Genomic DNA, 55,406 nt, shown 5'->3' with positions numbered 1-55,406 from the left:
TCCGCGAGAACGGTCGGGGTGCCGGCGACGACGCACACCAGGACCACCCGGACGCCGGGGTCGAAGAAGCCCGCGGGCAGCAGCGCCCGCTGGATGACGGAACGCGCGCTCACCGCGAAGGCCAGCTGGAAGCCGCTCGTCTGCCCCGACGCGGTGGTGACCCGGACCGACTGCAGGGCGTCGGCGAGCGGGGCGGGCACCGGGACGGCGAGCACCGGCCCCATCAGGAGCATCAGCCGCAGGGCGCTAGCCACCGAGCCCCCCGCCCGCGTCGAGCACGCCCGCGCCCTGCGGCATCCCCGCGGGCAGGGTGATCCGCAGCCGCCGTCCCGGGACCACGGTCAGCGACTCGGGGGCCAGGACCCGGTGCGCGTCGGCGATCCGCCAGGCCTGCTCCGGGTCGCCGAGCTCCCGGGCGGCGACGAGGTCCAGGCGCTCGCCCGCCACGACGACGTGCGTCCCCACGGTGATCAGGGTGTCCGGGTCCGGGGGGAAGCGGCGCCGGACGTAGGTGACGGTCCGGCCGTCCGGGAGGGTGAGCGAGGCGGTCGGGACGTTCTGGTAGCGGCTCGTGGCGGAGAACACGCGTACTCCTTCACAGACTCGTCAGGCCGAGATCGGACGGGGTGCGGGGGACGAGCCCGGCGAAACGCTCGCGGGCCTGCTGGTGCTGGAGGTAGAGCAGACCGCCCTTGTGGCGGAAGCCGAGGTCGTCGACGGTCAGTACCCGAGCGCCGACCGTGACTTTGGCCCGGATCGGGTTCAGGTCCGGGTCGAAGGCCTCCTCGGCCACCGTGAACTCAGTGATCCGCACGGGCAGGACCCTGCTGCGCCCGAGCACGAGCACCGTCAGCGGAGCCTCGACGGGCGCGACCTCGATCATCCCGAGGGCGGCCATCCGGTCCTCGCCGAGGAGCTGCGCCACGCTGGGGTGGAGGGCGCTCTCCAGGGCGGCCAGAACCGGGAACAGACCGCCGTGGGCCTCCACCGGATGGGTGTCGGGGGCGTCGAGCTGCTCGGTGGCGTCGAACTCCGCGTCGAACCTGTACGTCTCGTGCGGCGGGCCCTTGAGCCGCTGGGCCTCCAGCCGGTCCCCGGGCTCGGGTCCGATGCCCTGCGGCTGTACGGTGCGGGTCAGCGAATCCGGATTGAACTGGAACGCCACCGTCCGTACGGGGCGGCCCGTGTCCGGATCGAGCAGCACGAATCCGCCGCGGACCACGCGGGGCACTCCGGGGTACCCCGTCATGACCGCCCCCGCCCAGCGCCGCCCGTGGCCGGGCCCGCGCCCGGAGTCGTGCCCGTGCCCGACGATTCCGTTCCCGTAGGCGAGCCCGTACGCGAGCCTGGCGCGAGGGCCGCGTGCACCGACCGGGCGACCGCCCGGCCCGCGTCCCGCGCCCCGCACGGGCCTCCGTGCGGCGCCGGGGCGACCACCACCGACCGGACCCCGGGCGGCATCCACGCCCCCGCCGTACCGGCCGCCGCGCACAGTGCGGCCAGCTCCTCGCGCAGCGCCGCCACGAACGCCTCCCCGTGCCCCGCGAACACCTCACCGCCGCCCGCCCACTGCACGACCAGCCGCTCGATGCGCACCTCCACCCTCATGACGACGCCCCCTCACGGTGTCCGGCAGCCGGATCCGGCCAGGCGAAGTCCCGCTCCCGCACGGGCTGCTGGAGCTTGTGGAACTCCTCCCGCGCCGCGCGCAGGACGAGCGGCATGGTGATCCGGCCCCCGTCCGCCGCGGCGAGGAACGCCGAGTTGAGCGCGATGGTGCGGGCCATGGCCCCGCTCACGTCGAGCCGCGCGAGCCGCTCGTAGTCCAGGCCGTCACGGCCCGGCGCGTGCTCCGGGAAGGCCCTGCGCCAGATCTCCCGGCGCTGCGCAACGTCCGGGAACGGGAACTCGACGACGAACCGGAGCCTGCGCACGAGCGCCGCGTCGAGCGCCGCCCGCATGTTGGTCGCCATGATCGTGAGCCCCCGGTGCGACTCCAGCCGCTGGAGCAGGTAGTCGACCTGGACGTTCGCGTACCGGTCGTGGGCGTCCTTCACCTCGCTGCGCGTGCCCAGCAGCGCCTCGGCCTCGTCCAGGAACAGCACCGCACCGCCCGCCTCGGCCGCGTCGAACAGCCGGCGCAGGTTCTTCTCCGTCTCGCCGATGTACTTGCTCATGACGGCCGACAGGTCCGTGCGGTACAGATCGAGGCCCAGCTCCGCGGCCAGCACCTCGGCCGCCATCGTCTTGCCGGTGCCGCTGGGGCCGGTGAACAGCGCGGTCACGCCGAGGCCGCGGGTGCGCCGCTCGCCGAAACCCCAGGTGTCGTACACCGTTTCCTGCCGTGCCACCTGGTCGGCGATCCGCCGCAGCTGCGCGCCGGCCCGTTCGGGCAGCACGATGTCGTCCCAGCCGGCCTCCGGGCGCAACCGCTGGGCCAGGCCGTCGAGGCGGGGCCGGCCGCGGTCCAGGCAGGCCCGCCAGGCCCGGTCGGCGCCGTTCGCCGCGGCCACCTCCGCGATCTCGGGCAGGTCCAGCGCGAACTGCCGCGCGAGGAGGTCGACGGGGACCGAGCGGGCCTCCGGACCGAGCACGTCCCGCCAGGCCGCGGCGCGCTCCCGCGGGGTGGGCGGGGCGACGTCCACGATCAGGGCGGCGCGCCCGAGGCCGGCGGCCGCGTCCCGGGAACTGAAGAACGCCGGGGCCCCGGTCCGCGAGAGGAAGCGCCCGACGGCCGACGGGTCGTACCCGCCGTACCCGTCGTGGGCGTCGTCGTCCGCGTCCAGGTACAGCGCCACGGGGGTCAGGGCGGCCTCCCGCTCCCACAGCCGTGCCAGCCGGTCGGTGTCCTCCGCCCGCCCGGGCAGCAGCGCGACCGGCAGCCGGTACGCCGTCAGCCCGCGTGAGGCGGCCGCGCCGGCGGCGACCAGCCGCTTGCTGCCCGGCTGCCCTCCGACGAGGTGCACGACCGGCGCCGGGGACAGCTCCCAGGCGTCCGCGCACCGGCCGGCGGCGGCCCGTTGGGAGGCGGGCAGCGCGGCGGGCGACTCGGACGGGAGCGGCGTGACCAGGACGCGCAGCCGTTCGTCGAGGTGGTCCAGGCCCTTGACGTGGTCGACGATCCGCTCGTCGGCGCGGACCGGGCTGGTCACCAGCGCGGAGCCGGCCACGTGGCCGATCTCGACGAGCCCCCAGTACCGCAGCGGGCCGTGCGCGGACAGCGCCTCCCACGAAGGACCGGGCAGGACCGCGAGCGCCAGCCCGAAGGTGGGGTAGGCCATCGCCCCCACCCCGTGCGCCGCCGCGAACAGCGCACCCGTCGAAGGGGACAACTCCTCGGCCAGGCACATCAGCAGCACGTCGCGCTCGAAGCGGCTCAGGCCGAGGCGGCGGGCGAGCGCGACCAGCGGCGGGGCCGGTACCACGGCCTCCGCCTCCGCGATCCGCGCCTCGGCGGCCACCAGCTCCCGGGCGCCCACCTCCCCGGCGGGGCGGGCCGGGAGGGCGGGCGCCGGGCGGCCGGCGTCCGTACGCCCCTCGTCGGTGCGCGGCGGCGCGGCGGCCCGCCGCCGCCACCGGGGCGGCCCGGGGCGCCGCCGCGGGGCCACCGGGCCGGGGGCCGTTTCGAGGGGCGTTCCCGCAGGCCGCAGGGGCGACGGGCCGGGCAGCGCCCGCTCCTGCGCGTGGCGGCGGAGCACCAGGCCCAGCCAGTCCAGGGAGGCGGTCAGGAAGCGCGCGTTGTCGCCGTCGGTCGCGTGCATCAGATCACCGTCAGCCGCTGGGAGGGGTCGTACGCGGGCGGGTTCGCGGCGCGGTCCAGGACGAGGAGGCTGTCGACGCCGTCCACCCGCAGCCGCACCGGGTACCCGCCCGGCCGGGCCCGGCGCAGCGCGAACCGGGCCGTGTGCCCGGAGAACGCGCCGGCCGCGTGGGCGTCGCCGCCCAGCAGCAGGAACACCCGCTGCCCGTCGGCGAACGGCGGATCGGCGTTCACGACCACCTCCGCGTCACCCGCCGCGTCCCGTACGACGGTGGCCGGCAGCGGGCTGGTGATCCGTGGTGCGAGGGCCATGTACCAGGGCCCGACGGGCAGTTCGGCGGGCGGCGTCCCGGCCCGCAGCGCCACCGCGCACACACCCGCGGGCAGCCCCGCGGGCAGGGTGAGGGCCAGCGTGCCGGACGGGCGCGGCGGCCCGCCGGGCCCGGGCGCCGGGACCGGGACGACGAGGGTGGCGTCGGAGCCCAGATGGGTGAGCCGGACGGCGCTCACCCCGCCCAGGTTCGCCCCGCGCAGCTCGACGCGGTCACCCGCACGGGCGGCGGGCTGCCCCCCGGGGCAGACCACGGCGTCGACCCTCGGCGTCGTCGCGCGGACGCCGGTGCCCGCCCGGGGACCGCGGCCGTCGCTGCCGCGGCTGAGGACCGGCACCGGCGTGCGTGCCGGACGCCGGGAATCGATGAGGACCGCCCGCACCTCGAAGGCCGTGGTCAGCCGGTACGGCGTCTGGAAGACGCTCCAGAGGGAGTAGATGTCCTTCTCCTCGAAGGCGTGCCAGGTGATGCGGACGCTGTCCACCTGCCGGGCGACGTCGCTGTACGGGGCGGTCTGCGCCAGCTCCGCGCGGGTCAGCAGGGGCCGGGTGTGCAGCGCCTGGAGGGCGCCGCCGAGCAGCCGGTGCGCCACGAGGTCGTTGCCGTCGGGCACGAAGGGGGTGAGGAGGTAGCGCAGGACCAGGGGCAGCGCGGGCTCCGCGTCCTCGCCGGGGAGCAGGTCCGGCGGCGGTGTGTTGCGCAGCTCCGCGGCCAAGCCGGTCTGGTAGAGGAACAGGTTGACCTGGGCTTCCTGGGCGGTCGGGTTCACCTGGTCCAGGGGCCGGGCCACGGCCGTGGCCCCCGGCAGGACGCCCTTGACGCCGTCGTCCACCAGGGCCCGCAGGGTTTCGGTGACCGCCTCGATGGCCCGCGCGTCACTCATCGGCCACCGCCCGAACGCCGCCGCAGGTAGTCCTCCAGAGGGACGGCCGGCTCACGCGGCGGCCTGCGGACGGAGGGGGCCGGCTCGGCGGCCGAGGACCGAGGCCCCGAGCGGACCTCCAGCCGGCCGATGGTGATGTGGACGGTGGTCTCCCCGGCCTCCGGCCCGGCCGCTGCCCCGTCCGGCTCCCGCCTCCGGCCGGCCCGCGCCTCCCCGTACCCGTGCCCGTATCCGGGTACGGGCACGGGTACGGAGCGCGGTCCGGCCGCGGCGCGGGGTTGCGCGGCCGGAGTCACGGTGCGGCCGGGCCGGCCCGCCACCGGAGTGCCGGCCGCGGCGGGCAGGTCCGGCCCGTCCGGGCGGGGCGCGGCCCCCTCGGAGGCGTCCGACGGGCGGCCGGGTCCGGCGGCGGATGCCCGTGGCGCGGCCTCCTCGCGCCCGGTGGGCACCCCGTGCCCGGGGCGGAGGGCGTCGCCCCGTACGCGTGCACCGGTCACGGGGGCGGCGGGAGCGTACGGGGCCGGGGCGCGGACGGGCTCCGGGGGGACGGCCGGCCCCGGGGCCGTACCGGCCGCCCGGGCGCACGCCGTCGTGGGCGCGTCCGACGGCGGGCGGGCTCCGGCCGCCTCCTCCTCGGAGTCCGCACCGGGCGGCGGCGGGTCGAGCAGCGGAGGCAGGTCGAGGAACGAGGGGATCCGGGGCCGGACCGCCGACGGATCGGGGAGCCCCAGGACGCGGTCGACGAAGTCGCTCATGCCCCGACCGCCTCCAGGTAGAACCGGCGCCGGGCCGCACTGAGCGCGAGGACCTCCTCCTCGCGCCACCCGTACGCACGGGCCAGGGTGTGGACGTCGCCCAGCAGACCCCGAGCGCAGGCGTCGACATCGGCCCACAGGTGCGCCGCGACGTCGAACGGGGCGGCCCAGCCGTGCCCGCAGAGGGCGCAGGTCAGGTCGAGCCGGATGTCCGCCCCCGGATCCACGCCGGGCAGCGCGGCGGCCACGGCGTCGAGCACCTCGTCGCCCAGCGCACCCACGGCCTCCCCGCCCACCGCTTCCCGGTCCACCGCCTCCCCGTCCACCGTGAGCACGCACCGGGCGACCAGACGCCGCCTTGCCCCGGCGCTCGCCGGGCCGGCCGCCTCCACCGCCAGCACGTCCCGGCTCGTCAGCGCCCGGAACCGGACGCGATGCCCGCGGACGGTGACCTCGCCGCCCACCGCCTCCCCGCGAGGGCGCAGGTCCGAGAGCGGCACGGCCACTTCGAGCTCCTCCCCACAGGCGGGACAGTCGGCCAGGGCCTGTACGTCGCCGCGGAAGCACGCGCCCCGCAGCCCCACCAGCAGCGCGTCGCGCGCGCCGAGCGGCAGGTCGCAGACCTCCTCGAAGGAGCGCCCGCCCGCAGCGGCGGCGAGCGCCACCGCGCGCGCCACCCGCCCCTGCCCCAGCCCCTCCTCCCAGCCGCGCAGGAGCCGTTCCTGAGTGAGTACGGCCACCCTCACACCGCCGGGTCGTCGAAGGAGACCTCGGCCGCGGGCGGCAGGGCGATGTCCCGCACCCACCCCTCGTTCTCCAGGCGGATGTGCTGGACGAGCACCGCGTTCGCGTTCGCGTCGAGGTCCGAGAAGGGCTGGTACTCCGACACCCAGCAGTTGAACACGTGGTAGGAGAGCACCTTCTGGCCGGTCTCGTCGTGGACGTCGATGACCAGGTCGCGCCGGAAGTCCTTGAGGGAGGTCTCCCGCCCGCCGGCCGCGTTGGCGTAACTCCAGGTCTTGTTCGCCCACTTCTCGAATTCGAGGGCGTTCACGGTGACCCCGCGTTCGAGGACGATCGGGTCGAACTCCACCCGGCCCGGCAGTTTGGAACTGTTGGTGGGGGCGCCGCCGTCGCGGTGCTTGACCACCTCCACGGTCCGCTTCATCCCGGACACCTTGTGGACTCCGATGAACGGCACGGTGCTGTCGCTGTAACGGACCCGGAAACGGAAGTTCTTGAGCGGGTCGACCCGCGCGGTGGTTGCCATCGTCTCGCTCCTCAGACCTGCAGCTGCCCGGCGAGCTGCTCGATGTGGATGATCACGAACTCGGCCGGTTTGAGCGGTGCGAAGCCGACGACGATGTTGACGATGCCCCGGTCGATGTCGTTCTGCGGGTTGTTCTCGCGGTCGCACTTGACGAGGTAGGCCTCCCGGGCCGTCGCGCCCTGCAGCGCCCCCTGCCGGAACAGGCCGTTCATGAACGCGCCCACGTTCAGCCGGATCGAGGCCCACAGCGGTTCGTCGTTCGGCTCGAAGACCACCCACTGGGTGCCGCGGTAGAGGCTCTCCTCCACGAACAGCGCGAACCGCCGCACCGGCAGGTACTTCCACTCGTCGGCCAGCCGGTCCGCGCCCCGCAGCGTCCGCGCGCCCCACACCAGCGGGCCGAGTACGGGGAAGGAGCGCAGGCAGTTCACCCCGAGCTGGTTGAGCCGGCCGTTCTCCAGGTCGGTCATGGCCAGCGCGGGCCCGGTCACTCCGGCGAGGGAGGCGTCGGTGCCGGCCGGGGCCTTCCACACGCCGCGCTGTACGTCGGTGCGGGCCATGACGCCGGCCACCGTGCCGCACGGCGGGACCGTCGTGGGGACTCCGCCCGCCGCCGGGTCGGGAATGACCAGAGGGGGGAAGTAGACGACGGCGTTCTTCGCCGCGTCGCCCGTCACCGGGGGAGCGGTCATCCCGTTGACGGCGGCCTCGATGCCCGTCCAGGAGGCGGGCGGATCGACGATCAGGATCGCGCGCCGGTCCGCGCACAGGGCCGCGGCGGGTGCCAGTGCGGCCTGCGGGGCCCCGGGCAGGCAGAGCAGGTTGAAGATGTCGGTCTTCAGGAGCTGGTACAGGCCCGTCTTCGCGGCCTGCCCGGTCGTGCCGCCCTGGTAGTCGGACAGGCCGGGCGCGGAGCCGTCCGCACCGCCCCCGGCCTTCGTGTGGCGGGCGGGCTTGGCCTCGTCGAAGGGGTCCTGGCTGGGGTCGGCCGGGGTGATCGCCTCGTGCGCGGCGGGGACCGCGTCGAGGACCGGGTTCGTGGCCGGCACGGTGAGGAGGGCGGACGAACTCAGGGCCTTGTCGAGGGAGTTGGCGTCGTCGGGATGGGAGCTGATGTTGAGGTGGCGCTCGACCGCGCCCGTCCCCCTGTCGAGGACCGTGAGGTTGTACAGGGTCCGGGGGGCGCCGGCCGCGGGCGTCTCGCTGGTGTCGTGGTCGACCCGCGCGTACAGGGAGTCCCCCCACAGGCCCTCGCCGCGCGCGACGAGCGTGACCGGGCGCGGACCCGCGAGGACGAGGGTGGAGGCCTTGGCGTTCTTCGTGTCGTCGCCGTCCCCGGTGTGGACCAGCCGGACGATCTCCGCCTCGCTCCCGCCGTTGGCGTAGTACTGGTAGACGGCGTACCCGAGCGGACTGCGCGGGACGACCCCGCCGAACAGCCGCTGGTAGTCGGCGAAGCTGGTGATGTGCACCGGCCGGTCGGTCGGGCCGCGCACGGCTGCCCCGGCGAAGGCGGTCACGGACGTCGGCACCCCGGTGATGGTGTGCACGGCGCTCTTGACCTCGTTGATGTACACACCCGGGAAGGTGGGGCTGACGGGCACGGCCGGTCCCCTCTCACTGTCGGCTGACCCGCAGTCTGCCGACCGTGCGTGACCGGACCGTCACCGGAGCGTCACGGCGCGTGAGATCGGGTGCGGGCGGTCGCGGAGTGGGGGGTGCGGGTGGCCGCGGAGTGGGGAAACGCCGCGGTCCCGGACCTCCGTGGGTCCGGGACCGCGGCGGACGCCGACGGCGCGGGTCAGCGCTTGAAGATGTCCTTCATCTTCTCCTTGGCCTGGCGGGCGTCGCCCTTCGCCTTCTCGGCGCGGCCCTCGGCCGTGAGGCGCTCGTTGCCCACCGCGCGACCCGCCGTCTCCTCGACCTTGCCCTTGGCCTGCTCGGCCTTCGCGCGGCCCTTCTCCTGGTTCGACACAGTTGATCACTCCCTGGGGGGACGGGAACACCGTACGTCCCGCGTCTGACCGGGATCGCGGCGCGCAAACGTCAGCCGGACCGGTCGTCAGGATGCCTTCGCGGACGGGCGGGCGGCGTGGGTGGGGGTGGGGGTGTCGGTCAGGGCGGCCGTGAGCGCGGCGTGGTCGGCGAGGGTCAGGTCCGCGTAGGCCAGCGCGAAGCGGGCGACGGCCCGGTCGAAGACGTCCCCGGTGCCCAGGTAGCCCGCGATCGCGATCCGGTCACCGGTCCGGGCGTGGGCGCGGGCCAGGGTCCGGCCGCACAGCGCCGCGTACTCCTGCAGCAGCACGGGGTCCATGGCGGCGACGTCGGCGGAACCCTTCATGTCGCGCAGCTGGCGCCAGTAGAAGTGCCGGCCCCCCGGACCGGTGGCCCAGCCGAGGAAGATGTCCGTCGCCGCCTGCATCAGCCGCTGCCCGGCCACCACCCGGTGGCCCGCGTGCCGTTGCGCGGACGCCCCGGCGTGGGGCTCCAGTACGGACGGACCGGCCTCCTTGATCTGGAGGAACAGCGGGTCTCCGGCGTCCCGGCCGGTGAGCAGCACCACGAAGCAGCGGGTTCCGACGCTGCCGACGCCCACCACCTTCCGTGCCACGTCCACCACCGCGAACCGGTCCAGCAGCAGGCGCCGCTCTTCCGGCAGGGACTCCCGGTAGTCGAGGAACACGTTCCGCACGGTCGTGGAGTCCAGATCGTCCACCGGTTCCAGGAAGGGGGGTTCGTAGCGGATCCGGGGCTGCCCGTCCACGACGTCCGTCAGCTTGTCCAGGGCCTGCAGACTGGTGCGGCGGCGGGCGCGTTCCAGTCCGGCCGCGATCCTTTCGCGGTGCCGGCGCCGCACCAGGGGCAGCGCCTGCGCGGTGTCCACCCGCTCGTACCAGACGGCGAGTTCCCCGAGCCCGGCGAGGCGGCGCATGTTCCGCCGGTAGGCGGCGGCGGACGCCTCGGCGGCGGTCAGCGCGGCCGCGTCGTCGTGGCCGTTCGCGCGGGCGGCCACGGCCACGCTCGCCGCCAGCCGTTTGACGTCCCACTCGAAGGGTCCGGGGAGCGTCTCGTCGAAGTCGTTCAGGTCGAAGAGCTGGGCGCGTTCGGGCGAGGCGTACAACCCGAAGTTCAGCAGGTGGGCGTCCCCGCACAGCTGCACCCGCAGGCCGCTGTCCGCCGTCGTCGCCAGGTCGGCGGCCATCACGGCCGCCGCGCCGCGCAGGAACGGGAAGGGGCCCGCCGCCATCCGGGCGTACCGCACGGGCAGCAGTTCCGGCAGCCGGCCGGCGCCCTGCGCCGCGAGCACGGCGACCGGGTCCGGCCGCTCGTCCGCCGTCGGGACCCGGTCGTGCGCCGAACGCGGCAGCCGCTTGCGCTGCGCGCGGCCGTGCCGGGTCCGGTCGTCGGGGGAAGCGGACAGCTCCATCCCCCACTCATATCACCGGGTCCGGCCCTCCGCCGATCGGGCGACCGTTCGGTGCGCCGTACGGATGTACGGGGCCCGGCGGCGCAGGGTCGAGGTCGGTGCCGCGCTCGGTGCGCGGCACGTCAGCCGTGGAGATGGGGAGGCGCAGATGCGCATGTTCAGGAGGATCGCGTGGGCGGGGCCGGCGGCGGCCGCCGCGGTCACCCTCTTCGCCGGGAACGCGCTGGCGACGTCGTCGCCGGCCGAGGGGCTCGTGGTCAGCACGTCCGGGCTCAAGGTCAGGGCCCACGCGAACACGCACTCCCACGTGGTCGGCGTGCTCGACCCCTGGCAGAAGGTCCGGCTCTCCTGCCAGGCCGAGGGCGCCTGGGTGGAGGGCAACGACATCTGGTACCGGCTGCACGGCAAGCCGGGCTGGGTATCGGCCCGCTACGTGCACAACTACACCCGCGTCCCCTGGTGCTGAGCCAGACCCGCCCCTGAATCCGCCGGGGCGGTCACGGGGCCGGGCCGCGCGGTGGTGACCGGCGGGTTCCGGCCAGGGCAGTGGCGCGTGGTGCGGGCGGGGCTGGTGCGGGGAGTCCCCTCGGCCGATACTGCGCCGGGCAGGGTGCCCGATCACTGAGGGGGACCGACCATGCCGATCCGCACGTTCCGTACCGGCCCGCGCACACCGCGCCGCGGGGGCCGCGTGGCCGTGACCGCGGCCGTACTGGCCGCGCTGGCGGGCGCCCTCGCGCCCGCCCCCGCCCAGGCGGCGCCGGCCTGCGGAGCCGCGCAGGCCCCGGCGCCCGTCGAGGTGGCCCGGATGCCCGACTGGGTCGAGTCGATCGCCGTGGACGGACACGGGCGGATGTTCGCCACCGCGTACTACACCGGCCGGGTCTACCGCATCGACGCCCCCGGCGGCACCCCCGTCGCGCTCACCGGTGACATCGGAGCCAACGGCGGGATCGTGGTCCGGGGCAACGGCCGGCTGCTCGTCGGGACGGGCAACGACCTCGCGCACTCCCTGACCGGCGGCCTCCTGCCGGTGTCGAAGCTGCTGCTGGTGGATCCGGATTCCGGCGCGGTGAGCACGTACGCCTCGGGCCTGGGCGGCATCGACGGCGTCGCCCTCGCGCCCGACGGCACCGTGTACACCACCACCCTGGGCGCCCGGACCATCGGCCGCGTCACCCCGGACGGGCGCGTCGACCCCGCCTGGGCCCGGGTGGGGCAGCCCAACGGGATCGCCGTGTCCCCGGACGGCTCCGAGGTCTACGTGGTCCAGACGACGGTCGCCCCCGGCCTGTACCGGATCCCCGTGGGCGACCCGGCGCACCCGCGACGGTGGCTCTCCACCGAGCCCTGGGACGCCCTGGCCCTGCCCGACGGGCTCACCCTCGACGGCCGCGGGCGCCCGCTGATCGCCACCCACGTGTCGGGACAGATCTGGCGGGCCGAGGGCGCGTCCCTGTGCGCCGTGGAGTCGGGCCTGCACCTGTCCACCCAGATCACCTACGGGCACGGCGACCGGGGCTTCTCGGCGGGCAGGCTCTACCGGGCGGGTGTGGACGGCCGGATCGACGAGGTGCCCGCGGGCGCCGACCCGTCCGGCCGCTAGGCCGACTGGTGGGCCGGGGGTGCGCGCCTGTGCGGTCACGAGGCGCGGCCGTAGCGGACGTTCCCGCTCCAGATCCGTTCCAGCCGTACGCGGGTCCCCGGTCTGGGGGCGTGCCAGATCTTGTCGTCGCCGGCGTAGATGCCGACGTGGCCCATGGTGGAGCCGTCGGGGAAGAACACCAGGTCCCCCGGCACCCGTTGGTCCCGGCTGATGTGATCGGTGTGTTCGTACTGCTGCTCCGCGGTGCGGGGCAGCGTCCGGCCCGCCTGCCGGAAGGAATAGAGCGTCAGGCCGGAGCAGTCGAAGCGCGCGGGCCCGGTCGCGCCGTGCGCGTACGGGGCGCCCTCCTTGGAGGCGGCCACGACCACGGCCCTGGCGCCGTAGGAGGGAACGGCGCCGGCCGGCGAGGCGGGGCCGGCGACGCCGGAGGCGGTCAGGAGCATGAGCAGCGCGAGGGCGCGGGGGAGGCGGGATCCTGGAATGCGGCGAACGGGCCGGTGCGACTTTCGGCAACTACGCGAGACGGTCCTGGATACGGACATCGGGATACCTCCGCGTTCGGATGCGGGCAACGGTCGGTCGGATACCTGCGACGGTCCTGCTTTCGGTGACATGGGTCCCTGGGTCCCTGGGGTCTGACGGCCGCCCAGTTTTCTCCGATGGCACACGCGTTTCACTTCCCGGGCACACTCCGGGTTGTATCGGTTCTGCAAAATATCCGCGAAGCAATGGAAAAATTCTCGCGCATTGGCGTGTTGCCGGTTTCGCCGCGCGCTCGCGGGCGCATGGGCACGGCCGTTCGTGATAACGGAGGACTCGTTGAGGGCACGAGGACGGCTGGTCCGTTCCGGCCTGGCGCGGACGGAATGCACAAACTCCCGCTTCTCGCAGTGGTGTTCGATCGAAACGCCTGCCGGAGCCGTCGGCGGCGCGGGTGCTCGAACTGACCGGCGCCGCCCCGCGGGCGGCCCTGTCCCCCCGCTCGGCGTTCCCGAAATCGCCTTCCCGCCTTGGAGTTCGTCCACTTCGCGACACCCCCGCCGAGGCGCCGTGCGCGGGGCGCGCGGCCGGCCGCCGCACGCACCGCGCCGGGCCCCGGGGCGGACGTCCCGGGCATCGGTGTCGGACTCACCCCGGGGCAGATCCGGATCGTGCTCGCGGTGGAGGCGGAGTGGGCGTGCGGTCAGCTCCAGCAGGGGCAGGGCGTCGGCCGGGGCGTGAACGCCCGGTCCGCGTCCGGCTCCCCGGCCACCCGGCCGGCGGGCGGGAGCAGGGTGAAGTCGGCCCCCGGGTCGACCTCGTCGAAGGAGGCGAACAGGTGCGTGCGCGGGAACCAGTCGCCGAACGGCTCCGGCGAGGCGCCTATGCCGATGAACTGGCTGCCGGTCGCCACCGCCGCCCGCACGTCCCACGGCCCGTCACCCACGCAGACCACCCGGTCGAAGGCGCCGCCGGCCCGCTCGACGGACTGGTGGACGGCCTCGCGGACCAGGTGCTCCCGGAAGGCGTGCTCATTCGCGGTCACCACCGGTCCGGTCACCTCCAGGGGAGCCAGCTTGGCCTCGGTGACCTCCCGCATCGCGCCGGTCGCGAAGGCCACCGCGTACCCGGGGTCCGCGTCCAGCGCCCGCAGGAACGCGGCGGCCCCGGGGGTCTGCTCGACGCCCTCCCGGGCCGTCGCGGCCGTGAAGTGCTCGTGGAGCAGGCCGGAGAACCGCTTGGTCTCGGCCTCGCCGGGAAGCCGGCCCGTGTTCCGGCGGAACACCTCGCGGAAGATCCACGAGTCCGTGTGGTGGGTGTAGCCGCCCCAGTTCGAGTCGATCTCCGTGAGCCCGCTCTCACGGAGTGCCGCGACGAACGCGGCCACGTGGGCCGGGACGCTGCGCAGCAGTGTGCCGTCGATGTCGAAGACGATCAGGGTGGTCATGTCCTGCTCCCTCGGTCGAACGTAGTGAAGATCCGAAAGAGTAGGGGAAGGGGCTGGACACGCCGTCCAGGGGGACTGGGCACGCCGCCCGTACGTGAGCCCGGTGAGCCCGGTGAGCCCGGTGAGCCCGGTGGGCCCGCTGCGACCGGGGAGGTCGGACGGGTCCGGGAGTCCAGCGGTGCGTATGGCCTGAAATACACTGTTCCGGTGACTGACACCCCCATGCCCCCCTGCCCCGAGTGCTCCGGTTCCTACGCCTACGAGATGGGCGCGCTCCTCGTCTGCCCCGAATGCGGTCACGAGTGGCCGGCCGCCTCCGACGACGGCGCCGCGGCGCCCGCCGAGCGGGTGATCAAGGACGCGGTCGGCAACGTACTGGCCGACGGCGACACCGTGACGGTCGTCAAGGGGCTCAAGGTCAAGGGCAGCCCGAGCGGGATCAAGGCGGGTACCAAGGTGCGCAACATCCGCCTCGTCGACGGCGTCGACGGCCACGACATCGACTGCAAGGTCGACGGGTTCGGCGCGATGCAGCTCAAGTCCAGCGTGGTCCGCAAGGTCTGACCGCCGCCCCGGCCCGCTCTTGCCCGCCCGGCCGGCCCCCGGCCGTCCGGCACGTGTGAAGGCCCCGCCACCGGGAACACGAGGGCCGAGACCGGCGAACGGCGGCGGCTCGCGCCGCCCTTCGCCGCCGACCGGAGGAGCGGGGTTCACGTGACCGAACATGTGTGGAGCTACAAGTCGACCGCGGGCCGCCCGGCGGACGCCGACCTGATCGGCTACAGGGTGGAGGCGACCGACGGAAGCGTGGGCAAGGTCGCCAAGCACTCCGACGACACAGGTGACGCCTACCTGGTCGTGGACACCGGGACGTGGATCTTCGGGAAGGAGGTCCTGCTGCCGGCGAGCACCGTCGTGAGCGTCGACACCGCCGAGCGCAAGGTCTTCGTCGACCGGACCCGGGGCCAGATCAAGAACGCCCCCACCTTCCACCGCGACACCCACCTGGCCGACCCCGCCTACCGCGAACGGCTGGGCACCTACTACGGCAACGGCGTCCACGGCACCGGCGGCCCCTTCGGCGGCCGCGTGCTCTGACCGGCGCACCGCCCGCGTAAGGCCCGGCCGCCCGCGCACGGCCCGTCCGGAGGTCAGTCGAGCGCCGGGTGGACCTCCGGGTGGGCGTTCCACCAGGCCTGGTGGAAGGCGTTGTTGCCGACGTCGGCCACGTAGGAGCGGGCCGCCGCCCGGTAGAGGAGTTCCGCCTGCCGGGCCGACAGCGCGGCCCGGTTCCAGGCGAGGCGGATCCGGCCGGTGACGGGGTCCCCGACGAGCGGGCGCATCACCGTCCCCGCGGCCGCCGGGGCCGTCGGCTGGCTCAGGGACACGGCCCGGCCCGCGGCGATCAGGTCGTAGTGCATCTTCCGGTCGGTGATCCGGTAGCGCAGCAGCGGGCTGAACCCGGCCTCGGCGCAGGCGGCCACCAGGGCCTCCGGGCCCCCGTCGTCGTCCTCCACCAGCGTCATCCACGGCTCGTCGGCCAGGTCCGTCAGGTCGATGTGGTCCAGGGCCGCCAGCGGGTGCTGCGCCGAGAGCCGGATGCAGAACGGCTCCTTCGCGATCAGGGTCCGGGCCAGGACCCCCTCGGGAAGCGGCACCTCGTGCTCGTTGACCTCCCCGTACACGATCGCGTCGTAGCGCCCGGCGCCCAGCATCCGGGCCAGGGCCGTCACCGAGTCCTCCAGGTCCACGGTGATCTCCCGCCCGGACATGGCCAGGTCGGTCCGGGCGAGGAGCCCGTCGAGCAGGACCAGCAGGATGCAGCCGAGCCGCAGCGGCGCGCCGGGGGCCAGCGCGCGCGCCTCCGCGCCGAGCGCGTCCATCTCGCTGAGCACCCGGCGCGCCCTGGTCAGCACGAACTGGCCGAGGGCGGTGGGCTCCACGCCGTTCCTGCCGCGTACGAACAGCTCTCCGCCGGTGACCGCCTCGATCCGGCGCAGCTGCGCCGAGAGCGCGGGCTGTGACACCCCGAGCCGCCGCGCCGCGGCGCCCAGGCTGCCCGCCTCGGCGATCCGGCAGACGGCTTGCAGATGTCTCAACTCCAGCTGCATCCCGGCAGGTTACGCAGGGGGCCGCCACGGCACCATAACCCGGACCTTATGCCGTCCGGGATGTCCCAATCTCGTCATGTCCACATCCATACTCGGCGGCGAACGAGCACTCACCCCCCACGAACGGAGTGGACGTTGCACCCCACCAGATGGACGGCGAGCGTGGCGGCGATGGCGCTGACCGCGAGCCTCGCCGGAGCCCTCAGCGGGACGGCCTCGGCCGCCCAGCGGGAACGGACCGGACCGGCCGACCGGGAAACACCCGCCGCGCGCGCGGTCGCCGCCGCCGACCGGGCCGTGGCCAGCGGCCTGGACACCCTGGTCAACTCCGCCCAGGAACGGTACGAACGGCGCCTGGTCACGCCCTGGCTGAAGGACCTCTACTCGGTCGCCTACGAGCGCAGCTACCGCGGACTGCCGGTCGTCGGCGGCGACGCCGTCGTCCTCGCGGACGGCGCGGGCAAGGTCCGCGCCCTGCAGTCCGCCTCCTCCGTCCGCATCGACGTCGCGACCGGCCCCGCGGTCGCGGCGAAGGACGCCGAGTCCACGGCCCGCGGCAGGCTCGTCACGGTCGACAGGACCGAGAACAGCCGCCTCGTGGTCCGCCTCAAGGACGACAAGCCGGTCCTGGCCTGGGAGACCGTCCTGACCGGCCGCACCCGGACCGCACCCAGCCGGCTCCACGTCTTCGTGGACGCCCGCACCGGATCCGTCGTCGACTCCTACGACGACGTGGTCGCCGGCACCGGCAACAGCAAGTGGAACGGCCCCGGCCCGGTGACCATCGACACCACCGGCTCGGGCGGCACGTACACCCTGCGCGACCCCAACCGCGCCGGCCTCAGCTGCGCGGACTACGGCTCGGGCAGCGTCTTCTCGAAGTCCTCCGACGCCTGGGGCACCGGCAACCCCACGTCCAGGGAAACCGGCTGCGTGGACCTGATGTTCGCCGCGCAGAAGCAGTGGGACATGCTGGGCCAGTGGCTGGGCCGCAACGGCGTCAGCGGCAACGGCCGCAGCTTCCCCGGCAAGGTGGGCCTCGGCGACCTCAACGCCTACTGGGACGGCAGCTCGGTCACCATCGGCCACAACAGTGCCAACGAGTGGATCGCCGGCGTGGACGTGGTCGCCCACGAGTACGGGCACGCCATCGACAGCAACACCCCCGGTGGCACCAGCGGTCAGGAAGCCGGGCTCGGAGAGGGCACCGGCGACATCTTCGGCGCGCTGACCGAGGCGTACGTCAACGAACCGTCCCCGTACGACACCCCCGACTACACCGTCGGCGAGGTCATCAACCTCCAGGGCCGGGGACCGATCCGCAACATGTACGACCCGCCGGCCGTCAACAACGACCCGGCCTGCTACAGCTCCGCGATACCGGGCACCGAGGTGCACGCGGCCGCCGGCCCGCTCAACCACTGGTTCTACCTGCTGGCCGAGGGCACCAACCCCGGCGGCGGCAAGCCCGCCAGCAGCACCTGCAACCAGAGCACCCTCACCGGCGTCGGAATCCAGAACGCCGGCAAGATCTTCTACGGCGGCATGCTGCTCAAGACCAGCGGCATGTCGTACAAGAAGTACCGTACGGCCACGCTCGGCTCGGCGAAGTCCCTCGACACCACCTGCACCCTGTTCACCAGGACCAAGGCCGCCTGGGACGCCATCAGCGTCCCCGCCCAGGCCGGTGACCCCACCTGCACCCCGAGCGGCCAGAACGGCGACTTCACCCTGACCCTGGACCCGTCCTCGGGCACCGTCCGGCAGGGCGCCTCCGTCACCACCCGGGTGAACACCGCCACCTCCACCGGCGGCGCCCAGCAGGTCACCCTCAGCGCGAGCGGTCTCCCGGCCGGGGTGAACGCCTCCTTCGACCCGGCGACCGTGCAGTCGGGCCAGTCCTCCGTGCTGACCCTGACCGCCACCGCCAACGCCGCGCCCGGCGCCTCCACCGTCGTCGTCAAGGGCCAGGGCACCGGCACCTCCCACACCGTCGACTACGTACTGAACGTCGGCGGCACCACCCCCGGCACCGACCCGCCGGACATCGACGTCGCCGCCGTACGGGCCCACCTGGCCCAGCTGGGCACCATCGCCTCCCAGAACGGCGGCAACCGGCGCGCCGGCAGCGGCGGCCACACCCAGTCCCTGGCCTACATCAAGGGGAAGCTGACGGCCGCGGGCTACACCGTCACCGAGCAGAACTGCACCTCCTGCACCTACCCCTCCGCCAACCTCATCGCCGACTGGCCCGGCGGCCCCGACGACCAGACCCTCGTGTTCGGCGCCCACCTCGACAGCGTCTCCGCCGGCCCCGGCATCAACGACAACGGCTCGGGCTCCGCGACCCTGCTGGAGAACGCCCTCGTCCTCGCCCAGAAGAACCCGGCGATGACCAAGCACGTCCGCTTCGCCTGGTGGACGGACGAGGAACAGGGCCTCAACGGCTCCAAGTTCTACGTCAACCAGCTCGGCAGCGCCCAACGCGCCGCCATCAAGGGCTACTACAACTTCGACATGGTCGGCTCGCCCAACGGCGGCTACTTCATCAACAACGTCAACTCCACCGCCGCCGCCCCGCTGAAGGCGTACTGGACCTCCCTGGGCCTGGCCCCCGAGGAGAACACCGAGGGCCAGGGCCGCAGCGACGACTACTCCTTCCAGCAGGCCGGCATCCCCACCTCCGGCTACGCGGCCGGTGCCAGCGCCCGCAAGACCGCCGCCCAGGCCACCAAGTGGGGCGGTACCGCGAACGCCGCCTACGACTCCTGCTACCACAGCGCCTGCGACACCACCGGCAACATCAGTGCCACCGTCCTCGACCGCAGCGCCGACGGCGTCGCGTACACCGTGTGGAAGCAGGCCGTCGGCGGCCAGACCCCCGCACAGGACTTCTCCCTCGCCACCAGCCCCGCGGCCGGCAGCGCGGCCCCCGGCGGCTCCGCCACCACCACCGTGGGCACCACCACCGTCAGCGGCGCGGCCCAGACCGTGGCCCTGACCGTCTCCGGTGCCCCGGCCGGCGTGAGCGCCACCCTCAGCCCGTCCTCGGTGCAGTCCGGCGACTCCTCCACCCTGTCCGTCCAGGTCGCCGCGAACACCACTCCCGGCACGTACACCCTGACCGTCACCGGATCAGGCACCGCCACCCACACCACCACCTACACGCTCACCGTCAGCGGCGGTGGCGGCACCTGCACCCCGGCCCAGGTCGTCACCAACGGCGGGTTCGAGAACGGCAGCAGCCCCTGGAACGCCACCACGGGCGTCATCACCGACCAGGCCGGCGAGGTCCCGCACTCCGGCGTCTCCATGGCGTGGCTCAACGGCTGGGGCTCCTCCCACACCGACAGCGCCGCCCAGTCCCTGACGATCCCGGCCGGCTGCTCCTCGTACCGGCTCTCGTTCTTCCTGCACATCGACACCGACGAGACCGAGAACGTGGTCTACGACCGCTTCACCGTGTCGGTCGGCGGCCAGACCCTGGAGACCCTCTCCAACGTCGACGCGAACACCGGCTACGCGGAGAAGTCGTACGACCTCTCCCGGTTCGCCGGGCAGACCGTCACCCTGCAGTTCCTCGGCACGGAGGACCAGTCGCTCCAGACCTCCTACGTCGTCGACGACGTCACCCTCCGGGTGGGCTGAACCCCGCCCGCACCCGACGGGCCCGCCCGGCCGCCCCCGCACGGGGGAAGGCCGGGCGGGCCCTGCCCGGGGCTGCCGTCCCGGGCCCGCGGTGGGACCCTGAAACGGGGGCCGGACCGAGCAAGGCGGGGCGGGCGGAGTCGCGATGGGAACGCAGACGCACGACGGCGGGGGCGCCACCGGCGCCGCGCCGCGCACGGCACCCCGCCGTACGGGGCGCCCCGCCCGGGCGCTCGAACGGCTGCGCACCGGCACCGACCCGACGGCCGCCGCCGCGCGCCGGGCCGTCCGCGTCACCCTGGCCGCCTGCACCGGCTTCTACGTGTTCCTCTACGCCCTGGACCGCCCGGTCGGCGCCACCTACGCCCTGTTCTCCGCGGTGTCCGTCGCCGCCCTCGCCCGGATACCGGGCACCGGCCGCCAGCGGGCCGCCGTGATGCTCAAGCTCCTGCCCGTCGCCTGCGTTCTGGTGACCCTGGGCACCTTCCTCGCCGTCCGCACCTGGACCGCCGTCGCGGGCACCCTGGTCATCGGCTTCTTCCTGGCCTTCGTCGCGGCCGCCGGACCCCGCCCCGCCGGAGCGTCCCCCGGACTGCAGCTGCTGTACATCCTGCCCTGCTTCCCCCCGTACGCCCCGGACACGCTCGGTGAACGGCTGACGGGCACCGTCGTCGGCCTGGCGCTGGCCGTACTCGCCGAGGCGTTCGTCCTCCCCGACGCCCGCGCACCCTCCTACGCGGCACGGGCCGCCGCCGCCGCCCGCAGCGCCGCCCGCTGCGCCGCCGCCCTGCGCGGGCCGCCCTACGCCCTGCCCGCGGACGTCGCCCGCCAGGCCACGGCCGCCGGCGAGGCCGTACGCCCGTCCCGGGTCCCGGAAGCCGAGCGCCCGGCCGGCCCCGGCCTGCGCGAGCGTGCGCTGGCGCACACCGGCCTCGCCGCACGCACCCTCCTGGCCCGGCTGCGCGCCCTGCCCGCCCCCGGCTCCGGCACCCCGCCCGACCCCCCGGGACTGGCCCTGCTGGGCTCGGTGGCGGCGGCCACCCGGGAGACGGCCGTCCTCCTCGCAGGGGATCCCGCACCCGCGGAGGCCGGGGCGGCGGCCCGCGCCCTGCACACGGCACGGGAACGGACCGCCGTCCTCCAGCCCGCCGCCCCCATCGACCGCAGGCGCCACGCCGCACTGGTGGAGATCGCGGACGCCGCCCTGGTCCTGGGCCGGGCGGCGGACATCGCCGTCCGGGGACGCGCGGCCGTACCCGACACCACCGAGGGCCGCTTCTGGTACGCCGGTGCGCACCCCCTGCGGCTCTGGTGGATCCGCCTCGCGGGACACGCCGAACCGGGGTCCGTCCACTTCCAGAACGCCGTACGCATCAGCCTCGCGCTCGCCGTGGCCCGCACCGTGGCCGGACTGGACACCCTGCCCCACGGCTTCTGGGCCATGCTCGCCGTGCTGTCCCTGACCCGCACCACGGCCGTCCAGACCCGGGCCACCGTGCGCCAGGCCCTCATCGGGACCTTCGTCGGCGCCCTCGCGGCGGGTGTCGTCCTCGCCCTCGCGGACGGCGCCACCCTGCCGTGCGCGATCCTGCTGCCGCCGCTGATGCTGGTCGCGTTCTGCGTGGGCCCCGTGCGAGGCGTGGGCTGGATGCAGGCGATGTTCACCCTGGTCGTCTCGGTCGTCTTCGCCCAGCTGTCCGCCGCCACCTGGCAGCTCGCCGAGGTCCGCTTCCTCGACGTGCTCATCGGCAGCGTCATCGGCATGCTGTGCGGACTCCTCGCCTGGCCGAAGGGCGCCCACGACGAACTCGGCCGCTGCGTGGCCAGGATGCTCAGGGGTGCCGCCGAGCAGGTCGCGGCCACCACGCGCGCCGTGACGGCGGGAGCGGGAACACCACCGGCCGTCCGCGACGACGCGGAGGTCCAGCACGCGCTGCTCCTCGCCGAGACGGCCTACGCCCAGTACCAGGGCGAGGCCCAGCATCCGGCCGGCCCCGGTCCCGACTGGCACAGCGCCCTCATGGCCGGCCACCACGTCCTCTGGGGAGCCCGCCGGGTCCTGGAGGCCGCCGGAGAGCCGGAGCCCGCTCCGGACCACTCGGCCGGCAGCCGCGTCAGGTCGTACGGGGCCTGGGTGGCGGACGGTTTCGCGATGGCCGCCGCCCGCTTCGACGTACCGAGGGGCGGCCGTCGCGGCGAGCCCCGCGCGGCGCGGGTGAAAGCCGACGAGGGCCCGCAGCCCGGCGGCCCGGAGCCCTCGGACGCCACCCGCGACGCCCCCCCGCTCTTCTTCACCGTCACGGCCTGGCTCGACTCGCTCACCGCCGACCTCGGCCGGATGGCCGCCGCCCACGCCGTCGAGGACCGGCCGGGGCGCCAGCCGTAACCGGACGGCCGCTTCGTCGGATTTGCGACACATCCCGGTACGGCCGCGCCACGCCCGCACGGGCCGGGATCCGCGGCCCGCCGCCGCGCCCACCGCCGCCGCCCCCGAAGAGCCCCAGGCCGCAGGCGCCGCCGCCGCGACGGACCGGCCGCCGCCCCCGCCCCGTCCGTGCGCCCGCGGGCCTGGCCGAAACCGGGCGGGACCCCGCGGAGGCGCCCTACCGGCCGCTCCGCGCGCGGCGGACGCTGTGTGTCCCACCCTCGTCCGGCACGCACCGATCGCCCTCGCGTGCCCCGGGCGCCGGCGCGACCGACGGAGGACCCGATGCCGCTGCACAGCTTCGACGAGTGGTCGCCCCTCAAAGAGGTGATCGTCGGATCGGCACTCAACTACATCTCCCACGAACGGGAGTTGTCCTTCGACCTGTTCTTCCACGACAACATCGCCGAGGACAACGCCCCCGCCACCCGCGCCGAGTGGTACTACCCGCGCCTCACCCCCGCCGGGCGGCCCGACCCCGGCGGCCGCGGCCGCGTCGCCATCAAGCAGCGCTACGTCGACGAGCTCGCCGAGGACGTCGAGGGCATCGCGGCGACCCTGGCCGCGCTCTCCGTCACCGTCCACCGTCCGATCCCCGTGGACCCCGCCACCGCCGAGGTCCGCACCCCCGCCTGGTCCGCCTCCGTGGTGCCCCCGCTCAACGTCCGCGACAACACGCTGATCGCCGGTGACGAGATCATCGAGACCCCGCCGATGATCCGCTCCCGCTACTTCGAGACGCAGTTCCTCACCCCCGTCTTCCAGCGGTACTTCGAGCAGGGCGCGCGCTGGACCGTCATGCCCCGCCCGCTGATGACCGACGCCTCCTTCGACCTGTCCTACGCCCGCGAGAGCACGCTCGGCGGCCCCACCGAACCCATCGCCGACCCGCGCCCGTCCCCGTACGACGTGGGCCTGGAGATGATGCTCGACGGCGCCCAGGTCCTGCGCCTGGGCCGGGACATGGTCGTCAACGTCTCCACCGCCAACCACGCCCTGGCCTGCGACTGGCTCGAACGCCACCTCGAAGGCCGCTTCCGGATACACCGCGTGCACCGCCTCAGCGACAGCCACATCGACAGCATGGTCCTGGCCCTGCGCCCCGGCACCCTGCTCGTGCGCTCCCGCGCGGTCGCCGAGAAGCTCCCCGAGGCCCTCCGCTCCTGGGACCTGATCGTCCCCCCGGCCCCGATGAGCGACGACTTCCCCCGGTACGACGATGACGACCTGGTCCTGACCAGCCCCTACATCGACCTCAACGTCCTGTCCGCCGGGCCCGACACCGTCCTCGTCAACGACGCCTGCCCGGAACTGATGCGCACCCTGGAGAAGCACCGCTTCACCGTCGTGCCCGTACGCCACCGCCACCGCAGGCTCTTCGGCGGCGGCTTCCACTGCTTCACCCTCGACACCGTCCGCGCCGCCGGCCCCGAGGACTACCTCGGCTGACGGGAGCCCCGCCCCGCACCCCACCGCACCCGACCAGGAGAGGGGACGGCGTGCCCGCCCTCGCACGGCTCACCGGTGTCGGCACCGCCGTGCCCGACACCACCTACACCCAGGAACACCTGCTGGACGCCTTCGCCATCACCGACCCGCGCGTACGGTCCCTCTTCCGCAACAGCGCCATCGACCGGCGCGGCCTGAGCCTGCCGCCCGCCCGCCCGGACGGCACCCGCGCGGTGGAGTCACAGGGCGAACTCCTGCGCAAACACCGGCTGCGGGGGCTCGCCCTCGGCCGCGCGGCGATCGAGGCCTGCCTGCGGGACACGGGCGCCACCCCGGCCGACGTGCGCCACCTGTGCTGCGTCACCTCCACCGGCTTCCTCACCCCGGGCTTCTCCGCGCTGCTCCTGCGGGACCTGGGCATCGACACCGCCTGCTCCCGCCTCGACGTCGTCGGCATGGGCTGCAACGCCGGACTCAACGCCCTCGGCTCCGTCGCCGGCTGGGCCCGTACGCACCCCGGCGAACTCGCGCTGATGGTGTGCGTGGAAGTCTGCTCGGCCGCCTACGTGTTCGACGGCACCCTGCGCTCCGCCGTCGTCAACAGCCTCTTCGGCGACGGAGCGGCGGCCGTCGCCGTGACCGCGCCCGCCGCCGGCCGCCCCGCCCCCCGGGGCCCCGCTCTCCTGCGCTTCTCCAGCCGCACGATCCCCGAGGCGGTCGACGCGATGCGCTACGACTGGGACGAGGACCACGGCAAGTTCAGCTTCGCCCTGGACCCCCTGGTGCCCTACGTGGTCGGCGCGCACGCCGAGGAGGCGCTCGCCCGGCTGCTGCGCCACTCCGGAGTCCTCCCGTCCCGCGTCGGGCACTGGATCGTGCACTCCGGCGGCAAGAAGGTCATCGACGCCGTACGCGTCAACCTCGGCCTCACCCGCCACGACGTCCGCCACACCACCGGGGTGCTGCGCGACCACGGGAACCTCTCCAGCGGCTCCTTCCTCTTCTCCTACCAGCGGCTGGCGGCCGAGGACCGGACCCGACCCGGGGACCACGGCGTCCTCATGACGATGGGGCCGGGGTCGACGATCGAAATGGCCCTGGCCCGCTGGTGACACGACGGAAGGAAGACCTGACCATGCGGACCGACGGCACGCCGCGCCGCACCGCGGACGGACTCGCCCTCACCCTCGACGTCGACGGCACCCGGCCCCTGCCGGAGCTGACCGCCGCCCTCGACACCGCCTGCGACCTGCTGGAGGCGGCCCGCCCCGAACGGCTCGTCCTGCTGCTGCGGCTGCTCCCCGCCCCCCACCACCCCCGCTCCTGGCCCGGTGAGGTCGACGTCCGGGACGTGGGCCGCTGGGAGAAGGCCGTACACCGCCTCGAACGCCAGGGCGCACTCGCCCTCGCCGTCGCCACCGGGCCCTGCGGCGGCCCGGCCCTCGACCTGCTGCTGGCCACCGACTTCCGCATCGCCGCCCCCGACCTGCGGCTGCTGCTCCCCGTCAACGACGGGCACTTCTGGCCCGGCCTGGCCGTCTACCGCCTGGCCCGGCAGCTCGGCGGCGCCCGCGCCCGGCAGATCGTGCTGTGGGGCGATGCCCTCGGCGCCGACCGGGCCCTCGAACTCGGCCTCGTCGACCAGATCTCGGCCGACCTCACCGAGGCCGCCCACACGGCCACCGTGCTCATGGGGCGCATCTCCGACCGGGAACTGGCCGTACGGCGCGCCCTGCTGCTCGAAGCCCCCTCCTCGGAGTACAGCGAAGCCGTCGGCGCCCACCTCGCCGCCTGCGACCGGGAACTGCGCCGACTCGCGGCCACGGCCGCCCGCACCGCCGACGGCGACCCGGACGGCCGATTCGACGGCCGATTCGACGGCCGCACCGACGGCCGACTCGAAGGCGACCCCGACGGGCCGTCCGACGCCCCGGGAGCCCGCCCGTGACCCCTCCCCGCCCCGCCCGACCGGCGGGCCGCGCCGCGCCGTCCGCCCCCGCGCCGTCCGCTCCCGCGCCGTCCGCCGCCCCCTCCGGGGACCTCGCGGCGGACGCCGCCGCCCTGGCCGCCCTCTGCGCCGACGGGGAACGCCTGCTGGCGGCCCTCCCCGCCCCCGCGGACCGGGACGGGGCCGCCTCCCGGCACGCGGCCCGGATCCACGAAACCTGCCGCGACGCCCGCCACGCCTTCCTGGACCACCACGCCGAAACCGTCTACGACCTCCTCACCTCCCGCCGCACCCGCCGCCCCCGCCTCGCCGAACTGGCGCGGACCGCGGCCGTCCGGTTCCCCGGCCTGGTCCCCGACCGGGCCCTCCTCGCCGAGGAGGCCGGCCGCCTCCAGGCCCACAAGGAAGGCCGCGAGATCGACCAGGGGATCTTCTTCGGCGCGGTGCTGCGCTCCCCGCGGGCCGGCACGCACCTGATCGAGACGATGCTCCGTCCCGCCCCCGGATCGGCCGCCCTCCTCGACGGCTTCCGCCGCACCGGCACCGTGGACCTCCCCACCGTCCGCCTCGAACGCCGCGGCCCCGCCGCGCACCTGACGTTCCACAACGGCCACTGCCTCAACGCCGAGGACAACCGGCTGATCGCGGACCTGGAGACCGCCGTCGACCTCGCCCTCCTCGACGACACCGTCCGCGTCGGCGTCCTGCGCGGCGGCCCCGTCACCCACTCCCGCCACACGGGCCGCCGGGTGTTCAGCGCCGGCATCAACCTCAAGGACCTGCACGCGGGAGCCATCTCGTACGTCGACTTCCTGCTCGGCCGGGAACTCGGCTACGTCCACAAGATCGCCCGCGGGCTGCTCACCGACTCCCCGGGCTGGCGCGGCCCGCTCGTCAGCAAACCCTGGATCGCCGCCGTCGACGCCTTCGCCATCGGCGGAGGCATGCAACTCCTCCTGGTCGTCGACCGGGTGATCGCCGCCGAGGGGGCCCTGCTCGGCCTGCCCGCCGCCGACGAGGGCATCGTGCCCGGCCTCGCCAACCTGCGCCTGCCGCGCCTCACCGGAGCCCGCACGGCCCGCCAGATCGTCCTCTCCGGCCGCCGCCTCACCGCCGGGGAACCCGACGCCGCCCTGGTCTGCGACGAGACCGTGCCCCCCGAGGAGGTCGGCGCGGCCGTCGAGCGCGCGGTCGGGGAACTCGCCGCGCCGGCCGTGGCGGCCAACCGCCGGATGCTCGCCCTGGCGCAGGAACCCCTCGAAGCCTTCCGCGCCCACCTCGCCGAGTTCGCCGTCGTCCAGGCCGCCCGCATCCACAGCCCCGACGTCCTGGCCAAGGTGGAGCGCCGCCGGTCCCGTACCGGATCCGGCACGTGAGCGGGCCCCGCGCGTTCGACCTCGACCCCGCCGACCTGCACCCCTCCCTCGACGGCCCCGCCCCGGCCGCCGTCGGGTTCCTCAACGAGGTCATGGCCCGCCACCCCCGTGCCGTGTCCTTCGCCCCCGGCGCGCCCCACCCGCGCTCCTACGCCGACATCGACCTCGGCCGCCACCTGCAGCAATTCCTCACCCACGCCGTCCAGGACCTCGGCCACCCGCCCGACGCGGCCCGCCGCCTGCTCTACGAGTACGGGCCCAGCCGCGGCCTGATCAACCACCTGGTCGCCGAAGCCCTCCACCGCGACCACGGCATCCGGGCCGCCCCCGAGGCCCTGGTGATCACCGTCGGCGCGCAGGAGGCACTGCTCCTGGTCCTGCGCGCCCTCTTCCGCTCCGCCACCGACGTCCTGGCCGTCGCCGAACCCTGCTTCGTCGGCGTCACCGGCGCCGCGCACCTCCTCGGCATCGGCCTGGAGGCGGTCCCGGAGACGGACCTCGGACCCGACCTGGACGCCCTGCGCACCGCCTGCCGCACCTCCCGCCGCGCCGGCCGCCGCGTCCGCGCCTGCTACGTGGCCCCCGACTTCTCCAACCCGGGCGGCAACCGGATGGACCTCGACGCCCGCCTGCGGCTGCTGCGCCTGGCGGCCGAGGAGGAGTTCCTGGTCCTGGAGGACAACGTCTACGGGTTCACCGCCGCCCCGGGCCGCGAACTGCCCCCGCTCAAGGCCCTGGACACCGAGGCCCGCGTGGTCCACATCGGCACCTTCGCCAAGGTCTGCTTCCCCGGGGCCCGCGTCGGCTACGTCGTCGCCGACCAGCGCGTGCGCACCACGGACGGCGCCGCCGCCCCGCTCGCGGCCGGGCTGGCCCGCCTCAAGACGATGGTCTCCGTCAACACCTCGCCCGTCTGCCAGGCCCTGATCGGCGGCATGCTGCTGGAACACGGCGGCTCGCTCGCCGGCCCCGTGGGCCGCCGCGCCGCCCTCTACCGCCGCAACCTCGCCCACCTGCTGGACGCCCTCGACCGGCAGGCCGCCGGGGGGCTGCCGCCGGGCATCACCTGGAACCGTCCCGAAGCGGGCTTCTTCGTCCGGGTCACCCTGCCCGTCCGCGCCGACGAGGCACTGCTGCGGGTGTCCGCCTCCCGGCACGGGGTGCTCTGGACCCCGATGGCGCCCTTCTACCTCGGCGACGGCGGCGACCGGGCGCTGCGCCTGTCGTGCAGCTACCTCGAACCCGAGCGGATCGAGATCGGGGCGGCCCGCCTCGGAGCCTTCCTGCGTGCCGAGGCCCGGCCGTGACCGCCCCAGGCCCCGCACGGGACCTCCCGCAGCCCCGGCGCCCGGCACCACCCCCGGGCTCCGCGGACCTTCCGCGCGCGCCGGGGCCCCCGCGGCCCCCGGACCCCGAGGAGCCCCGCCGGCTCCCCGTCCGCCGCACCGCGCCCTTCGACCCGCCGCCCGAACTCGCCGCCCTGCGCGAGGAGTCCCCCCTGTCCCGCCTGCGCTACCCCGACGGGCACCTGGGCTGGCTCGTCACCGGGTACGCGACGGCCCGCGCCGTTCTGGCCGACCCCCGCTTCAGCGCCCGCTCCGAGCTCAAACGGGTCCCCGTCGCCCGCCCGGGCACGGACCCCTTCTACGGGGCGCCCGCGCTGCCGGGCTGGCTGGTCGACATGGACGCCCCGGAGCACACCCGGCTGCGCCGGCGCCTGGCCGGGGCCTTCACGGCCCACCGCACGCGCTCCCTCGAACCCCGCATCACGGCCATCGTGGACCGGCACCTGACGGCGATGGCCCGGCGCGGCGCCCCCGCCGACCTGGTGGCCGACTTCGCGCTGCCCGTCCCCTCACTGGTGATCTGCGAGCTGCTCGGGGTCCCGTACGGGGACCGCGCCGACTTCCAGCGCCACAGCGCGACCCTCTTCAGCCTGGACGCGAGCGCGGAGCAGGCCGCCTCCGCCATGCGGGAGCTCGACGCCTACCTCACGGCCCTGGTCCTGCGCGGACGCCGCGGCGCTGCGGCCGGGGGCCTGCTCGCCGACCTCGCGGCGGATGCCGCCCTCACGGTCGCGGAGACCGCGGGCCTCGGCGCCCTGCTCCTGTCGGCGGGCCACGAGACCACCGCGGGGTCCCTGAGCCTGGGCGCGTTCGCCCTGCTGTGCCACCCCGCCCAGCTGGCCCGGCTGACCTCCGGCGCCGTCGCGCCCGACACCGTCGTGGAGGAGCTGCTGCGCTACCTGACGATCTTCCACTTCGGGGTGCCGAGGACCCCGTCGCAGGACGTCACGCTGGCGGGGCGGACCCTGCGCGCGGGGGAGTCCGTCACGGTCTGCCTGCCCGCCGCCAACCGGGACCCCGGACGCTTCCCGGACCCGGACCGCCTCGACGTCGGGCGGCGCGCCACCGGGCACCTGGCCTTCGGGCACGGCGTGCACCAGTGCATCGGGCAGAACCTGGCCCGTGCCGAGATGCGGATCGCCTTCCCGGCCCTCTTCGCGCGCTTCCCCCGGCTCCGCCTCGCGGTGCCCCCCGCCGAGGTGCCCCTCGGTGCGGACATGGGCTTCTACGGTGTCCACCGGCTGCCCGTCACCTGGTGAACCCGCCCTCAGCCCGCGGGCGCGGCCCCGGACCCGCCGTGCCAGGACGTCCACAGCGCAGCGTACGGGCCCCGGCGCGCGACCAGTTCCGCGTGCGGGCCGGCCTCGGAGATCCGGCCCTCCTCCATCACCACCACCCGGTCCGCGTCCTGCGCGGTGTGCAGCCGGTGCGCGATGGAGACCACCGTTCCGGTCAGCAGGCCCGCCAGGGACCGCTCCAGCGCCCGCGCGCTCCGGCCGTCCAGCAACGCGGTCGCCTCGTCCAGCACCACCACCCGCGGGTCGCACAGCACCAGCCGGGCCAGCGCCAGCTCCTGGGCCTGGGCCGGAGACAGGGCCGTCGCCCCGGTGCCCACCCGGCACCCGAGCCCCATCGCCGAGGCCCACTCCCCGGCCCCCACCGCCCGCAGCGCCCGCTCCAGTTCCGCCGGCCGCGCCTGCGGGCGGGCGATCAGCAGGTTGTCCGCCAGGGTGCCGCCGAACACGTGGTACTCCTGCGTCACCAGCACCACGTGCCGCCGAGCGGTGGTCCCCGTACGGTCGGGCAGTACGGGGGCCCCGTCGAGCGTGACGCTGCCTCGGTCCGGCGGGTGCACCCCCGCGATCAGCCGCCCCAGGGTCGACTTGCCCGCCCCGGACGGCCCGACGACGGCCAGCCGCTCCCCGGGCGCCAGCCGCAGGTCGACCCCGCGCAGGATGTCCCGGCCGTCCCGGTAGGCGTAGTGCACGCCGCGCAGTGCGAGCACCCCGGGACCGCCACCCGCCCCGGACCCCGCGGGCCGCGCCGCTCCCGTCCCGATGGCCGTACCCGTACCCGTACCCGTATCCGTATCGGGACCCGTATCCACACCCGTCCCCGTGCGGGTTCCCGTCGCCGGCCCGGCCGCGGGCCCGGTGTCCCCGGCGGCCGCGGGACCCACTCCGAGCACCCGCGCCAACGAGGCGCCGCCCACCTGGAGTTCGTCCATCCAGAACAGCAGCGTGTCCACCGGCCCGGTGATCTGCTGCATGTAGAGGGTGGTCGCCGTCACGGCGGCGAGGGAGACCCGCCCGTCCGCGTAGAGCAGCCCGCCGACGAGCAGGGTCGCCACCACCGGCAGGACGTACCCGGTGTCCGCGACCGGCAGGTACACGCACCGCAGGAACAGCGTGCGCCGCTCGGCCGCCTCCGAGGCGGCCGCGTCCCCGTCGGTCCGCGCGTGCCGGCGCTCCGCCAGCCGCAGGGCGTCCACCGTGCGCGCCCCGGTGGCGGTCTCCGCGAGCCCGTCGGACAGCCGCGCGTACGAGGCGTTGGCCCGCAGGTAGCCCGCCCGCGCCCGCCGCAGGTACCAGCGGGTGGACAGCCACAGCACCGGTACGGCGACCAGACAGGGCAGGGCCAGGAGCGGATCGGTGAGGCAGACCGCGCCGAGCGTCAGCAGGATCGTCGTCCCCGCCACCAGGGTGTCGGGCACCGCCCGCTGCACCGTCAGCGCCAGTACGTCGATGTCCCGGGTGGTGCGGGTGACCAGGTCGCCCGATCCGGCCCGCTCCACGGTCCGCGTCGGCAGGGCCAGCACCCGCTCCACGAACTCCTCCCGCAGCCGCGCCAGCACGCTCTCGCCCAGTCGCTGCGAGGCCAGCAGCGCGAAGCGGGTGAGGACGGCCTGCGCGGTCACCGCCGCGCAGATCACGAGGGCCACCCGGCCGATCTCCGCCGTACCGCCGGCGGCGTCCTCCACGAGCCGGCCCAGCAACTGCGGGGCCACCAGGCCGGAAACGGCCGCCAGCGCGTGCAGCGCCAGGGCCCGTGCGAGCTCGCGCCGATGACGCAGCGCCGTCCGGCGGGCGTACGCGCGCACCTCGCGCTGCGAGGCGACCGGCAGCGTCCGTTCCTCCGTCCCCACGTCCTGCGTCCCCACGCTCACGCGAGTGCCTCCCGGATGACGGCCGACCGGTAACGGGGATCCGACAGCAGCTCCGGGTGCGGCCCCTCGGCGACGGCCTTCCCGTCCTCCACGTAGACCACGTGGTCGGTGTGGTCCAGCAGCAGCGGACTGGTCGTGAACACCACCGTGGAGCGTCCGCTCCGGTGCGGTCCGAGGCGGGCCGCGACCCGCCCCTCGGTGTGCGCGTCGAGGGCGTTCGTCGGTTCCACCAGCACCAGCACCTCCGGATCGGTCATCAGCGCCCGGACGAGCCGCAGCCGCTGGCGCTGCCCGCCGGAGAACTCCCGTCCGCCCGCGGTCTCCTGGCCCAGCCGATCGGGCAGGGCGTCGACCACGTCCTCGGCGGACGCGGTGCGCAGCGCCCGCGCGAGGGCCGCGTCCGCCTCCGCCGGCGCGGCGCCGTCGGGGGAGCCGGCGGCGTCGGCGGGACCGCGCGGATCGAGCTCGGCGGCCAGCGGCCCGGAGAACATCGCGTCGCCGTTGCCGACCACCAGGATCCGGCGGCGAACGCCGTCCAGCCCGAACTCCTCCAGCGCCCGGCCGCCGTACGTGACCCTGCTCTCCCGGTGCCGGCCCAGGCGGTCGGCGAGCAGCAGGGCGTCGCCCCCGTCCGCGCACACCACCCCCACCAGCAGCCCGGGAGGGACGACCAGCCCGGACTCCGGATCGCGCAGCTCGGCCCCGCCGGTCCCCGCGGGCAGGACGTCGGGTCCCGGCCGCAGCTCCGGGGCGAGCCGCAGGAACGCGGTCACCCGTCCGGCCGCGACCCCCGCCCGGGTCAGCTGGTCCACCATCACCGTCACCTGCCGCAGCTCATCGGCGAGCAGGACCGCGTACCCGTAGAAGGAGACCAGCACCCCCGGCTCGATCGTGCCGGCCCGCACCTGGCGGGCTCCCAGCCACACCACCGCGGTCACCAGCAGTCCGGGCAGCAGCAGCCGCCCCAGCGCGATGTTGGACTGCACCCCGGCCACGGAGACGGCCTCGGCCCGCACCCGCTGGGAGGCCTCCCGGTAGCGGAGCCCGTACACCGCCTCCCCGCCGATCCCGCGCAGCACGCGCAGCCCGTCGACGATGTCCACCGACAGGTCCGTGAGCGCGCCCTGGCGCTCCCGGAGCCGCGCCTGCCGGTCGTGCAGCCGCCGCATCAGCCAGGTCACGACGGCCGCGATCACCGGTACCCCGGCGAGGACCACCAGCCCCAGGCGCCAGGAGGAGGCCAGCATGAACACCGCCACGAACACGATGGCCACCACGGCGCCGGCCCCCCGGGCGGTCCCTTCCAGGGCCGTTCCCAGCCGGCCCACGTCGAGGGAGCCGGCGCCCACGACGGCGCCCGTGGAGACCCGGCCCGGCAGTTCCGTCCCCAGCTCGGCCGACTTGCGGACCAGCAGCCGGGTGGTCAGGTACGAGGCGCCCAGCCGGTTGGCGGTGGAACCCCGGTCGCGGACCATCCCGGTCAGGGCCTGGACCACCCCCAGCAGCAGCACCACCGAGGCCCACAGGACCAGCGCCCGCCGGTCGCGCGGGATCAGCCCGAGGTCGAGGGCCCGGCCGACCGCCGCGGGGATCAGCGCCTGGGACATCGTGCAGGCCACCCCGAAGCCGGTGGCGAGCAGGACGGTCCGGCGGTGCCGGGAGGCGAGCCAGAGCAGGTAGCGGGCGGCGGAGCGGGTGTCGGGGACACCGGGTGCGGGAGCGGTCGCGGGGGAGGGAGCGGGAGTGGTGGTGCGGTGCATCAGGCCTTCGTTCCGACGGTCAGTCCGTGCTCGTACGGGAATCCGGTCAGGGTCCGGACCCCGGAGAAACCGGCCGCGGTCATCCAGCGCTCGTAGTCGCGGGCCGGGTAGGCCATGCCCTGCCCACTGGCGAGCACGTTGAGGTAGAGCGAGAGCCGCGCCGAGTACCAGCCGCGCGTCTCGTCGTCGGAGACGTTGTACCCGTACACGAACACCCGCCCGCCGGACGGCAGGACGGAGTGTGCCTTGGCCAGCAGCGCGGTGATCTGCTCGCCGGAGAAGATCTCCAGGACGTGGCTGAAGAGCACGGCGTCGTGTCCGGGCGGGAAGGGATCGGCGAACAGGTCGCCGGGATGTACGCGCACCCGCTCGCCGAAGCCGGGCGCGGCCGTCCGCCCGGCGATCTCCGAGACGCTGGGGATGTCGAAGACGGTCGAGGTGAGCCGCGGGTACCGGGCCGCGAGACGGGTGCTCGTCGTGCCGTCACCGCCGCCCACGTCCAGCAGTGCGCGGACGCCCGCGAAGCCCTCGTGCGCGACCAGCGCGTCCACGCTCTTGAGGGTGAACGCGCTCATCGCGCGGTGGAACACCGCCTCCAGCGGCGGATCGTGGGCCAGCCTCCCGTAGAGCGTGGGCTCGGTTCCGGGGTGGGCGTCGAGCGCCGTGTTGGTGCCGGCCCGCAGGGCCTCGCCCGTCCGGGCGAAGGCCGGGTAGTACACCTCTTTCCAGCCGGTGAGGATGTGCCGCCAGGCGTCCGGGCCGTCCGGAACCAACAGGTCCGCGGCCACCGGGGAGTTGGCGTAGCCGCCGTCGTGGCGTTCGAGCAAGCCGGTGGTGCACACCGCGTGCAGCAGCACGCGCAGCTGGTGGGCGGGCAGACCGGTGAACTCCCGGATCTCCTCGAAGGCGGCGGACCCGCGGCCCGCCAGGTACCCGAAGACGTCCAGCTCGACGGCGGCGACCACCGCGTTGAACAGCGCGGGTGCGTTCACCAGGAAGTGGAAGCGTTCGTAGGCCGGATCGTCGGTGTCCGGACCGGTGTCCTCGCGCATGGGGCAGCCCTTTCGTCGGCCGGACGGCGCGGCGGGCGGGCGACGGGCGCCGGGCGGCCCGCTCGTTCCGGGGGAGGGGAGCTCGATCGTCCGAAGGCCCCGCATCGTGGCACGGCCGGCTCGGGACCCGCAACGGCGCCCGACGCATTCCGGCCGCCCCCGCGGACCCCTCAGCCGGCGTCCCGGCCGGTGCCCTGCGCCCCGCGCCCGACGCCCGTGCGCAGCGGAAGGGCCAGTGACAGGTACTTCCCGCCCTCCTCCAGGCAGATCCCGTGCCGGACGGTGAACCGCAGGAACTCCTCCACCTCCTGCGCGGAGGGGCCGGTCCCCCCGCCCCCGGCCGCCGCGGCCAGTTCACGGTGCAGCCGGGCGGCGCTGCGCGGGGCCTCGCCGCAGCCCTCGTACGCGTCCGCCCGCCACCCCTCCAGGGTCGCCTTGCGCCGGCGGCCGCCCCGGGTGTCGAAGAGGGTGAGCCAGCCCGGCCCGCGCCGGTACGCCAGTACGGCGCGGTCGGCCGACTCCCAGGACCGCTGCCAGCCCTCGACCGCCTTCGCCAGGACGGCCACGGCCTCGGGGGAGGAGACCTCCCGCGCCTCGTAGTCGAAGAAGTAGGCGATCCGCTCGTGGTCCAGTCCGGGGACCGGATAGGCGAAGCGGTAGGCCTGCTTGGGGGTGACCCCGGTCATCCCGAACGACGGGTCCGTGAAGTAGGGGCTGAAGCGCTCCAGCCAGATGCGGCCCACCCCGGCGGGCGGCTCCAGGTGCGTGAGCAGGGGCACCAGTTCGGCCTGGCCCGTGTAGTCCTCGTCGGTCTCCCCGGGGAAGCCCGTCAGCAGGTTCCAGTCGACCCGTACGCCGTAGTGGTGCGCCCACTTGAGCAGCCGCACGTTCAGCAGCCGCGAGGACCCCTTGCGCATCAGGCCCAGGACGTGGCTGCTCAGGCTCTCCAGACCCGGCTGGATCTTCCACACCCCGGCCTCGGCCAGCAGCCGCACCTGTTCCCGGGTGAGGTTCGCCTTCACCTCGAAGAACAGGGCCGTGTCCCACGGGGCCACGCGCAGGTCGGCGCAGAGCGTCCCCAGGTAGGCCATGTCCAGGATGTTGTCGACGGCGTCGACCGCGACGACGCGGTGGCGCCGCATGAGCTCCTCCAGGTCGGCCAGGGCCCGGCGCGGCGACTTGGCCCGGTACTGCATGCCCAGGGCGTTGAGTCCGCAGAAGGTGCAGTGGTGCTTCTCGCCCCACCAGCAGCCCCGCGAGAACTCCACCAGCAGACGCTGGGTGTTGGTGCCGATGACGTTGCCGTGCCCGAGGGATTCGACGGCGGAGAAGTAGTCGTCGTACGAGGGCACCGGGAGGGCGTCCATCCCCGTGATCCGGGTGGCCGGCGCCGGCACCCCTACCCGGCCCCGCCCGTCGCGCCCGCCGACGCCGGGCAGGCCGGTGCCCGGCTCGCCGCGGGCCACGGCGGCGGCGAGCCGGGGCAGCGTCACATCGCCCTCGCCGACGACCACGTAGTCGATGAAAGGGAAGTTCCGCAGGTACTCGGGGCCCATGTCGCCGTCGTAATTGGCTCCGCCGAACACCACGACCAGTCCGGGCCGGGCCTCCTTCAGCCGCCGGGCCAGAGCCAGGGCCGCGACGTTCTGCATGAACGTCGAGGTGAATCCCACCATGTCGAATCCGTCCCACAGGTCACGGGACGCGATCTCGTCGATCCACGCGGGCAGCCGGACCCGGCGGAGTTCCGTCACGAACTCCCAGTCGGTACCCGTGGCCGAACACACTTCGGCGATCTCCGGAAAACGGCTCCGGTATTCCTCCTCGTCCCCCGTCACCCCGAATGCGGCCGTGCCGAAAAGCCATTCACCGAAAAGGTGGACCCGCTCGGACGGAGCCTCGGTGATGACCTCGTAGAACTTCGGTCCCAGTACGGCGGCCAGGTCCAGGTTCGGGTAGAGGCTGCGCGCCTCGTGCCCGAAGGAGGTGAGCACCGACTGGAGCAGCCCGCACTGGATCGACGGGGTGTCGGTGCGTGCCCAGGGCATGTTGACCAGGGCGATCCGCAGGGGTCCGGGCGGGACGCAGTCCCCCGGGAAGACGGGCCGGCCGATCAGGGGCAGTTCGCGGCCACCTGCCAAGACTCCTCCTCACCGGCGCACCCCGTCGCCGGTCCTCGGGGGGCCGGGTGCGCGGTGGACACCGGGCCTCTCCCTGGTGGTGCCGGGCGGGGAGAGGCCCGGCGCGCCCGCTGTCCGCGGGCCCGGAAATCAGCGGTCCTTGACGTTGCTCGACGATACGGTCGGCCCGTCCTTGACGTTGCTCGCCGAGACGACGGCGGCGAGGTCCGATTCCTCGATCTCGGTCCACACGATCTCGCGCTCCATGATCCACCTCCCTCCTGGAATCGATGCTCAGTCCGGTAGGTGTTCCCTGTCGATGGTAGGAATCGGTCCGGAGGCCGACAAGGAACGGAATTCGGCCAGACCGCCACTGTCCTGATCCCGGTGCGCGGGGAATGCGGCTGCGAGGAGGCGGTCTTGACGGTCCGTCGTGCCGCTTCCGAGAATTCGATCGTCCCCGGCGAAAGACTTACCGGCGCCCCCGAAAAGACGGCGCCCTTGGAGGTACGGGCACGTGCGACTTCTCGTCGGAAACGACTGGAGCGAGGAACTGGCGGAGCCGACGGGAAGCACGGGCTGGGCGGTCCAGCGGCTGGTGTGGTTCGCCCGGGACGGAGACGTCCTGGTGCTGCCGGTGGCACCGCAGGAGGAGTTCGTCGCCTACGTCACCTCCCTCACCGGCACCCGCCGCTCCTCCCTCACCGTCGTCGTACCGCCCCCCGGCCGGCTCGGGGCCGGAGCGCTCACCGCCGACCGGCTCGCCGACCCGCGCTTCCTGGCCGCCCTCCGGCAGGCCTTCGCAGGCCGTCCGGTGCACGAGGTGTTCGCCCTGTGGCCCGACGCGGTCGTCGCCGACCTCGCCGACGCCCTCGGCTGCCCCGAGGCCCTCGAAGGGCACGACTTCCTCACCCAGAGCGGCGGCCTGATCGGCAGCAGCAAGGCCGCCTTCCGCGCCCTGGCGGCCGGAGCCGGGGTCGCGCTGCCCGACGGCGCGGTCTGCGCCGACCGCCGGCGCGCGCACCGGCACGTCACCCGCCTGCTCGACCAGGGCAGCCCCGTCATCCTCAAACAGGACTACGGCTCCGGCAGCGACGGCAACGAGATCCTCAGCCGCACCCCGGGACTCGCCCTGCGCGGCGCCCGCACCCTGCGCGTCCTCGCCGACTCCGAGGCGCTCGACGCCTATCTGGACGAACGCTGGGACTGGCTCACCGAAGGCGGCCGCCACCGCGTCGTCGTCGAGCACTACCACCCCGGCAGCCGCGCCTACTTCGCGGAGTTCTGGATCTCGGACGGGGGCGTACGGCTCGGCGGCCACGGCGAGATGCGCTACCGTCCCCTGCCCGACGCCCAGGTCATGCCCGCGCCCGACCTCGACGAGGGACAACTCGACGGCCTCGTCGAGGGCGGCCGGCGGCTCTGCCTGGCGCTGCACGCCCTGGGCTACCGCGGGGTCCTGAGCGCGGACGCCGTCGTCACCCCGGCGGGCGAGGTCCTCTTCACCGAGCACAACGGCCGCGCCACCGGCTCCACCCACATCTACGAGATCGTCGGCAAACGCGTCGTCGGCCCCGGCTTCGGCACCGACCGCATCCTGCTGGAGCGGGTCTGGCCCGAGGGCTGGCAGACGCCCTCCTTCGCCGGCGCGCTGACCCGGCTGCGCGACTCCGGCCACCTGTACGACCCCGCGACCCGCCGCGGCGCGGTGATCCTGGCGGCCTACAACACCCACCGCAAGGGCGTCATGCTCTGCTACGTCGCCGAGGACCTGGAAGCCGCCCTGCACCGCGAGGAATCGGTCGCCCGCCTCTTCGCCCCGGCCCTGTCGGCCTGAGCGAGCCCCCCCCGGGGGTCCGGGCCCCGGGTCGAGGGGGGCCGCCCGGCACGGGCCGCCCGGCGTCAGGCCGGGAGCAGGCGCAGGGTGAGGCCCAGGCGGGCGGGGCGGCCGGGCGCGGCCTCCAGCGGGGTGTTGACGCGGCCCGTCTCCACGCACAGGAAGTGGCGGTGGTCCTCGTCCGTCAGGTCGGACATGCCCGCGGCCAGTTCGGGGCCGGGGTTCCAGACGATGACGTCGCTCGCCCCGTGGTGGGTGATCTCGACGGCCCGGCCGAGGGCCCGGTCGGTGACCAGGGCGACCTCGTCCGGTTCGGGGTAGACCCGTTCGATGTGGTCCGTCGGCGTCACCGCGCCGCCGGCGTCGGACACGTCCGACGCGAGGAGGTTGTCGCGGTAGTGCTTGCCGAGTCCCGAGACCTCGGCCTCGCCCAGGTCGCCGATCTGCAGGTAGGTGTGCAGGGCGGCCGTGCTCCGGTGCTCGCCGACCGCCTCGACCTCGATGCCGCAGGTCTCGCCGAGCGTGATCCGGGTGGTCAGCGTGAACTCGTGCGGCCACAGGGCGCGCGTGACGTCCGAGGCCTCCAGCCGGAACTCCAGCACGACCCCGTCCTCGGTCGTGCCGTGTGACACGAGGTCCCAGTCGAGGGTCCGGGCGAAGCCGTGCGAGGGCTTGGCGACGGTGCCGAACCACGGCCAGCACAGTGGCACTCCGCCCCGGACGGGGGTCCCCGCCACCCAGGCGTTGCGCTCGCCCAGCCACAGCCCCGGTGCGGATCCCGCGGGCTGCCAGGCGATCAGCTGGGCCCCCTGGAGGCTGACCGCGCCCCGGACGCGCGGGTGGTCGACGACCAGGAGCGGGATCTCGCCGATCCGGCGGCGGGTGACCGACGGGGCGAGCTGTTCGAGGACGGGGAGGGCGAGCAGGTTGTCGTTCATGCGCCGACTCTTCAGAATCCGCACAAGAGAGTCAAGTCGGGCCCCGGTGGACACGCGCCGGACCGCGCACGGGTACGGCACGGCGGGTCCTGAAGTGCGCCGTGCCGCCCGCCGTTCCGTGCCGCCCGCGCGCCGCGTACCGTTCCGTGGCCGAAAGGGCCCCCGTCGGGCCCGCCCGGTCCGGTGCGCGTGCCGGCCTCAGCCGATCTGGTCGTAGTTCCAGTACTGGTCGAACAGTGGGGCCCAGACCTCGGGCCACGGGGTGGTGGTGCCGCCGCAGGCACCCGGTACGGCCTGCGAACGGCGGTCCGTGTCACGGGTGCACTGACCGGTGCCCGCCTCGACGATCTCCCAGCGGTTCGGGTACTCCGCCCTGCCGCGGTGGTTCCACGTGAACGTGGAGCAACCCCAGCCGGTGGTCAGCACGATCGGATGCCGGGGTTCTCGGCGGCCTGCGCCGAGGTGGGCATGAACAGGGCGGACCATCCGATCAGGGCAGCCATCACACCGTGCCTGCCGAGCCGGCCTGCCTTTCGAGCCACGCGGTCATCTCCTGTCGCGCGACGGCCTTGACGCGAAGAACCTAGCGAGATCCACTGAATACCCGGTACCCACCCTTTCAGGGGGGTGTGTTCACTGCGGAGGCTGTGGTGAGTGGGGGCTCGGGGCTTCAGCGCGCCCAGCAGTTCATGATCTTGGCCACCGGGCTCTACCGGGCCGGCCACCTCAACGCGGTGCTCTCCTCCGCGGTGATGGCATGGGTGTTCTGGTGGTACCTGCGGCGCCAGGGCGCCCTGCTGGACGCCGCCCAGAGCCGGGCGGTGACCGCCGAGGCGGCACGGGCCCGCCAGGCCGAGCGGACGGCCCACCACGCGGCCCTGCACGACACCGTCCTGGCCACCCTGACCACCATCACCGCCGGCCGCGTCGACGCCAACGCGGCGCCGGTGCGCGAGCGGTGCGCGCGGGAGGCGGCGTACCTGCGGCGGCTCGTCCAGCAGGAGGAGGACGCGCCGCGCCGCCGCGGCGGAGCCGACCCCGGGGCGACGGCGGTCACGGCCGTCGGCGCCGCCCTGGAGGCGGCCGTACGCTCCGCGGAGTGCCTGGGACTGAGGGTCGCCGCCCGGTACCACGCGCTGCCCGCCGTCCCCCGCGAGGTGGCCGCCGCCCTGGAGGCGGCCGTCTGCGAGGCGCTGAACAACGTACGGAGCCACGCCGGGACGGGAGAGGCCTTCCTGACCGCCGTCGGCGACGGGGACGGGAACCTCGCGGTCACGGTCGTGGACCGGGGCGCCGGGTTCGATCCGGCCGCGGCGGGCGGGAGCGGCGGGACCGGGCTGCGCCGCTCGGTGTACGCCCGGATGACCGCGATCGGCGGATTCGCCGGGGTGCACGACACCTGCCCGGACCGGCCTCGGCTGGCGCCCAGGGAGCGGCAGGTGCTCCTGGACTACGCCTCCGGGCTGACCCTGAAGGCGACCGCCCGGCGTGCCCGGATCAGCCCGAACACCGCGAAGTACTACCTCGACCAGGTCCTCGACGGCTGAGGCCCCCGCGACCCCGCGACCGGGACGGGTCCTTCCGCCGCTCACTTGGCCTTGAGCTTGGCCCAGACGGTTTCCAGGGCCCGGATGTCCTCGTCGTCGAGCCGTTCGTCGAAGACCTCCCGCAGGGCCTCGCGGCGGGTGGCGTCGGCCTCGGCGAAGGCCGTGCGCCCGGCGGGGGTGAGGGCGACGGAGACGGAACGGGCGTCCGTGGGGGAAGGGAGACGCTCCACCAGGCCCCGTGCCTGGAGCTGGTCGACCACCCGGGAGACCTGGCTGCGGCTGAGGAGCGTCTTGGAGCCCAGGGCGGAGGCGGCGACCGGTTCGCGCTGCGCGCTCAGCCAGAGCATCACCTCGAACCAGGAGAGCGGCAGCTCGTGGGCCCGGGACAGGGCCTGGTCGATGCGGGCCGAGAGCGTGGTGCCCGCCCAGATCAGACCGTAGAAGGCATGATCGCGAGGGGTCAGTTCACCCATGGTGAGGTCGGTACGAGCCATGGGGGGAGCCTACCCGTTTGCGTGTGCGCGCACATATCTCTATAGTGTGTGTGCACGCACATAAACCTGTGCGCACCGGCCCGTCCCTCGGCGCCGTCCCCGTCCCACCCCCCGGAGCACCCCATGACCACGCCCGACACCCCCCGTACCGTCCTCGTCACCGGCACCTCCTCCGGCATCGGCCTGGCCGCCGCGGTGGCCGCCGCCGAGGCCGGATGGCAGGTCGTCGCCACCATGCGCGACACCGGCAAGGCCGCACCGCTGCGCGCCGCGGCCGCCGAGGCCGGGGTCGAGGGCCTCGTCGACGTCATGCGCCTGGACGTGGTCGACGCCGCCTCCATCGACGCCTGCCTGGAGGAGGTGCTCGCGCGGTACGGCCGCCTCGACGCGGTCGTCAACAACGCGGGCGCCGGCCGGGTCGGCACGATCGAGCAGGGCACGATCGAGGACGTCCGCGCCACGATGGAGGTCAACTTCTTCGGCGTCGTCCAGGTCACCCGCGCGGCCCTGCCGCACCTGCGCGCCTCCCGGGGGCGCGTGATCACGGTCACCAGCGTCGGCGGCGTCGTCGGTCAGCCCTTCAACGAGGCCTACTGCGCCGCCAAGTTCGCCGTCGAGGGATTCATGGAGTCCCTCGCCCCGGTCGCGGCCACGGTCGGTGTCGACGTCACCGTCGTCGAGCCCGGCGCGGTGGCCAGCGAGTTCGTGGCCAGCATCGGCGTGGACGTGCCGGCGATGGTGGCGGCGGCGGGCCCGTACGGCGACGCCCTCCGGAACTACATCGCGCGCACGACGCAGTCCTTCGCCGGGGCGCAGACCCCGGCCGAGGCAGCCCGCCCGATCGTGGACGCCCTGACCGCCGACCGGCCCCCGTTCCGGGTGCAGACCTCGGACTGGGCCCGCGCGTTCGTGGCCCCGAAGCTCGCCGACGCGGACGGGTCCGCCGTCCGGGAACTGACCGGCGGCTGGGTCCGCTGACACCGGCGCGGAGGCCGGCGCCGGTCCCCGCGTCCGCGCCGGTGCCCGCGCCGGTGTGCGCGTCCCGCCTCACGCGGCGGTCCAGCCGCCGTCCATCGGGAAGGACGCGCCGGTGACGTGGGCGGTGTGCGGGCCGCAGAGCCACAGGGCGACCGACGCCACCTCCTCCGGTTCGATCAGCCGCTTGATCGCGGACCCGCGCAGCAGCACCTCCCCGACGACCCGCTCCAGCGGGATGCCGTGGGCCTCCGCCTGCGCGGCGATCTGCCGCTCCACCAGCGGTGTGCGCACGTACCCCGGGTTCACGCAGTTGCTGGTCACCCCCCGCGCGGCCCCTTCGAGGGCGGTGACCTTGCTGAGCCCCTCCAGGGCGTGCTTGGCGGTCACGTAGCCGGACTTGAAGGGGCTGGCCCGCAGCCCGTGCACGCTGGAGATGTTGACCACGCGCCCCCAGCCGCGCCCGTACATGTGCGGCAGGGTCCGGCGCAGCAGCAGGAACGGGGCCGTGACCATCACCCGTTGCAGCGTCTCGAACCGCTCCGGCGGGAACTCCTCGATGGGCGAGACGTGTTGGAGCCCGGCGTTGTTGACGAGCACGTCGACGGCCGAGGGCAGCCCCTCGACGGCGGCGGGGTCGGCCAGATCGGCCGCGTGGGCCCGCCCCCCGACCTGTTCCGCCACCGCCGCGGCGGCCCGCGCGTCGATGTCCACGACGTGTACGAAGGCCCCCGCGGCGGCCAGCGCCACCGCGCAGGCCCGCCCGATGCCCCCGCCCCCACCGGTCACCATCGCCACGCGCCCCGCGAGGTCGGCTCCCGCGCCCCCGCCCGCCGTTCCACCGAGTGCGGTGGTGAATCCGCTTGTCATGCACGGCACGCTAGAGCCCCGGGCGCCCCGGTCCGATGTGGTCCGCCCCCACACTCCCGTCCCCGGCTGTGGTGCCCACGGCCACCACCGCACCGGGCGGCGGCCCGTGCGCTCAGGCCGTCCCCGCCAGGGCGCGGTAGCGGCCGGGGGTGGTGCCGAACTCGCGGTTGAAGGCGTGCGAGAGGGCGTACGGGGTGGCGTAGCCGACGCGGCGCGCGACGGTGGCCAGGGGGTCGTCGGAGTCCCTGAGCAGGGTCGCGGCGAGGTTCAGCCGCCACCAGGTGAGGTAGGCCATCGGCGGGCGGCCGACCAGGGAGGTGAACCGCCTGGCCAGGGTGGGGCGCGACACCCCCGCCTCGGCGGCCAGCCGCTCGGTGGTCCACGCGGCGGCCGGGTCCGAGTGCAGCGCCCGCAGCGCGGCGGCCGTGACCGGGTCGCCCAGGACGGCAGGCCAGGTCCCCGGGGTGCCCTCGGCGACCACCCAGGAGCGGATCATGTAGACGAGGAGCAGGTCGAGCAGGCTGGGCACCGCGATGCAGGCGCCGGGCTGCCGCTCGTCCATCTCCCGCCCCAAAAGGTCGATGGCGGAGCGGAGTTCCGGATGGCTGCCGACCCGGTTCGGCAGGTGGACGACCTGTGGGAGTTCGGCCATCAGCGGATGGGTCCGGCTCCGGTCGAGCCGGTACTTGCCGCACAGCATCTCCACCGCCCCCGACCCCGGCCCCGGCTCCTCCCCGGGTCCGAATCCCAGGTCCCGCCCCCGCCTGCGCGCCACGGCCTCCTCGAACGGCACCGCCCGCGCCACGGCCTCCGCGTCGGCGGGCCCGTCGGCGATCACGTGCCCCGCGCCGTGCGGCAGCAGCACCGCGTCACCGGTCCCGAGGGCGAGCGGTGCACCGCCGTCGGGCAGCAGCCAGCAGCCGCCCTGGAGCACCACGTGGAACCCGGCGCCCTCGTACGGTGCGAAGCGCGCGCACCACCTGCCGCCGATCCGCACCCGGTCGGAGGAGGGCCGCCCGATGCGTACGGCCGAGATAGCGTCGCTCACCACGTCCATCGGTCCAGGCTACCCACAGGCGTCAAGACGTGAGACGCATGCGTATTCGCATGAGCCGAAGGGGCATTGAGCCACTCAACCGGCCCTCCGTAGAGTCAGGTCCATGGAGAACGAGAGCAAGCAGAGCATGGTGTTCGGAGACGTCGAGGTCATCCGGGTCGTCGAGTGGCAGGGGCCCTTCGTCCCCTCGCTCGGGCTCGTGCCCACCTCCGGGGAGCGGATGTGGAAGGAGAACGAGGACTGGCTGGCGCCCGACCACTGGCACCCGGAGGAGGACCTCGCCGTCGTGGCCCTGCAGAGCTGGGTCCTGCGCAGCGGCGGCCGTACGGTCCTGATCGACACCGGGGTGGGCAACGGCCGTGAGCGGCCCGGCTCGCCGCGCTTCCACCACTGGCAGGGGGACTTCCTCGGTGCCCTCGACCGTGCCGGGGTCAGCCCCGAGGAGGTCGACCTGGTCGTCAACACCCACGTCCACGGCGACCACGTCGGCTGGAACACCCGGGGCGAGGCGGGGGAGTGGGTGCCCACCTTCCCCAACGCCCGGTACCTCCTGCCGGCCGCCGACGACTTCCACTTCGGCCCGCGGGGCGGCTACGGCGGCGGGGTCCGGGAGGACGACCGGCTGATCTACGAGGACAGCGTCGCACCCGTCCACCGGGCCGGCCAGGCCGACCTCTGGGAGGGCTCCCACCGCATCGACGAGCACCTCACCCTCGAAGCCGCCCCCGGCCACACCCCCGGTTCCTCGGTGCTGCGCCTGGACTCCGGCGGCGAGCGGGCCGTCTTCGTCGGTGACCTCCTGCACAGCCCGGTCCAGATCCTCGACCCCTCCCACAACAGCTGCTTCTGCATGGACCCGGCGCAGGCGGCCGCCACCCGCCGCCGGATCCTCGCCCGCGCCGCCGCCGAACGGGAACTGGTCGTGCCCGCGCACTTCGGCGGGCCGGGGGCCGTGGAGGTCCGCGCGGAGGGCGAGGGGTTCGCCCTCACCCGGTGGGCCGCCTACGGTCCGGGACGCTGATCCCACGGCCGGACCCGCCCGCACCGGCCGGAGCGGGCCAAGCGGCCCGGCCGGCCGGATTGAACGGTCGGATCATCCGACTGTTACCGTCCAGGGCATGCCCGAGCTCATCGCCCCCACCCCCCGTCTCCGGGCCTCCTGGCTCTCCGCCCGGCAGGAGTGGGGGCCGGACGCCCACATGGACGGCGCCGGCCTGGGCCGCGAGGACGACGTGGACAGCCCGGAGGGCTTCGCCGCCTGGACCCGGCGGCTGCACGGCTACGGGGACCGTACGGCGCCGATCGAGCAGGGCCGCGTGCACGCGACGTACTGGTGGATCGCGGACGGCGACACCTACCTCGGCGCCATCGACCTGCGCCACTACCTCAACGGCTTCCTCCTCGACGCCGGGGGCCACATCGGCTACGGCGTCCGCCCCTCCGCCCGCGGGCGCGGGCTCGCGGGCTGGGCACTGCGCGAGGTCCTCCACGAGGCGCGCGTCCTCGGCATGGACAGGGTCCTGCTGACCTGCGACCCCGGGAACGAGGCCTCCGTGCGCACCATCGAGCGGGGCGGCGGCCTCCTGGAGGACGTCCGCGACACCCTCGTCGGACCCAAGCGGCGGTACTGGATCACCCTCTGACCGCGGGCCCGGCACCCCCGCCGGGCCGCGCACCGCGCACCGTACTACCCGGCCGGGACCGGCCTGGCCGGGACGGGAACGCCGTCGGAGAGTCCGGACAGCTCCAGCGCGCGGTGCATCGCCGCCAGGTCCCACCCGCCGCAGCCGCAGTCGGCGGCGAGCGCCCGCAGCATCGGCGGCGTGAGCCGGTGCTCCACCGCGGCGTCGAGCAGGTCGGCTGCCCCGGGCCGGCCCTCCGACGACGGCGCGCGGGCGCCGTCGAGGTCGCAGGAGCAGTCCTCGCCGACCCCGCCGAGCAGGCCCAGCACCTCCCCGCGCACCACGAAACGGCTCATGCCGCAGTCCAGGCCGTCGTCGCCCAGGCCCTGCGGGTAGGGCGCGCGGGCCCAGGCGCCGTTCTCGTACCAGTAGACGCAGCCCAGCTCCCAGCCCTGGAGCAGGTCGCGCAGGGTCTCGTACGGCAGCCAGTCCGGCCCGCCCGCGAGCATGTCGACGGCAGGCTCGTGCCACTTGACGCCGCTCGACTCGTCCTCGCCGTAGAGCACGTACCGTCCACCACCGAGGGCGGCCAGGGTCCAGCAGGTGGAGCCGCAGTCGTCGAGGTGGAGACCGGCCGCGTCGATCCAGTGGCCGGTGCGGTGGACGCCGCGGCCCTCGGCCTCGGTGTTCGCCTCCAGCACGGCGACCAGGGCCCAGTGCGCCCACAGCGACTCGGCGGGAGGAAGGTCCCCGGGCAGGCCCGGACGGTGGATGGTCATCGTGTGATCCCCTGGTGGTGACGGCTGTTCACCGCCGGAGCCTACGGCTTTCCCCCGCGAGGGGCGCGTGGGGGCGGGGCCGGCTCCGGTGCGGTCAGGCGGGCTGCCACAGCTCGATCCGGTTGCCCTCGGGGTCGGTGACCCAGCCGAACCGGCCGACACCCTCCATGTCCTGTGTCGCCTCGGCCACGTCCGCGCCCCCGGCGCGCAGTTGGGCGAGCATCGCGTCCAGGTCGCGGACCCGGAAGTTGAGCATGGTCTGCTGGGTGGGGGAACCGAAGTAGTCGGTCCCGGACTCGAAGGCCGCGAACACCGTCGGACCGGCGCTCTGGCTCCACAGGCCGTTCTCGTCGGCGTCCAGGCCCAGCTGGTCGCGGTACCACGCGCCCAGGGCCACCGGGTCGGCGGCGCGCATGAAGTGTCCGCCGATTCCAAGCACACGTTCCATGCCGCCATCCTGCCGGTTCGGTGATCGGGTGTACCGGCACCACACCCCGGGTGCCGGTACACCCGTGCCGCCCGCGCCGTACGGGGGACGGCAGGGGCGGCACGGTGGCACGGGGGCGCCGGCGGATCAGCGGGCGTGGCGCTCCGGCAGGTCCACGTCGGCCGGGGCCGGGGCCGGGGTGGTGGCCGGGGCGGTGGCCGCGAAGCCGCGCGCGGTCGCCTTCACCGGCTTCTTGCCGCAGAAGGCCGCTTCGAGGGTGCCGCCGAGTGCGGTGTTCGCAGATCCCCGGTTCGAGGTGTTCGCCATCGCGGCCAGGCTGCGCTTGCCGTCACGGGTGGAGAAGGCGTACGTGTAGAAGCCCTGCACGGTGCCCGTGTGGCCGTAGACGGAGGTGCCGCAGGACAGGTCGTACCGGCGCAGGCCCAGACCGTAGAAACGCGTGTTGGTCGCGTCGGTCGGGGTCATGGTGAGCATCTGGTCCAGCATCTGCGGCGAGAGCAGCCTGCCCGTCACCAGGGCCGAGGTGAAGGTGTTGAGGTCGGCCGCGCTGGAGATCATCGCCCCGGCGGACTGGGCCCAGGACACCGTCTGCTCGGTGGAGTCGACCAGCGGCGCGCCGTCCTCGTCCGGGTGCAGGTAGCCGTTGGCGTGCAGGCCCTTGATCTTCGTGTCGGGGTGCACGTAGGAGGTGTTGCGGAGCTTCAGGGGCTTGATGATGCGGCGGTCGTACTCCTTGACGACCGGGTTCCCGGTCGCCTTCTCGATGAGCATGCCGACGACGACGAAGTTGGTGTTCGAGTAGCTGTACGCGGCGCCCGGCTCCCCCGTGCGGGGCTCGTTCAGCGAGAGCTGCACCAGCTCCCGGTAGCCGAACACCTTGTTGCGCACGGCCTCGAAGCCGGGCACGGTGTTGTTGAACATGGCGTTGGTGTAGTCGGACAGCCCACTGCGGTGGGTCATCAGGTGACGGACCGTGATCCGGTCGTCCGGCAGCAGCCCAGGCAGGTAGTGGTTGACCGGCTGGTCCAGCTCGATCTTCTTCTCCGCCACCAGCTGGAGCAGCACGACGGACGAGAAGGTCTTGGTGACGCTGCCGATCCGGAAGCGGGCGTCGGTGTCCATGGCGGCGCCGCTGACCTTGTCGCGGACGCCCGCCGTCTTGGTCTGGACCCCGTCCACACCGCTGATCCGGGCCATCGCCCCCGGAGCACCCGCGGCGAGGGTGTTCTGCAACGCGGCCTGCAGGGCCTCCAGATCGGGCGCCGGCAGGGCGGTCCCGGCGTTCTGCGCCGCCTCGGCGGAGACGGCCGGAGCTGCCTGGGCGGCGGTGGCCGGCGCCACACCGGCCACGACGGCCAGGAGGGCGGCGCTGACGGCCAGACGTCGGTTCATGGGGAGGTGCACGTTGATCCTCGATCGGTCGGGTACTGGTCGGGGTACCCCACGGTCGCCGACTGGGCTGCTGAGCAGCGCAGTTGACGACCGGGTTGGTCCAGATCCTACGGAAGGTCACCGGGGGCCGGGCACAGGCCTCCGGGGCGGGACGCCCCGGCGACCCCTCCGGCGCCCGTCACGCCCCGTCAAAGAGGCCTTCGGCGCCCCCATTTGGCGGGGGCTGCCCGAAAGGGCAGCGGCGAGGGCAAACTTCCCCGGGAGCGACCGTGGCCGTCCGCGCCGGCCGCGAGCCGGCGGCGTCGGACACGTGAACGGGCCGGCCGCGGCCGGGGCCCGAGGAGCCGCCACGCGACCCGCGGGGACGGGCGTACGGGAACCCTGGCCCGGCACCCTCCGCCCGGCGAGCGGGCGACTGACTCCGGGGTCCGCCAGGGCCCCGGCGGCGGGCGCGCAGCGTCGCCCCGTGCAGCGTCGCCCCGTGCAGCCCCGCCCCGCCCCGCGCCGCCCCGTCCCGCCCGCTGCGTACCGGTCGGCCACCTGCCCTGACCAGGGTGGATGCCGTACGCGCCCGCCCCGTACCGGGCCGCCGCCTGCGCGGACCCCGGCGAGCGGAAATATGATGAGCAGGATCCCGCGCAGCGGAAGCGAAGGCGGAAGCAGAGGCACATGGACGTACTTCGGAGCGGTCCGTGACCCGGCGCCGCCCCCCTCGGCCGGACAGCGCCGACCTGCTGAGCATGCTGGGGCAGCTCACCGCCCAGGCGCGGGAGGGGGCGGAGCTGCACCAGGCCCGCGTGGAGCTGGCCGAGGCCCTCCAGCGCGAGCTGCTGCCCGCCACCCTGCCCGCCCTGCCCGGACTGCGAGCCGCCGCCCGGTACACGCCCGCCCGGCGCGGCCTGGAGATCGGCGGCGACTGGTACGACGGATTCCTGGTGGCGCGGGACGCCGTCGCCTTCTCCATAGGCGACGTCCAGGGCCACGACGTCGCGGCCACCGCCTTCATGGGCCAGGTCAGGGTCTGCCTGCGCGCCCTGGCCTCCGTCATCGCCGACCCGGGCGAAGTCCTGAACCGGGTCAACGACGTCCTGCTCGCGATGGACAGCGAACTGTTCGCGACCTGCACCCTGCTGCGCATCGATCCGCGCACGGGCGAGATCGCGGGCGCGCGGGCGGGCCACGTACCGGCCGTCTGGGCCACCGCCGACGGCCGGTACGGCATCGCCGAGGACGCCGGGGGCCCGCCGCTGGGCACCCTGCCCGGAGCGCGCTACGAGGTCACGAGGCGCACCCTGGTGGACGCGGGGTCCATCGTCCTGCTCACGGACGGGGTGGTCGAAGGGCCGGCGTTCCCGATCGAGGAGGGGCTGGCGCGCGTGCTGCGCCTGGTCCGGGACGCCGCGGGCGGGGATCCCGACGAGCTCGCCGCCGAGGTGCTGAAGGTGGCCGACTCCACCGGGCACGCCGACGACGCCGCCGTGCTGGCCATCGGCTACGACCTCGGCTGACCGGCCCCGGCGCCCGCCGTCGTGCGCCAGGCTTCCCCGTCGCGCGTGTCACGCCGCGCCCGCGGGCCCGGACTGTTGTCTGATGCTGTGATGCGCACCGTGGAATGGCGAGGTCCGGCCCTGGCGCTGTCGCGGATCCTCGCCGTCGCCGCGGCCTACTACGCGTCCGCCCGGCTCGGCCTGCTGTGCCAGGTGGTCGTCGAGGGATCGGTCGTCACACCCCTGTGGCCGCCCACCGGCATCGCCCTGGCCTCCCTCCTGTGGTTCGGCCCCCGGATCTGGCCGGGGATCGCGGTGGGCACGTACCTCGCCATCGAGGACCTCGCCTCCTTCAGCGTGACGGACGTCGGGATCGTCGCGGGCAACGTCCTCGCCCCGCTGTGCGCCTACGCGCTGCTGTGCCTGGTGGGCTTCCGCACCGAGCTGGACCGGCTGCGGGACGGGACCGCCCTCGTCTTCCTGGGCGGCCTGCTCCCGATGCTGATCAGCGCCGGCACCGGCTGCGGGACGCTGCTGATCACCGGAAACCTGCCGGCCTCGAACTTCTGGGCCGTGTGGTCCGCCTGGTGGACGGGGGACACGATGGGGGTGCTGCTGGTGACCCCCCTGCTGCTGGTCCTGCGCCGGCCCCGGTGGCCGCAGGACCCGTACCGGGTGCTGGAGGCCGTGGCCCTGGCGGTCGCCACCGCCGCGGGCACGATCCTCGCCACGCGGAGCACCCTGTCCCTGCTCTTCCTCGTCTTCCCGCTGCTGATCTGGGCGGCCGTGCGCTTCCAGCTCGCCGGGAGCGCCCCGTGCGCCCTGCTCGTGTCGGTCCTGGCGATCTCGGCGGCCACCGACCGCGTCGGCCCGTTCGCCGGGCACACCCTGCTGGAGATCATGGTCAACCTCCAGGCCCTCAACGGGGCGGCGGCCCTGACCGGGCTCCTGCTGGCCGCCCTGGTCACCGAGCAGAACAACATCCGGATGAAGATCGAGGAGGTGTGCGAGGACCTGGCGGAGGTGGTGGCCCACCTCGCGCCCCGGAAACCGACGGACTAGCCCGGCGCCGCGGGCCGGGCGGGCCGGGCGGGCCGCCGGACGTCCGGGCCCGGCACCTACGCTGGGCCCCGTGACGAACGCGAGCGTGGTGGGTGCGGGGCAGGGCGGCCGGGTGCTGTACGGGTGCATGGGACTCGGCGGGAGCTGGGATCCGCAGCCGTACGGACCCGGGGACGTCGACGTCGCCGAGGCCGCCGTCCACGCCGCCCTGGACATCGGGATCACCGTCTTCGACCACGCCGACATCTACCGCCACGGCAAGGCGGAGGCGGTCTTCGGTGAGGTCCTCGCCCGTACCCCGGGCCTGCGCGAGCGGATCGTCCTGCAGACCAAGTGCGGCATCCGGCTCCCGGACGGGGACCGCCCCGGCCTCTACGACCTGCGCGGCGCGAGCATCGTCCGCCGGGTGGAGGAGAGCCTGGCCCGGTTGCGGACCGACTCCTTGGACGTCCTGCTGCTGCACCGCCCCGACCCGCTGGCCGACCCGGACGACATCGCCTCCGCCCTGATGTCCCTCCACCGGCAGGGCCTCGTCCGCGGCTTCGGGGTCTCCAACACGGGTGCCGCGCAGATCGCCCGCCTCCAGGCCCGCCTGGACGTCCCGCTGGTCGCCAACCAGCTGGAGATGAGCCTGCACAGCCGCGCCTGGGTCGAGGCGGGGGTCCTGCTCAACACGCCCGAGGGGGCCGCGCACGGGTTCCCGGTCGGCACGCTGGAGCACTGCCAGGAGCACGGCATCCGTCTCCAGGCCTGGGGCGCCCTGGCGCGGGGACGTTTCACCGGCGGCCAGCAGACCCCCGCCGAACACGCCACGGCCGAGCTCCTGGCCGACCTCGCCCGCCGCAAGGACACCACCCCGGAGTCGGTCCTGCTGTGGTGGCTGACGCGGCACCCCGCCGACATCGCCCCGGTCATCGGCACCGCCCGCCCCGACCGCATCCGTGCCTGCCGCGACGCCTCCCTGCGCGCGCCCGACCTCACGCACGAGGAGTGGTACGCCCTGTGGACCACCGCCCGGGGCCTTCCGCTGCCCTGAGCCAGGGGCCGGTCAGAGGCCGGTCAGGCCGCTGCCGATGCGCTTCCACAGGGAGCGCGTGGCCCCGAAGCCGCTCTCGTGCTCCCAGACGTGGGTGCACCCCGGGCACTGGAGGTGGAGCAGGCTCCCGGTGTTGGAGAGCAGGTAGCGCCAGTGCTCCGAGCAGCTCCGGCGTTCCCCGCACGGGGCGCACCCGCGGGCGTCATCGCAGTTCGGGCAGGCCACCCAGGCGCGTCGCCCGATGTCGGCCTGCGGGTCAAGCGGCAGCACGGCCGCCCCCGCGCGCGGGCAGCACCCCGGCCGCGACGAGCTCGTCGTACACGCGCTGCTGCTCCGCGTCGAGGCCGGAGTACAGCAGGTCGTACGCCGCCTCCTCGCCGCGCAGCACCTCGATGGGGTCCCAGTCGGGGCCGAGGGCGGCCATCACCTGGGCGCGCCGGGCCACCTCCTGAGAGGACAGGTCGACGTCGAAGGGCACCAGGGCGGGGCCACCGGGCTCGGTGGGGCCGCCGGGGCCGGTGGGGGGCATCCGGTCGTGGGGGGTCATACCTCGAAGTTAGGTAACCCTTCTTTCCCCGGTCAAGGGAGGGTGGGCGGAGTCACAGCAGGCCGCCGGGCGGCCGTATGGGCGCCACTACTGTGGGGGATACATGTATCCGCGGAGTGATCCCGCGACGCATTCGATTCAGGGGGAATGGAATGGCGACTCGGCCTGACGTGCTCGATCTGCTGGAACTCAGTCCGGACTTCGTCCGCGACCCGTATCCGGTCTACGCGCGACTGCGGGCCGAGGGGCCCGTCCACCACGTACTCACGCCGGACCGCCAGGACGTCTGGCTGGTCGTCGGACACGAGGCGGGCCGCACGGCCTTCACCGATCCCCGGCTGAGCCGCGACTGGCGCCGCTCCGGCGACATCGGCAAGATCATCAACACCGAGCAGGACCACCCCGCGCTCGCCCACATGCTCATGGCCGACCCGCCGGACCACACCCGGCTGCGCCGTCTGGTGGCACGCGCGTTCACCCCGCGGCGGATCGAGACCCTGGCCCCGCGCATCCAGGAGATCACCGACGACCTGCTGGACGCCATGGCGGCGCTCCCGGAGCGGCAGGCCGACCTGGTGGACGCCTTCGCCTTCCCGCTGCCCATGACCGTGATCTGCGAGCTGCTCGGGGTACCGGAACTGGACCGCGGGGCGTTCCGCGGCTGGTCCAACGAGATGGTCTCCCGCACCAGCCCGGAGGCCGAGGCCGCCGCGTACGCGCAGATGCCCCGGTACCTCGTCGGGCTCATCGAGGCCAAGCGCGCCGCGCCCGGCGACGACCTCCTCAGCGCGATGATCCACGCCGTCGACGAGGGCGGCGACAGCCTCTCGCCCGACGAGCTCATCGGCATGTGCGTCCTGCTCCTCATCGCGGGGCACGAGACCACCGTCAACATGATCGGCAACGGGATGCGGGCACTGTTCGCCCACCCCGACCAGCTCGCCGACCTGCTCGCGAACCCCGGTCTGCTGGACGGGGCGATCGAGGAGATGCTCCGTTACGACGGGCCGGTGGAGACCTGCACCGACCGTCTCGCCCTGGAGGACGTGGAGATCGGCGGGGTGGTGATCCCGGCCGGCTCCGCCGTCCTGATCGCCATGGCCGACGCGGACCGGGACCCGGCGCGCTTCGCGGACCCGGACCGTTTCGACATCCGCCGTGACGCCCGCGGCCACATCGCCTTCGGCCACGGCCTGCACCACTGCCTCGGGGCGCCCCTGGCCCGCCTGGAGGGCCGCATCGCGCTCCGCTCCCTGCTGGACCGCTTCCCGGGCCTCACCGACGGCGCCGACGGGGACGAGCCGGCCTGGGTGCCGGGCATGCTGATCAGGGGCGTACGGGAGCTGCCCGTCCGCTGGTGATCCGGTTCGGGGAGGGGCCGCACCCGTGGCCCCTCCCCGTCAACAGGGGCCGGGCGTCGTGCCGGGCTCCGGAGGGTACGGGACCACGGCGGCCGACGGGTCGTCGGCCGGCCCCACCGGCCGGCGTTGACGGGCGAAGGCGTGGGCGAACTCCACCGGGTGATCGAGCGTCAGCGTGGCCGCGCCGCCGGCCCCGGGGGGCCCGGAAGGCGACGGGGTTCCGCCGTCCACCCGGTACCCCGTGCGGATGAGTTCCCCGTCCGGGCCGCTGTGGTCCACGGCGGCGAAGCCGTCCGCGTCGGGGCCCCACTGCCCGCCGACCCGCCACGTGTAGCGCAGTTCCAGCAGGCCGGGACCGGGGCAGCTCCAGTGGAACCGGCCGACGCTCAGCTCGGAGCTGAAGCTTTCGAAACGGCTCCAGCCCCGGCCGTCGGGCAGGAAGACGAGTGCACTGGTTTCCATCGCGCCCTGTTCCAGGGGCGCGCTGTCCCACAGGCCGGTCAGACGTTCGTCGAGAGGGGTCACCGCCCGATCATGGCCGATCCGGGCCCGGCGGCGACACCCCCTCCTTCCGGTGCGGGGGAGCCGACCCGGTCAGGCCTGCCGGATCGCTGACACCTCGAACTCCAGGACGACCTTGTCGCCGACCAGGACGCCGCCGCCCTCCAGGGCCGCGTTCCAGGTGATCCCGTACTCCTTCCGGCTGATCGGCACCGAACCCTCGAACCCCACCCGCAGGTTCCCGAACGGGTCGGTCGCGCTGCCCTGGTACTCGAACTCGATGCCGATCGGCCGGGTGACGTCCTTGATGGTGAGGTCGCCCGTCACGCGGAAGTGGGTTTCGTCCAGCGGCTCCACGCCGGTGGACACGAAGGTGATGTCCGGGAAGTTCGGGGCGTCCAGGAAGTCGTTGGTGCGCAGGTGGCCGTCGCGCTGTTCGTTGCGGGTGTCGATGCTGGCGGCCTTGATGGTGACCGTCGCCGACGACTTCGCGGGATCCGTGCCGTCCAGGTGGGCGGTGCCTTCGAACTCGTTGAAAGCCCCGCGGACCTTGGTGACCATCGCGTGCCGGGCCACGAACCCGATCTGGGTGTGGGCGGGGTCGAGGGAGTAGTTCCCTGTGAGCGAAGTGAGGGGGGTCGTGGTCATGGACCTGCTCCGCGGGGGCTGGGGGACGGGGGGGAAGCGCTGGACCACGCTAGCCAGACCCGCCCTGACGGGCGCGTGCGACCACGCCCACCGCGCCCGCGCGTCACCCGATCGGCGACCGAGGACGACGGGCGCGTTCCTGACCCGGGTCCCGTCGGAGGAGGCGGCCACATGGAGCACCCGCCGGGAGGCGGCGCCGCCCTCGGGGTACCGCTGCCGAGAAGGGGCCGGCGTCCGTCCGGGCACCGCCCGGGCCCGAGCACCGGCCCCGGCCCGCGCACGTCCCACGCGTAAGGACCCCCCATGCGGCACGTCACCCTGAACAACGGCGTCGAGATGCCGATTCTCGGCTTCGGCGTCTACCGGATTCCGCCGGAGGAGACCGAGCGGGCCGTCGGCGAAGCCCTCGCCGCCGGCTACCGCTCCTTCGACACCGCGGCCGCC

At 74.5% G+C, this 55,406-nt stretch carries 55 protein-coding genes (2 of these 55 only partly in view); 22 read left to right on the top strand and 33 right to left on the bottom strand.

What is annotated here, in order from left to right; translation table 11 throughout:
* From ACZ5D2_RS10895 to ACZ5D2_RS10840, 12 genes are all read right to left on the bottom strand, one after another.
* Positions 1 to 254 carry the 5' portion of a hypothetical protein gene (locus tag ACZ5D2_RS10895; protein ID WP_468928668.1) on the bottom strand. 868 nt of this gene lie to the left of the window's left edge, so only the first 254 of its 1,122 coding nucleotides appear in the window; it begins with the start codon at positions 252 to 254; its stop codon lies beyond the left edge, outside the window.
* The gene (locus ACZ5D2_RS10890) at positions 247 to 585 is read right to left on the bottom strand and encodes a LysM domain-containing protein (protein WP_371680462.1); all 339 of its coding nucleotides are present in this window, start codon (positions 583 to 585) and stop codon (positions 247 to 249) included. The genes ACZ5D2_RS10895 and ACZ5D2_RS10890 overlap by 8 nt, the downstream gene beginning before the upstream one ends.
* Before the next feature lie 10 nt (positions 586 to 595).
* On the bottom strand, positions 596 to 1,249 hold the full coding sequence (locus ACZ5D2_RS10885) for a hypothetical protein (RefSeq protein WP_468928666.1): 654 nt from the start codon (positions 1,247 to 1,249) through the stop codon (positions 596 to 598).
* Positions 1,246 to 1,608: a hypothetical protein gene (locus ACZ5D2_RS10880; protein WP_371680464.1), complete on the bottom strand. Its 363-nt coding sequence runs from the start codon at positions 1,606 to 1,608 to the stop codon at positions 1,246 to 1,248. The genes ACZ5D2_RS10885 and ACZ5D2_RS10880 overlap by 4 nt, the downstream gene beginning before the upstream one ends.
* Complete coding sequence (locus ACZ5D2_RS10875) at positions 1,605 to 3,761, bottom strand: AAA family ATPase (protein WP_468928664.1); 2,157 nt, start codon at positions 3,759 to 3,761, stop codon at positions 1,605 to 1,607. Before ACZ5D2_RS10875 ends, ACZ5D2_RS10880 begins: the two co-directional genes overlap by 4 nt.
* Entirely contained in the window at positions 3,761 to 4,975 is a 1,215-nt protein-coding gene (locus ACZ5D2_RS10870) for a Pvc16 family protein (RefSeq protein WP_468928662.1), read from the bottom strand. The genes ACZ5D2_RS10875 and ACZ5D2_RS10870 overlap by 1 nt, the downstream gene beginning before the upstream one ends.
* Positions 4,972 to 5,730 (bottom strand): hypothetical protein, encoded by a 759-nt coding sequence (locus tag ACZ5D2_RS10865; RefSeq protein WP_371680467.1) that lies wholly within the window; start codon positions 5,728 to 5,730, stop codon positions 4,972 to 4,974. Before ACZ5D2_RS10865 ends, ACZ5D2_RS10870 begins: the two co-directional genes overlap by 4 nt.
* Positions 5,727 to 6,470, bottom strand: a complete 744-nt coding sequence (locus ACZ5D2_RS10860) for a T4 family baseplate hub assembly chaperone (protein ID WP_371680468.1) — start codon at positions 6,468 to 6,470, stop codon at positions 5,727 to 5,729. The genes ACZ5D2_RS10865 and ACZ5D2_RS10860 overlap by 4 nt, the downstream gene beginning before the upstream one ends.
* A gap of 2 nt (positions 6,471 to 6,472) precedes the next feature.
* On the bottom strand, positions 6,473 to 7,000 hold the full coding sequence (locus ACZ5D2_RS10855; RefSeq protein WP_030230030.1) for a phage tail protein: 528 nt from the start codon (positions 6,998 to 7,000) through the stop codon (positions 6,473 to 6,475).
* 11 nt (positions 7,001 to 7,011) lie between these two features.
* Complete coding sequence (locus ACZ5D2_RS10850; RefSeq protein ID WP_468928659.1) at positions 7,012 to 8,604, bottom strand: phage tail sheath family protein; 1,593 nt, start codon at positions 8,602 to 8,604, stop codon at positions 7,012 to 7,014.
* 197 nt (positions 8,605 to 8,801) lie between these two features.
* A complete protein-coding gene (locus ACZ5D2_RS10845; RefSeq protein WP_266846015.1) occupies positions 8,802 to 8,975 on the bottom strand; it encodes a CsbD family protein in 174 nt (57 codons plus the stop codon).
* Positions 8,976 to 9,062: 87 nt separating this feature from the next.
* Complete coding sequence (locus ACZ5D2_RS10840) at positions 9,063 to 10,427, bottom strand: DUF2252 domain-containing protein (RefSeq protein WP_371680471.1); 1,365 nt, start codon at positions 10,425 to 10,427, stop codon at positions 9,063 to 9,065.
* A gap of 148 nt (positions 10,428 to 10,575) precedes the next feature.
* Between ACZ5D2_RS10840 and ACZ5D2_RS10835 the strand changes: the two genes are divergently transcribed.
* Together ACZ5D2_RS10835 and ACZ5D2_RS10830 are read left to right on the top strand one after the other, a co-directional pair.
* A complete protein-coding gene (locus tag ACZ5D2_RS10835) occupies positions 10,576 to 10,893 on the top strand; it encodes an SH3 domain-containing protein (RefSeq protein WP_371680472.1) in 318 nt (105 codons plus the stop codon).
* Between the two features lie 171 nt (positions 10,894 to 11,064).
* A complete protein-coding gene (locus ACZ5D2_RS10830) occupies positions 11,065 to 12,033 on the top strand; it encodes an SMP-30/gluconolactonase/LRE family protein (RefSeq protein WP_468928656.1) in 969 nt (322 codons plus the stop codon).
* Between the two features lie 35 nt (positions 12,034 to 12,068).
* Here ACZ5D2_RS10830 and ACZ5D2_RS10825 read toward each other — a convergent pair whose 3' ends face one another.
* A complete protein-coding gene (locus ACZ5D2_RS10825) occupies positions 12,069 to 12,476 on the bottom strand; it encodes a C40 family peptidase (RefSeq protein ID WP_371681385.1) in 408 nt (135 codons plus the stop codon).
* Positions 12,477 to 13,216: 740 nt separating this feature from the next.
* Positions 13,217 to 13,960, bottom strand: coding sequence for an HAD family hydrolase (locus tag ACZ5D2_RS10820; protein ID WP_371680474.1), 744 nt, complete (start codon positions 13,958 to 13,960; stop codon positions 13,217 to 13,219).
* A 222-nt stretch (positions 13,961 to 14,182) separates the two neighbouring features.
* Between ACZ5D2_RS10820 and ACZ5D2_RS10815 the strand changes: the two genes are divergently transcribed.
* Entirely contained in the window at positions 14,183 to 14,524 is a 342-nt protein-coding gene (locus ACZ5D2_RS10815) for a zinc ribbon domain-containing protein YjdM (protein WP_371681386.1), read from the top strand.
* Between the two features lie 150 nt (positions 14,525 to 14,674).
* On the top strand, positions 14,675 to 15,058 hold the full coding sequence (locus tag ACZ5D2_RS10810) for a PRC-barrel domain-containing protein (protein ID WP_468928653.1): 384 nt from the start codon (positions 14,675 to 14,677) through the stop codon (positions 15,056 to 15,058).
* 53 nt (positions 15,059 to 15,111) lie between these two features.
* On the opposite strand, the gene ACZ5D2_RS10805 is transcribed toward ACZ5D2_RS10810, so the two are convergent.
* Positions 15,112 to 16,071, bottom strand: coding sequence for a LysR family transcriptional regulator (locus ACZ5D2_RS10805; RefSeq protein WP_371680476.1), 960 nt, complete (start codon positions 16,069 to 16,071; stop codon positions 15,112 to 15,114).
* 171 nt (positions 16,072 to 16,242) lie between these two features.
* On the opposite strand from ACZ5D2_RS10805, the gene ACZ5D2_RS10800 reads away from it, so the two are divergent.
* The 8 genes from ACZ5D2_RS10800 (at position 16,243) to ACZ5D2_RS10765 (ending at position 29,522) form a co-directional block, all read left to right on the top strand.
* Positions 16,243 to 19,719 (top strand): M28 family peptidase, encoded by a 3,477-nt coding sequence (locus ACZ5D2_RS10800; protein WP_468928763.1) that lies wholly within the window; start codon positions 16,243 to 16,245, stop codon positions 19,717 to 19,719.
* A 145-nt stretch (positions 19,720 to 19,864) separates the two neighbouring features.
* Positions 19,865 to 22,105, top strand: a complete 2,241-nt coding sequence (locus ACZ5D2_RS10795; RefSeq protein WP_468928651.1) for an FUSC family protein — start codon at positions 19,865 to 19,867, stop codon at positions 22,103 to 22,105.
* 324 nt (positions 22,106 to 22,429) lie between these two features.
* Positions 22,430 to 23,593: a glycine amidinotransferase gene (locus tag ACZ5D2_RS10790; protein ID WP_468928649.1), complete on the top strand. Its 1,164-nt coding sequence runs from the start codon at positions 22,430 to 22,432 to the stop codon at positions 23,591 to 23,593.
* Between the two features lie 50 nt (positions 23,594 to 23,643).
* Positions 23,644 to 24,705, top strand: a complete 1,062-nt coding sequence (dpgA, locus tag ACZ5D2_RS10785; RefSeq protein WP_468928647.1) for a 3,5-dihydroxyphenylacetyl-CoA synthase DpgA — start codon at positions 23,644 to 23,646, stop codon at positions 24,703 to 24,705.
* A gap of 23 nt (positions 24,706 to 24,728) precedes the next feature.
* Entirely contained in the window at positions 24,729 to 25,541 is an 813-nt protein-coding gene (gene dpgB, locus ACZ5D2_RS10780) for an enoyl-CoA-hydratase DpgB (RefSeq protein WP_468928645.1), read from the top strand.
* Positions 25,538 to 26,917 carry a (3,5-dihydroxyphenyl)acetyl-CoA 1,2-dioxygenase DpgC gene (dpgC, locus tag ACZ5D2_RS10775; protein WP_468928644.1) on the top strand — a complete coding sequence of 460 codons (1,380 nt, stop codon included), beginning with the start codon at positions 25,538 to 25,540 and terminating at the stop codon, positions 26,915 to 26,917. Before dpgB ends, dpgC begins: the two co-directional genes overlap by 4 nt.
* The gene (locus ACZ5D2_RS10770; RefSeq protein WP_468928642.1) at positions 26,914 to 28,224 is read left to right on the top strand and encodes an aminotransferase-like domain-containing protein; all 1,311 of its coding nucleotides are present in this window, start codon (positions 26,914 to 26,916) and stop codon (positions 28,222 to 28,224) included. Before dpgC ends, ACZ5D2_RS10770 begins: the two co-directional genes overlap by 4 nt.
* Positions 28,225 to 28,397: 173 nt before the next feature.
* A complete protein-coding gene (locus tag ACZ5D2_RS10765; protein WP_371681388.1) occupies positions 28,398 to 29,522 on the top strand; it encodes a cytochrome P450 in 1,125 nt (374 codons plus the stop codon).
* Between the two features lie 8 nt (positions 29,523 to 29,530).
* On the opposite strand, the gene ACZ5D2_RS10760 is transcribed toward ACZ5D2_RS10765, so the two are convergent.
* From ACZ5D2_RS10760 to ACZ5D2_RS10740, 5 genes are all read right to left on the bottom strand, one after another.
* Positions 29,531 to 31,423: an ABC transporter ATP-binding protein gene (locus ACZ5D2_RS10760; protein WP_468928760.1), complete on the bottom strand. Its 1,893-nt coding sequence runs from the start codon at positions 31,421 to 31,423 to the stop codon at positions 29,531 to 29,533.
* Positions 31,424 to 31,425: 2 nt separating this feature from the next.
* Entirely contained in the window at positions 31,426 to 33,189 is a 1,764-nt protein-coding gene (locus ACZ5D2_RS10755) for an ABC transporter transmembrane domain-containing protein (RefSeq protein ID WP_468928641.1), read from the bottom strand.
* Complete coding sequence (locus ACZ5D2_RS10750; protein ID WP_371680485.1) at positions 33,189 to 34,241, bottom strand: methyltransferase; 1,053 nt, start codon at positions 34,239 to 34,241, stop codon at positions 33,189 to 33,191. Before ACZ5D2_RS10750 ends, ACZ5D2_RS10755 begins: the two co-directional genes overlap by 1 nt.
* A gap of 170 nt (positions 34,242 to 34,411) precedes the next feature.
* On the bottom strand, positions 34,412 to 36,382 hold the full coding sequence (locus tag ACZ5D2_RS10745; RefSeq protein ID WP_371680486.1) for a RiPP maturation radical SAM C-methyltransferase: 1,971 nt from the start codon (positions 36,380 to 36,382) through the stop codon (positions 34,412 to 34,414).
* Between the two features lie 129 nt (positions 36,383 to 36,511).
* A complete protein-coding gene (locus tag ACZ5D2_RS10740) occupies positions 36,512 to 36,628 on the bottom strand; it encodes a pheganomycin precursor (protein WP_211117217.1) in 117 nt (38 codons plus the stop codon).
* Positions 36,629 to 36,878: 250 nt separating this feature from the next.
* Here ACZ5D2_RS10740 and ACZ5D2_RS10735 point away from each other — a divergent pair, with 250 nt between their 5' ends.
* Positions 36,879 to 38,198 carry a preATP grasp domain-containing protein gene (locus tag ACZ5D2_RS10735; protein WP_371680487.1) on the top strand — a complete coding sequence of 440 codons (1,320 nt, stop codon included), beginning with the start codon at positions 36,879 to 36,881 and terminating at the stop codon, positions 38,196 to 38,198.
* Between the two features lie 65 nt (positions 38,199 to 38,263).
* Here ACZ5D2_RS10735 and ACZ5D2_RS10730 read toward each other — a convergent pair whose 3' ends face one another.
* From ACZ5D2_RS10730 to ACZ5D2_RS10720, 3 genes are all read right to left on the bottom strand, one after another.
* A complete protein-coding gene (locus ACZ5D2_RS10730; protein ID WP_468928637.1) occupies positions 38,264 to 39,136 on the bottom strand; it encodes a D-hexose-6-phosphate mutarotase in 873 nt (290 codons plus the stop codon).
* A gap of 198 nt (positions 39,137 to 39,334) precedes the next feature.
* On the bottom strand, positions 39,335 to 39,562 hold the full coding sequence (locus tag ACZ5D2_RS10725; RefSeq protein ID WP_468928635.1) for a hypothetical protein: 228 nt from the start codon (positions 39,560 to 39,562) through the stop codon (positions 39,335 to 39,337).
* Positions 39,556 to 39,678, bottom strand: coding sequence for a hypothetical protein (locus ACZ5D2_RS10720; protein WP_468928633.1), 123 nt, complete (start codon positions 39,676 to 39,678; stop codon positions 39,556 to 39,558). Before ACZ5D2_RS10720 ends, ACZ5D2_RS10725 begins: the two co-directional genes overlap by 7 nt.
* A 147-nt stretch (positions 39,679 to 39,825) precedes the next feature.
* Between ACZ5D2_RS10720 and ACZ5D2_RS10715 the strand changes: the two genes are divergently transcribed.
* Positions 39,826 to 40,683, top strand: a complete 858-nt coding sequence (locus ACZ5D2_RS10715; RefSeq protein WP_468928631.1) for an ATP-binding protein — start codon at positions 39,826 to 39,828, stop codon at positions 40,681 to 40,683.
* Positions 40,684 to 40,724: 41 nt separating this feature from the next.
* On the opposite strand, the gene ACZ5D2_RS10710 is transcribed toward ACZ5D2_RS10715, so the two are convergent.
* Entirely contained in the window at positions 40,725 to 41,177 is a 453-nt protein-coding gene (locus ACZ5D2_RS10710) for a MarR family winged helix-turn-helix transcriptional regulator (protein WP_266846034.1), read from the bottom strand.
* Positions 41,178 to 41,300: 123 nt separating this feature from the next.
* On the opposite strand from ACZ5D2_RS10710, the gene ACZ5D2_RS10705 reads away from it, so the two are divergent.
* Entirely contained in the window at positions 41,301 to 42,155 is an 855-nt protein-coding gene (locus tag ACZ5D2_RS10705) for an SDR family oxidoreductase (protein ID WP_371680490.1), read from the top strand.
* A 69-nt stretch (positions 42,156 to 42,224) separates the two neighbouring features.
* On the opposite strand, the gene ACZ5D2_RS10700 is transcribed toward ACZ5D2_RS10705, so the two are convergent.
* Complete coding sequence (locus ACZ5D2_RS10700; protein ID WP_468928628.1) at positions 42,225 to 43,022, bottom strand: 3-hydroxybutyrate dehydrogenase; 798 nt, start codon at positions 43,020 to 43,022, stop codon at positions 42,225 to 42,227.
* A gap of 112 nt (positions 43,023 to 43,134) precedes the next feature.
* Complete coding sequence (locus ACZ5D2_RS10695) at positions 43,135 to 44,079, bottom strand: AraC family transcriptional regulator (RefSeq protein WP_468928626.1); 945 nt, start codon at positions 44,077 to 44,079, stop codon at positions 43,135 to 43,137.
* A gap of 103 nt (positions 44,080 to 44,182) precedes the next feature.
* On the opposite strand from ACZ5D2_RS10695, the gene ACZ5D2_RS10690 reads away from it, so the two are divergent.
* Together ACZ5D2_RS10690 and ACZ5D2_RS10685 are read left to right on the top strand one after the other, a co-directional pair.
* The gene (locus tag ACZ5D2_RS10690) at positions 44,183 to 45,100 is read left to right on the top strand and encodes an MBL fold metallo-hydrolase (RefSeq protein ID WP_468928625.1); all 918 of its coding nucleotides are present in this window, start codon (positions 44,183 to 44,185) and stop codon (positions 45,098 to 45,100) included.
* A gap of 97 nt (positions 45,101 to 45,197) precedes the next feature.
* The gene (locus ACZ5D2_RS10685) at positions 45,198 to 45,722 is read left to right on the top strand and encodes a GNAT family N-acetyltransferase (RefSeq protein ID WP_371680494.1); all 525 of its coding nucleotides are present in this window, start codon (positions 45,198 to 45,200) and stop codon (positions 45,720 to 45,722) included.
* A 44-nt stretch (positions 45,723 to 45,766) separates the two neighbouring features.
* Here ACZ5D2_RS10685 and ACZ5D2_RS10680 read toward each other — a convergent pair whose 3' ends face one another.
* The 3 genes from ACZ5D2_RS10680 to ACZ5D2_RS10670 form a co-directional block, all read right to left on the bottom strand.
* Positions 45,767 to 46,480, bottom strand: coding sequence for a hypothetical protein (locus tag ACZ5D2_RS10680; protein ID WP_371680495.1), 714 nt, complete (start codon positions 46,478 to 46,480; stop codon positions 45,767 to 45,769).
* Positions 46,481 to 46,574: 94 nt separating this feature from the next.
* Complete coding sequence (locus tag ACZ5D2_RS10675) at positions 46,575 to 46,928, bottom strand: VOC family protein (RefSeq protein WP_371680496.1); 354 nt, start codon at positions 46,926 to 46,928, stop codon at positions 46,575 to 46,577.
* 126 nt (positions 46,929 to 47,054) lie between these two features.
* Entirely contained in the window at positions 47,055 to 48,320 is a 1,266-nt protein-coding gene (locus ACZ5D2_RS10670; protein ID WP_468928622.1) for a serine hydrolase domain-containing protein, read from the bottom strand.
* Between the two features lie 692 nt (positions 48,321 to 49,012).
* Between ACZ5D2_RS10670 and ACZ5D2_RS10665 the strand changes: the two genes are divergently transcribed.
* The 3 genes from ACZ5D2_RS10665 to ACZ5D2_RS10655 all read left to right on the top strand — a co-directional run bounded on the left by ACZ5D2_RS10665 (position 49,013) and on the right by ACZ5D2_RS10655 (position 51,905).
* Positions 49,013 to 49,828, top strand: coding sequence for a PP2C family protein-serine/threonine phosphatase (locus ACZ5D2_RS10665; protein WP_371680498.1), 816 nt, complete (start codon positions 49,013 to 49,015; stop codon positions 49,826 to 49,828).
* 87 nt (positions 49,829 to 49,915) lie between these two features.
* Positions 49,916 to 50,869 (top strand): MASE1 domain-containing protein, encoded by a 954-nt coding sequence (locus ACZ5D2_RS10660; RefSeq protein ID WP_371680500.1) that lies wholly within the window; start codon positions 49,916 to 49,918, stop codon positions 50,867 to 50,869.
* 70 nt (positions 50,870 to 50,939) lie between these two features.
* On the top strand, positions 50,940 to 51,905 hold the full coding sequence (locus tag ACZ5D2_RS10655) for an aldo/keto reductase (protein WP_371680501.1): 966 nt from the start codon (positions 50,940 to 50,942) through the stop codon (positions 51,903 to 51,905).
* Positions 51,906 to 51,917: 12 nt separating this feature from the next.
* Here the strand turns inward: ACZ5D2_RS10655 and ACZ5D2_RS10650 are convergent, their stop codons facing one another.
* Together ACZ5D2_RS10650 and ACZ5D2_RS10645 are read right to left on the bottom strand one after the other, a co-directional pair.
* Positions 51,918 to 52,175, bottom strand: coding sequence for a hypothetical protein (locus ACZ5D2_RS10650; RefSeq protein ID WP_468928619.1), 258 nt, complete (start codon positions 52,173 to 52,175; stop codon positions 51,918 to 51,920).
* The gene (locus tag ACZ5D2_RS10645; protein WP_468928617.1) at positions 52,162 to 52,452 is read right to left on the bottom strand and encodes a DUF6400 family protein; all 291 of its coding nucleotides are present in this window, start codon (positions 52,450 to 52,452) and stop codon (positions 52,162 to 52,164) included. Before ACZ5D2_RS10645 ends, ACZ5D2_RS10650 begins: the two co-directional genes overlap by 14 nt.
* A 152-nt stretch (positions 52,453 to 52,604) precedes the next feature.
* On the opposite strand from ACZ5D2_RS10645, the gene ACZ5D2_RS10640 reads away from it, so the two are divergent.
* On the top strand, positions 52,605 to 53,813 hold the full coding sequence (locus ACZ5D2_RS10640; RefSeq protein WP_468928615.1) for a cytochrome P450 family protein: 1,209 nt from the start codon (positions 52,605 to 52,607) through the stop codon (positions 53,811 to 53,813).
* A gap of 39 nt (positions 53,814 to 53,852) precedes the next feature.
* Here the strand turns inward: ACZ5D2_RS10640 and ACZ5D2_RS10635 are convergent, their stop codons facing one another.
* Both ACZ5D2_RS10635 and ACZ5D2_RS10630 read right to left on the bottom strand, forming a co-directional pair.
* Positions 53,853 to 54,338 carry a hypothetical protein gene (locus tag ACZ5D2_RS10635; protein ID WP_371680507.1) on the bottom strand — a complete coding sequence of 162 codons (486 nt, stop codon included), beginning with the start codon at positions 54,336 to 54,338 and terminating at the stop codon, positions 53,853 to 53,855.
* A 69-nt stretch (positions 54,339 to 54,407) separates the two neighbouring features.
* Positions 54,408 to 54,962 (bottom strand): YceI family protein, encoded by a 555-nt coding sequence (locus ACZ5D2_RS10630; RefSeq protein WP_371680508.1) that lies wholly within the window; start codon positions 54,960 to 54,962, stop codon positions 54,408 to 54,410.
* Positions 54,963 to 55,265: 303 nt separating this feature from the next.
* On the opposite strand from ACZ5D2_RS10630, the gene ACZ5D2_RS10625 reads away from it, so the two are divergent.
* Positions 55,266 to 55,406: the 5' portion of an aldo/keto reductase gene (locus ACZ5D2_RS10625; RefSeq protein WP_371680509.1), read on the top strand. The gene runs 708 nt beyond the window's last position; 141 of the gene's 849 nt are visible here — the first part of the coding sequence; the start codon lies at positions 55,266 to 55,268; its stop codon lies beyond the right edge, outside the window.

The sequence above is a fragment of the Streptomyces sp. NPDC031479 genome, from assembly GCF_055581065.1.
This window is presented reverse-complemented; position numbering and strand designations above follow the sequence as displayed.

Bases quoted from the DNA above. Each gene is read 5' to 3' on its own strand.
- ACZ5D2_RS10885 (WP_468928666.1), bottom strand. From the start codon at position 1,249: ATGACGGGGTACCCCGGAGTGCCCCGCGTGGTCCGCGGCGGATTCGTG.
- ACZ5D2_RS10880 (WP_371680464.1), bottom strand. From the start codon at position 1,608: ATGAGGGTGGAGGTGCGCATCGAGCGGCTGGTCGTGCAGTGGGCGGGC.
- ACZ5D2_RS10875 (WP_468928664.1), bottom strand. From the start codon at position 3,761: ATGCACGCGACCGACGGCGACAACGCGCGCTTCCTGACCGCCTCCCTG.
- ACZ5D2_RS10870 (WP_468928662.1), bottom strand. From the start codon at position 4,975: ATGAGTGACGCGCGGGCCATCGAGGCGGTCACCGAAACCCTGCGGGCC.
- ACZ5D2_RS10865 (WP_371680467.1), bottom strand. From the start codon at position 5,730: ATGAGCGACTTCGTCGACCGCGTCCTGGGGCTCCCCGATCCGTCGGCG.
- ACZ5D2_RS10855 (WP_030230030.1), bottom strand. From the start codon at position 7,000: ATGGCAACCACCGCGCGGGTCGACCCGCTCAAGAACTTCCGTTTCCGG.
- ACZ5D2_RS10840 (WP_371680471.1), bottom strand. From the start codon at position 10,427: ATGGAGCTGTCCGCTTCCCCCGACGACCGGACCCGGCACGGCCGCGCG.
- ACZ5D2_RS10835 (WP_371680472.1), top strand. From the start codon at position 10,576: ATGCGCATGTTCAGGAGGATCGCGTGGGCGGGGCCGGCGGCGGCCGCC.
- ACZ5D2_RS10830 (WP_468928656.1), top strand. From the start codon at position 11,065: ATGCCGATCCGCACGTTCCGTACCGGCCCGCGCACACCGCGCCGCGGG.
- ACZ5D2_RS10825 (WP_371681385.1), bottom strand. From the start codon at position 12,476: ATGCTCCTGACCGCCTCCGGCGTCGCCGGCCCCGCCTCGCCGGCCGGC.
- ACZ5D2_RS10820 (WP_371680474.1), bottom strand. From the start codon at position 13,960: ATGACCACCCTGATCGTCTTCGACATCGACGGCACACTGCTGCGCAGC.
- ACZ5D2_RS10815 (WP_371681386.1), top strand. From the start codon at position 14,183: ATGCCCCCCTGCCCCGAGTGCTCCGGTTCCTACGCCTACGAGATGGGC.
- ACZ5D2_RS10805 (WP_371680476.1), bottom strand. From the start codon at position 16,071: ATGCAGCTGGAGTTGAGACATCTGCAAGCCGTCTGCCGGATCGCCGAG.
- ACZ5D2_RS10800 (WP_468928763.1), top strand. From the start codon at position 16,243: ATGGCGCTGACCGCGAGCCTCGCCGGAGCCCTCAGCGGGACGGCCTCG.
- ACZ5D2_RS10795 (WP_468928651.1), top strand. From the start codon at position 19,865: ATGGGAACGCAGACGCACGACGGCGGGGGCGCCACCGGCGCCGCGCCG.
- ACZ5D2_RS10790 (WP_468928649.1), top strand. From the start codon at position 22,430: ATGCCGCTGCACAGCTTCGACGAGTGGTCGCCCCTCAAAGAGGTGATC.
- dpgB (WP_468928645.1), top strand. From the start codon at position 24,729: ATGCGGACCGACGGCACGCCGCGCCGCACCGCGGACGGACTCGCCCTC.
- ACZ5D2_RS10755 (WP_468928641.1), bottom strand. From the start codon at position 33,189: ATGCACCGCACCACCACTCCCGCTCCCTCCCCCGCGACCGCTCCCGCA.
- ACZ5D2_RS10750 (WP_371680485.1), bottom strand. From the start codon at position 34,241: ATGCGCGAGGACACCGGTCCGGACACCGACGATCCGGCCTACGAACGC.
- ACZ5D2_RS10740 (WP_211117217.1), bottom strand. From the start codon at position 36,628: ATGGAGCGCGAGATCGTGTGGACCGAGATCGAGGAATCGGACCTCGCC.
- ACZ5D2_RS10730 (WP_468928637.1), bottom strand. From the start codon at position 39,136: ATGAACGACAACCTGCTCGCCCTCCCCGTCCTCGAACAGCTCGCCCCG.
- ACZ5D2_RS10715 (WP_468928631.1), top strand. From the start codon at position 39,826: ATGATCTTGGCCACCGGGCTCTACCGGGCCGGCCACCTCAACGCGGTG.
- ACZ5D2_RS10710 (WP_266846034.1), bottom strand. From the start codon at position 41,177: ATGGCTCGTACCGACCTCACCATGGGTGAACTGACCCCTCGCGATCAT.
- ACZ5D2_RS10705 (WP_371680490.1), top strand. From the start codon at position 41,301: ATGACCACGCCCGACACCCCCCGTACCGTCCTCGTCACCGGCACCTCC.
- ACZ5D2_RS10700 (WP_468928628.1), bottom strand. From the start codon at position 43,022: ATGACAAGCGGATTCACCACCGCACTCGGTGGAACGGCGGGCGGGGGC.
- ACZ5D2_RS10695 (WP_468928626.1), bottom strand. From the start codon at position 44,079: ATGGACGTGGTGAGCGACGCTATCTCGGCCGTACGCATCGGGCGGCCC.
- ACZ5D2_RS10690 (WP_468928625.1), top strand. From the start codon at position 44,183: ATGGAGAACGAGAGCAAGCAGAGCATGGTGTTCGGAGACGTCGAGGTC.
- ACZ5D2_RS10685 (WP_371680494.1), top strand. From the start codon at position 45,198: ATGCCCGAGCTCATCGCCCCCACCCCCCGTCTCCGGGCCTCCTGGCTC.
- ACZ5D2_RS10680 (WP_371680495.1), bottom strand. From the start codon at position 46,480: ATGACCATCCACCGTCCGGGCCTGCCCGGGGACCTTCCTCCCGCCGAG.
- ACZ5D2_RS10675 (WP_371680496.1), bottom strand. From the start codon at position 46,928: ATGGAACGTGTGCTTGGAATCGGCGGACACTTCATGCGCGCCGCCGAC.
- ACZ5D2_RS10670 (WP_468928622.1), bottom strand. From the start codon at position 48,320: ATGAACCGACGTCTGGCCGTCAGCGCCGCCCTCCTGGCCGTCGTGGCC.
- ACZ5D2_RS10645 (WP_468928617.1), bottom strand. From the start codon at position 52,452: ATGACCCCCCACGACCGGATGCCCCCCACCGGCCCCGGCGGCCCCACC.
- ACZ5D2_RS10640 (WP_468928615.1), top strand. From the start codon at position 52,605: ATGGCGACTCGGCCTGACGTGCTCGATCTGCTGGAACTCAGTCCGGAC.
- ACZ5D2_RS10630 (WP_371680508.1), bottom strand. From the start codon at position 54,962: ATGACCACGACCCCCCTCACTTCGCTCACAGGGAACTACTCCCTCGAC.